General features: G+C 54.0%; 59 protein-coding genes, 4 tRNA genes and 1 pseudogene (2 of these 64 cut by a window edge). 54 read left to right on the forward strand and 10 right to left on the reverse strand.

Annotated features, from left to right (window positions below; genetic code table 11):
• Window positions 1-839, forward strand: the 3' portion of a protein-coding gene (locus FE788_RS04245) for a spinster family MFS transporter (protein WP_138379475.1). The gene continues 508 nt to the left of window position 1, outside the view; only the last 839 of its 1347 coding nucleotides appear in the window; its start codon lies beyond the left edge, outside the window; it ends in the stop codon at window positions 837-839.
• A gap of 952 nt (window positions 840-1791) precedes the next feature.
• On the opposite strand, the gene FE788_RS14010 is transcribed toward FE788_RS04245, so the two are convergent.
• From FE788_RS14010 to FE788_RS14410, 3 genes are all read right to left on the reverse strand, one after another.
• Complete coding sequence (locus tag FE788_RS14010) at window positions 1792-1944, reverse strand: hypothetical protein (protein ID WP_168190261.1); 153 nt, start codon at window positions 1942-1944, stop codon at window positions 1792-1794.
• A 181-nt stretch (window positions 1945-2125) separates the two neighbouring features.
• The gene (locus FE788_RS04255) at window positions 2126-3268 is read right to left on the reverse strand and encodes a GAF domain-containing sensor histidine kinase (RefSeq protein ID WP_138379476.1); all 1143 of its coding nucleotides are present in this window, start codon (window positions 3266-3268) and stop codon (window positions 2126-2128) included.
• Window positions 3265-3687, reverse strand: a complete 423-nt coding sequence (locus tag FE788_RS14410; RefSeq protein WP_425462976.1) for a PAS domain-containing protein — start codon at window positions 3685-3687, stop codon at window positions 3265-3267. Before FE788_RS14410 ends, FE788_RS04255 begins: the two co-directional genes overlap by 4 nt.
• Window positions 3688-4004: 317 nt before the next feature.
• Here FE788_RS14410 and FE788_RS04265 point away from each other — a divergent pair, with 317 nt between their 5' ends.
• From FE788_RS04265 to FE788_RS04290, 6 genes are all read left to right on the forward strand, one after another.
• A complete protein-coding gene (locus FE788_RS04265) occupies window positions 4005-4370 on the forward strand; it encodes a hypothetical protein (protein ID WP_138379478.1) in 366 nt (121 codons plus the stop codon).
• A 530-nt stretch (window positions 4371-4900) separates the two neighbouring features.
• Window positions 4901-5788, forward strand: coding sequence for a helix-turn-helix transcriptional regulator (locus FE788_RS04270; protein ID WP_138379479.1), 888 nt, complete (start codon window positions 4901-4903; stop codon window positions 5786-5788).
• Window positions 5789-5799: 11 nt separating this feature from the next.
• Window positions 5800-9072: a helicase-related protein gene (locus tag FE788_RS04275; RefSeq protein ID WP_138379480.1), complete on the forward strand. Its 3273-nt coding sequence runs from the start codon at window positions 5800-5802 to the stop codon at window positions 9070-9072.
• Window positions 9069-9845: a DUF4391 domain-containing protein gene (locus tag FE788_RS04280; RefSeq protein WP_138379481.1), complete on the forward strand. Its 777-nt coding sequence runs from the start codon at window positions 9069-9071 to the stop codon at window positions 9843-9845. Before FE788_RS04275 ends, FE788_RS04280 begins: the two co-directional genes overlap by 4 nt.
• 10 nt (window positions 9846-9855) lie before the next feature.
• Window positions 9856-11793 (forward strand): site-specific DNA-methyltransferase, encoded by a 1938-nt coding sequence (locus FE788_RS04285; protein ID WP_138379482.1) that lies wholly within the window; start codon window positions 9856-9858, stop codon window positions 11791-11793.
• Between the two features lie 8 nt (window positions 11794-11801).
• On the forward strand, window positions 11802-14945 hold the full coding sequence (locus FE788_RS04290; RefSeq protein WP_138379483.1) for a type III restriction-modification system endonuclease: 3144 nt from the start codon (window positions 11802-11804) through the stop codon (window positions 14943-14945).
• A 35-nt stretch (window positions 14946-14980) separates the two neighbouring features.
• Here FE788_RS04290 and FE788_RS04295 read toward each other — a convergent pair whose 3' ends face one another.
• On the reverse strand, window positions 14981-15262 hold the full coding sequence (locus FE788_RS04295) for a lysozyme (RefSeq protein ID WP_210414132.1): 282 nt from the start codon (window positions 15260-15262) through the stop codon (window positions 14981-14983).
• A 41-nt stretch (window positions 15263-15303) separates the two neighbouring features.
• On the opposite strand from FE788_RS04295, the pseudogene FE788_RS14250 reads away from it, so the two are divergent.
• Window positions 15304-15479: pseudogene (locus FE788_RS14250) on the forward strand (IS630 family transposase); the annotation flags it as partial.
• Between the two features lie 308 nt (window positions 15480-15787).
• Here the strand turns inward: FE788_RS14250 and FE788_RS04300 are convergent.
• Window positions 15788-15863, reverse strand: a tRNA-Thr gene (locus tag FE788_RS04300).
• Between the two features lie 170 nt (window positions 15864-16033).
• Window positions 16034-16927 carry a 23S rRNA (guanosine(2251)-2'-O)-methyltransferase RlmB gene (rlmB, locus tag FE788_RS04305; RefSeq protein ID WP_138379485.1) on the reverse strand — a complete coding sequence of 298 codons (894 nt, stop codon included), beginning with the start codon at window positions 16925-16927 and terminating at the stop codon, window positions 16034-16036.
• 193 nt (window positions 16928-17120) lie between these two features.
• On the opposite strand from rlmB, the gene FE788_RS04310 reads away from it, so the two are divergent.
• From FE788_RS04310 to rplQ, 43 genes are all read left to right on the forward strand, one after another.
• Window positions 17121-17205: transfer RNA gene (locus FE788_RS04310), tRNA-Tyr, on the forward strand.
• A gap of 54 nt (window positions 17206-17259) precedes the next feature.
• A tRNA-Gly gene (locus FE788_RS04315) sits at window positions 17260-17333 on the forward strand.
• A gap of 152 nt (window positions 17334-17485) precedes the next feature.
• Window positions 17486-18676 (forward strand): elongation factor Tu, encoded by a 1191-nt coding sequence (gene tuf, locus FE788_RS04320; protein ID WP_138379486.1) that lies wholly within the window; start codon window positions 17486-17488, stop codon window positions 18674-18676.
• Between the two features lie 145 nt (window positions 18677-18821).
• Window positions 18822-18897 (forward strand) — tRNA-Trp (locus FE788_RS04325).
• Window positions 18898-18994: 97 nt separating this feature from the next.
• Window positions 18995-19192: a preprotein translocase subunit SecE gene (secE, locus tag FE788_RS04330; RefSeq protein ID WP_168190262.1), complete on the forward strand. Its 198-nt coding sequence runs from the start codon at window positions 18995-18997 to the stop codon at window positions 19190-19192.
• Window positions 19193-19194: 2 nt separating this feature from the next.
• Window positions 19195-19731 (forward strand): transcription termination/antitermination protein NusG, encoded by a 537-nt coding sequence (gene nusG, locus FE788_RS04335; RefSeq protein WP_138379488.1) that lies wholly within the window; start codon window positions 19195-19197, stop codon window positions 19729-19731.
• Window positions 19732-19976: 245 nt separating this feature from the next.
• Window positions 19977-20405, forward strand: a complete 429-nt coding sequence (rplK, locus tag FE788_RS04340) for a 50S ribosomal protein L11 (protein ID WP_138379489.1) — start codon at window positions 19977-19979, stop codon at window positions 20403-20405.
• A gap of 4 nt (window positions 20406-20409) precedes the next feature.
• Window positions 20410-21108 carry a 50S ribosomal protein L1 gene (rplA, locus tag FE788_RS04345; RefSeq protein WP_138379490.1) on the forward strand — a complete coding sequence of 233 codons (699 nt, stop codon included), beginning with the start codon at window positions 20410-20412 and terminating at the stop codon, window positions 21106-21108.
• Between the two features lie 382 nt (window positions 21109-21490).
• Window positions 21491-22000: a 50S ribosomal protein L10 gene (gene rplJ, locus FE788_RS04350; RefSeq protein WP_138379491.1), complete on the forward strand. Its 510-nt coding sequence runs from the start codon at window positions 21491-21493 to the stop codon at window positions 21998-22000.
• Window positions 22001-22066: 66 nt separating this feature from the next.
• Window positions 22067-22444 (forward strand): 50S ribosomal protein L7/L12, encoded by a 378-nt coding sequence (gene rplL, locus FE788_RS04355; protein ID WP_138379492.1) that lies wholly within the window; start codon window positions 22067-22069, stop codon window positions 22442-22444.
• Between the two features lie 289 nt (window positions 22445-22733).
• A complete protein-coding gene (gene rpoB / locus FE788_RS04360; protein WP_138379493.1) occupies window positions 22734-26831 on the forward strand; it encodes a DNA-directed RNA polymerase subunit beta in 4098 nt (1365 codons plus the stop codon).
• A 33-nt stretch (window positions 26832-26864) separates the two neighbouring features.
• Entirely contained in the window at window positions 26865-31058 is a 4194-nt protein-coding gene (gene rpoC, locus FE788_RS04365; protein WP_138379494.1) for a DNA-directed RNA polymerase subunit beta', read from the forward strand.
• A 392-nt stretch (window positions 31059-31450) separates the two neighbouring features.
• Complete coding sequence (rpsL, locus tag FE788_RS04370) at window positions 31451-31822, forward strand: 30S ribosomal protein S12 (protein WP_138379495.1); 372 nt, start codon at window positions 31451-31453, stop codon at window positions 31820-31822.
• Between the two features lie 36 nt (window positions 31823-31858).
• Window positions 31859-32329, forward strand: a complete 471-nt coding sequence (rpsG, locus tag FE788_RS04375) for a 30S ribosomal protein S7 (protein ID WP_138379496.1) — start codon at window positions 31859-31861, stop codon at window positions 32327-32329.
• 24 nt (window positions 32330-32353) lie between these two features.
• A complete protein-coding gene (gene fusA, locus FE788_RS04380) occupies window positions 32354-34429 on the forward strand; it encodes an elongation factor G (protein ID WP_138379497.1) in 2076 nt (691 codons plus the stop codon).
• A gap of 85 nt (window positions 34430-34514) precedes the next feature.
• Entirely contained in the window at window positions 34515-35705 is a 1191-nt protein-coding gene (tuf, locus tag FE788_RS04385) for an elongation factor Tu (protein ID WP_138379486.1), read from the forward strand.
• Between the two features lie 47 nt (window positions 35706-35752).
• Entirely contained in the window at window positions 35753-36067 is a 315-nt protein-coding gene (gene rpsJ, locus FE788_RS04390) for a 30S ribosomal protein S10 (protein WP_138381285.1), read from the forward strand.
• A 5-nt stretch (window positions 36068-36072) separates the two neighbouring features.
• Window positions 36073-36840, forward strand: coding sequence for a 50S ribosomal protein L3 (gene rplC, locus FE788_RS04395; protein ID WP_138379498.1), 768 nt, complete (start codon window positions 36073-36075; stop codon window positions 36838-36840).
• A 5-nt stretch (window positions 36841-36845) separates the two neighbouring features.
• On the forward strand, window positions 36846-37466 hold the full coding sequence (gene rplD, locus FE788_RS04400; protein ID WP_138379499.1) for a 50S ribosomal protein L4: 621 nt from the start codon (window positions 36846-36848) through the stop codon (window positions 37464-37466).
• Window positions 37463-37756: a 50S ribosomal protein L23 gene (locus FE788_RS04405; protein WP_138379500.1), complete on the forward strand. Its 294-nt coding sequence runs from the start codon at window positions 37463-37465 to the stop codon at window positions 37754-37756. Before rplD ends, FE788_RS04405 begins: the two co-directional genes overlap by 4 nt.
• Window positions 37757-37759: 3 nt before the next feature.
• A complete protein-coding gene (rplB, locus tag FE788_RS04410) occupies window positions 37760-38593 on the forward strand; it encodes a 50S ribosomal protein L2 (protein ID WP_138379501.1) in 834 nt (277 codons plus the stop codon).
• A 12-nt stretch (window positions 38594-38605) separates the two neighbouring features.
• Window positions 38606-38884, forward strand: a complete 279-nt coding sequence (gene rpsS, locus FE788_RS04415) for a 30S ribosomal protein S19 (protein WP_138379502.1) — start codon at window positions 38606-38608, stop codon at window positions 38882-38884.
• Window positions 38885-38889: 5 nt separating this feature from the next.
• The gene (gene rplV, locus FE788_RS04420; RefSeq protein WP_138379503.1) at window positions 38890-39270 is read left to right on the forward strand and encodes a 50S ribosomal protein L22; all 381 of its coding nucleotides are present in this window, start codon (window positions 38890-38892) and stop codon (window positions 39268-39270) included.
• Complete coding sequence (rpsC, locus tag FE788_RS04425) at window positions 39270-39968, forward strand: 30S ribosomal protein S3 (protein WP_138379504.1); 699 nt, start codon at window positions 39270-39272, stop codon at window positions 39966-39968. Before rplV ends, rpsC begins: the two co-directional genes overlap by 1 nt.
• Before the next feature lie 18 nt (window positions 39969-39986).
• Entirely contained in the window at window positions 39987-40400 is a 414-nt protein-coding gene (gene rplP / locus FE788_RS04430; RefSeq protein WP_138379505.1) for a 50S ribosomal protein L16, read from the forward strand.
• A 15-nt stretch (window positions 40401-40415) separates the two neighbouring features.
• Entirely contained in the window at window positions 40416-40625 is a 210-nt protein-coding gene (rpmC, locus tag FE788_RS04435; RefSeq protein WP_138379506.1) for a 50S ribosomal protein L29, read from the forward strand.
• A 22-nt stretch (window positions 40626-40647) separates the two neighbouring features.
• A complete protein-coding gene (gene rpsQ, locus FE788_RS04440; RefSeq protein WP_138379507.1) occupies window positions 40648-40881 on the forward strand; it encodes a 30S ribosomal protein S17 in 234 nt (77 codons plus the stop codon).
• A 51-nt stretch (window positions 40882-40932) separates the two neighbouring features.
• Window positions 40933-41301, forward strand: a complete 369-nt coding sequence (gene rplN, locus FE788_RS04445; protein ID WP_138379508.1) for a 50S ribosomal protein L14 — start codon at window positions 40933-40935, stop codon at window positions 41299-41301.
• Entirely contained in the window at window positions 41301-41630 is a 330-nt protein-coding gene (rplX, locus tag FE788_RS04450; protein WP_138379509.1) for a 50S ribosomal protein L24, read from the forward strand. Before rplN ends, rplX begins: the two co-directional genes overlap by 1 nt.
• Window positions 41623-42174, forward strand: a complete 552-nt coding sequence (gene rplE / locus FE788_RS04455) for a 50S ribosomal protein L5 (protein ID WP_138379510.1) — start codon at window positions 41623-41625, stop codon at window positions 42172-42174. Before rplX ends, rplE begins: the two co-directional genes overlap by 8 nt.
• A gap of 25 nt (window positions 42175-42199) precedes the next feature.
• Window positions 42200-42505, forward strand: a complete 306-nt coding sequence (gene rpsN, locus FE788_RS04460; protein ID WP_138379511.1) for a 30S ribosomal protein S14 — start codon at window positions 42200-42202, stop codon at window positions 42503-42505.
• A 13-nt stretch (window positions 42506-42518) separates the two neighbouring features.
• Entirely contained in the window at window positions 42519-42917 is a 399-nt protein-coding gene (gene rpsH / locus FE788_RS04465) for a 30S ribosomal protein S8 (RefSeq protein ID WP_138379512.1), read from the forward strand.
• An 11-nt stretch (window positions 42918-42928) separates the two neighbouring features.
• Entirely contained in the window at window positions 42929-43462 is a 534-nt protein-coding gene (gene rplF, locus FE788_RS04470; protein ID WP_138379513.1) for a 50S ribosomal protein L6, read from the forward strand.
• A 12-nt stretch (window positions 43463-43474) separates the two neighbouring features.
• Entirely contained in the window at window positions 43475-43837 is a 363-nt protein-coding gene (gene rplR / locus FE788_RS04475; protein ID WP_138379514.1) for a 50S ribosomal protein L18, read from the forward strand.
• A gap of 20 nt (window positions 43838-43857) precedes the next feature.
• Window positions 43858-44412, forward strand: a complete 555-nt coding sequence (gene rpsE / locus FE788_RS04480; RefSeq protein ID WP_138379515.1) for a 30S ribosomal protein S5 — start codon at window positions 43858-43860, stop codon at window positions 44410-44412.
• Window positions 44413-44418: 6 nt separating this feature from the next.
• Window positions 44419-44610 (forward strand): 50S ribosomal protein L30, encoded by a 192-nt coding sequence (gene rpmD / locus FE788_RS04485; protein ID WP_138379516.1) that lies wholly within the window; start codon window positions 44419-44421, stop codon window positions 44608-44610.
• Window positions 44611-44626: 16 nt separating this feature from the next.
• On the forward strand, window positions 44627-45127 hold the full coding sequence (gene rplO / locus FE788_RS04490) for a 50S ribosomal protein L15 (RefSeq protein WP_138379517.1): 501 nt from the start codon (window positions 44627-44629) through the stop codon (window positions 45125-45127).
• 42 nt (window positions 45128-45169) lie between these two features.
• Window positions 45170-46504, forward strand: a complete 1335-nt coding sequence (gene secY, locus FE788_RS04495; protein WP_138379518.1) for a preprotein translocase subunit SecY — start codon at window positions 45170-45172, stop codon at window positions 46502-46504.
• Complete coding sequence (locus tag FE788_RS04500; RefSeq protein ID WP_138379519.1) at window positions 46501-47151, forward strand: adenylate kinase; 651 nt, start codon at window positions 46501-46503, stop codon at window positions 47149-47151. The genes secY and FE788_RS04500 overlap by 4 nt, the downstream gene beginning before the upstream one ends.
• Before the next feature lie 125 nt (window positions 47152-47276).
• On the forward strand, window positions 47277-47645 hold the full coding sequence (gene rpsM / locus FE788_RS04505) for a 30S ribosomal protein S13 (RefSeq protein ID WP_138379520.1): 369 nt from the start codon (window positions 47277-47279) through the stop codon (window positions 47643-47645).
• A gap of 12 nt (window positions 47646-47657) precedes the next feature.
• Window positions 47658-48044, forward strand: a complete 387-nt coding sequence (gene rpsK / locus FE788_RS04510; protein ID WP_138379521.1) for a 30S ribosomal protein S11 — start codon at window positions 47658-47660, stop codon at window positions 48042-48044.
• 73 nt (window positions 48045-48117) lie between these two features.
• The gene (locus tag FE788_RS04515) at window positions 48118-49134 is read left to right on the forward strand and encodes a DNA-directed RNA polymerase subunit alpha (protein ID WP_138379522.1); all 1017 of its coding nucleotides are present in this window, start codon (window positions 48118-48120) and stop codon (window positions 49132-49134) included.
• A gap of 61 nt (window positions 49135-49195) precedes the next feature.
• Window positions 49196-49660 (forward strand): 50S ribosomal protein L17, encoded by a 465-nt coding sequence (gene rplQ, locus FE788_RS04520; protein ID WP_138379523.1) that lies wholly within the window; start codon window positions 49196-49198, stop codon window positions 49658-49660.
• 54 nt (window positions 49661-49714) lie between these two features.
• Here rplQ and FE788_RS04525 read toward each other — a convergent pair whose 3' ends face one another.
• From FE788_RS04525 to FE788_RS04535, 3 genes are read right to left on the reverse strand one after another with little or no spacing between them, the layout of a single operon-like run.
• Entirely contained in the window at window positions 49715-50743 is a 1029-nt protein-coding gene (locus tag FE788_RS04525) for a M14 family metallopeptidase (RefSeq protein WP_168190263.1), read from the reverse strand.
• Window positions 50743-52230: a glutamate-cysteine ligase family protein gene (locus tag FE788_RS04530; protein WP_138379525.1), complete on the reverse strand. Its 1488-nt coding sequence runs from the start codon at window positions 52228-52230 to the stop codon at window positions 50743-50745. Before FE788_RS04530 ends, FE788_RS04525 begins: the two co-directional genes overlap by 1 nt.
• Window positions 52231-52240: 10 nt before the next feature.
• Window positions 52241-52861, reverse strand: a complete 621-nt coding sequence (locus FE788_RS04535) for a trimeric intracellular cation channel family protein (protein ID WP_138379526.1) — start codon at window positions 52859-52861, stop codon at window positions 52241-52243.
• Between the two features lie 107 nt (window positions 52862-52968).
• Between FE788_RS04535 and FE788_RS04540 the strand changes: the two genes are divergently transcribed.
• Both FE788_RS04540 and FE788_RS04545 read left to right on the forward strand, forming a co-directional pair.
• Window positions 52969-54441: a DegQ family serine endoprotease gene (locus FE788_RS04540; RefSeq protein WP_210414134.1), complete on the forward strand. Its 1473-nt coding sequence runs from the start codon at window positions 52969-52971 to the stop codon at window positions 54439-54441.
• Window positions 54442-54452: 11 nt separating this feature from the next.
• Window positions 54453-55772 (forward strand): replication-associated recombination protein A, encoded by a 1320-nt coding sequence (locus FE788_RS04545; RefSeq protein ID WP_138379527.1) that lies wholly within the window; start codon window positions 54453-54455, stop codon window positions 55770-55772.
• 105 nt (window positions 55773-55877) lie between these two features.
• Here FE788_RS04545 and FE788_RS04550 read toward each other — a convergent pair whose 3' ends face one another.
• Window positions 55878-57077, reverse strand: coding sequence for an SAM-dependent methyltransferase (locus FE788_RS04550; protein ID WP_138379528.1), 1200 nt, complete (start codon window positions 57075-57077; stop codon window positions 55878-55880).
• 33 nt (window positions 57078-57110) lie between these two features.
• On the opposite strand from FE788_RS04550, the gene FE788_RS04555 reads away from it, so the two are divergent.
• Window positions 57111-57146, forward strand: the beginning of a protein-coding gene (locus FE788_RS04555; protein WP_138379529.1) for a hypothetical protein. The gene runs 879 nt beyond the window's last position; the window shows 36 of its 915 coding nt (coding positions 1-36); it begins with the start codon at window positions 57111-57113; the stop codon falls past the right edge of the window.

Consider the following 57146-nt stretch of genomic DNA (forward strand, 5'->3'; position numbering starts at 1 on the left):
TCATTGATATGGTAAGCAGTGCTGATGAAATTTCTCTTTGGGGAATTGGGATTGTGCGGCCATGGCAGGTAACATTTTTTATCGTCGGGTTTCCGGGCATCCTGGTTGCTTTAGTGATATATCTGACTGTAAAAAATCCGCCACGCCGTAATCTCGTCGCAGTTAAAAATAATGCCGAGGAGGACGCCGTTTCGTTCTGGCGTGCGCTTCACTTTATGAAACAGCACAGCAGGACGTTTGTGTATATGTTTTCAGGATTTTCCTTTGCGGCTATGGGACTTTTTTGTGTGCTAAGCTGGTCTCCGGCATTTTATATGAGGCGTTTTGGGATGACGGCTGGGGAAGTGGGGTATGTCATTGGAGTCATCATGCTCATATGTAACACACTGGGTGTTCTGGGCAGTGGCTGGCTTACCGATTATTTTCAGAAAATTGGAAAATCCGATGCGTCTATCCGGGCGGGCATGTGTGGTGGGATCGGGCTGCTGATCCCCATAAGCCTGTATCCTGTTGCTGATAATATGATGGTATCGTTTGTTTTGTTGGCGGCAGCCCTGTTTTTCTCATCTTTTCCCTTGGCAACGTCGGCAGCAGCCATGCAGATTTTGGTTCCCAACCGTATGCGAGCTCAGGTTTCGGCCCTGTTTCTGTTTTTTTCAAATATTTTCGGGTTAACCATAGGTAGTCTCCTTGTGGCAACCATGACCGACAGGGTCTTTCAGGATGAGACGGCGGTGGGATATTCGATTATGACAGTTGGCGGGGTGGCGACCCTAGCTCATATTATTCTGCTATATAAGGGGTTGAAGTATTTTCGGGAAAGTCTGAGCAGGCATTGAGAGGATAAGAGGAAAATTGATGATGGGGCTTGATTACTGAGTTTCAGGGACTGGAAAGTTTTCTTGTGCGCTTTCGTCTAATCCTTGCCATGGTTAAGCCTAAACTCAAGTCGCGTTTATTTACGAACGGCCTTCGTGGCTTTAACCCCATCCCCTTTAAAAGGCCAGCCTAAAAAAGGCGGGCCTTTTTTCATTAGAATGGATAATGCGATTGTATGTTACACTGACCTGGGTCTTGGCTAAATGCCATTCTGTACCTGTCAGTATGTGATTTTGGTGGTGCTGGAGATTTGTATCTTTGGGGTATTTCTTTCTGAATTTTGCCCGTTCTGACCGTATCCGAAAATTGATTTTCATTTTAATTTAAAACTATCGTCATGATAATGCTTTATTAGGCCGTAAACCCATAAGAGGGTTTTCAATCCGGCGGAGATATGATTCAAACCCTTTAGGTAACGAAAGAGGTTTTGAGCCGTCGTCGGTATGAACTGACCGATTATAATTGGTCGGTTGTCCAGTCCTTGCAGCTGAACAAGCCACGTGGTGTTGGCCGTGTTGATGATAGAAAAGTGCTCAACGGCATCTTGTGGCGGTTCTGGCCAGCACGCCGTGGGCGGATATTCCCGCCCTAGACCAACAGAAAACAAGCCTTCCAATTCAGCAAGCGGTCGTATCGACAAAGAAACCTGGTAGGACACTTTTTCGCCAAGCTGCAAAACGATTGCGGTATCGCAACCCGATACAACAAAAAGCCAGAAAAATCCTTCGTTGCTGTCTATCTGGCTTCAATGCGCGTTTGGCCGAGACATTATGAGTCTACGGCCTAATGTGGTGAATTTGAAGTTTCTGTCATTATTGATGTCATGCAGTCTGGGAACTTCACATTTAAAAACCACACTAGAGTGAATTGTGAATAGGTTGGCTCAATTCTGTTGGCGGATTGTGGCCCGCCTCACGCGGAAGACGGCGCCGGGCGATGCGGGGCATCGGGCCAGGCGTCTGACAAGGTGAGCGGCCCCAAGCCGCCAACCCGAAGGGCCGGGCCGATCTGGTCCAGTTCCGGCGGGGTTTGGCTTGGCCGTACCGCCAGTATGGCCTGCGCCAAACCCCTGGCTCCTGAACCAGACCTGACCGGCAGAATGGGTCAACCTATTCACAATTCACTCTAGATTTAAATCATTAACCAATCTTCTTATTGACTCTGGAATTTGAAGAACCTGACACAAATATGATACGAATTTCAGAGTCAGCACTCTGCTAATATAAAATCTAATATTAAAGTAAATTTAGGCCATGGGGATCCAAATTTTGACGTTTGTCCCTTTTCCAAGAGTACTTTGTATCTCCAGCTTACCAAGAGATTGCTGAAGCAGCTTATCGGCTGCCGTGAGGCCCAGTCCCAGTCCACCGTGCTTGCGGGTATAACTGGGGTCAGCCACTTCAAATGCTTTTGTGGCAGACTTTATCATCTTTTCAGACATGCCAACACCGTTATCGGCAATGCTAATTATTGCCCACTTCTGATTAACGCGTTCAATTTTGATAAATATTTTCCCTTCTGTTTCGGTGTATTTTATAGCGTTATCCAAAATATACAGAACGGCCTGTTTAAGGTTTGTCTTTGAGAACAGAACCGGGATATGTTTTGTTGTATATATGATGGACACATCTCGTGGGGTTTGGTCAAGGAGATTTTGAAGATGGTCGTGAATATCGCTATGCCAGAACCTAACGAGGTCAAATTTTTCTTTGGGTATCGACTCGTGTGAAGCGGCGATTTCGATGGCCTTTTCAACTTTTGCCAGTAAATCTTTACCTGCGGATTTGATTGCTTCTATACTCCATTCGTCCGTCTTGTACTTCGGATTGGACAACAGGAGTTCAGAGAAACCGATTATATGGTTTAAGGGTGTCCGTAGTTCATGGTTGAGGTTTGCAATAAATAATCGACGGGATTCAGCTAGTGCTTCCGCTTTATTACGTTCCTTTATCAAAGCTGCCCTTGAAAGTTGTGCCTTGTGAGCAATCATAATAACAGGTGCGACAGCATTAATTATTGCAAGTTCGTGCTTGGAAGGGGCTCTTGATTCTGAATAATAAATGACCAAGATGGCAATAACATTTCCATGATCATCCCTTACGGTGTGTGACCAACAGGAGGCCAGGCCCTCTGCAAGGGCCAATTTGCTCAGTTTTCTGTAGAGCGAATTGGGGTGGCTGGCAATATCCTCAGCAAAAATCAATCGGTTTGTAAAGGCAGTGGTTTCTGAACCGTCAATATTTCCAGAAATTTCCATAGAATCTATGGCGTTTATATATTTTGATGTCAAATTCCGGGCTGTCAGGTGCCTTAAACAGCGTTGTTGATCAATCTCGAACACAGAAAGCGCCATTGATGGATCAACTGCAAGAAGTTGATCAAGGATCACATTACATGCCGACTTAAAGCTGCCCCCCTAGATATCTCCATAAGTGCAAGGCGCTCAGCCTCGATAAGAATAGAGGAGAGCTTCTGTCTAGTGACATCAGTACGAACCGCAATATAACCTTCTATCCTACTATTAGAATCTAAAATTGGGCCTATTGTGCTTTCCACCCAGTAGAGACCCCCATTTTTTTTGCGGTTACAGATTTCACCATGCCATGTTTCCCCACGGCAGATAGTTTGCCACAGGTCGTTCCAGAAAGCGCGACTATGATGACCTGAATTGATAATAGCATGTGACTGGCCGATTAATTCATCACGGTCATAGCCGGAAATTTCGCAAAATTTGTCATTGACATCGGAGATGATTCCCCTTGTGTCAGTCATTGCGACAATAGCATGAGATTTAACAATATTAATCAGGTCGTTATCGACCTTTTTTTGTAGGGGGGGGGGACAAAGCCTGTTGTGTCATCCATTTGTTGTGTCTTCCATTTTTAGTCTCGCCAATTCTGTTTACAGTCAATTGACCTTCTTCATATGTCCTTTCCTTATGTGATGAATTCTACTTTTTAAATGGAGGAAGTTAAAGGGCTCAGGTCACCTTTGCTTCTTAATTGCGTTATCGATCAAAAAAGGTTGCGCGGATTATCAAGATTTTTCCTTATCTGTGTCCATATAATCATTCCATCTCCAGATAAAAAATTTCTCAATCAATATAAATGCCTAGAGCCTAAGAAATGGAAGGTTATGTGGACGTTACTTATGGAGCTTATGATCAGGTTAGGCTCGAAGGGGCGGTTGGCGGCCCGCTGAGTGAAAATATTTTGGGGCGGCTGTCCGCAATGTATAATCGTCATGACGGTTACCTGAAAAATGGTTGTCCGGAGCAAACTTATGTGCCAGCAGATCTTGAGCCCGGTTTGGATAACGGTCTACCACAACCGGCAGGAGCTGGATCCGATCTTGGCAATGATGACACTTGGGCTGTGCGTGGCCAGTTACTTTTTAAGTTAAGCGATACCGTTGACCTTCTGGTTACTGGTTTTGGCACTGAACCCACTATGTCCGTTAGCGCTTCATCGGCTGCGGACAGAAGTTTGTGAAGACCGGAGGCCGGGCGCCCTACTGGATGGAAGACATCCTAAAGTACAAAGTTCTGCACCTTGCTAATACAATCAAATCCCGGGTCCACCACACAAAGCCGGCGAAATCACCAACCAAGCCAGCTAGCATGCCACAAACAACCACGCTGTCAGCTGAGCTGGTAGAGCCTGATCGGAAACCAATCACTACGGAAATACAGAAGGGGCTACCGATCTTTGAGATCCCGCCAGCCTTTCAATGCAACGGTGGTAAACTGGAACATTGCCTTATCAACGGCGAGCTTCGCCTCCGGCCAAATAGAATGCCATTGGGGCAAGCGCTGCGTATGGTATCTGGTAGGTAGAGACCTTCACCAGAGTACCGGGTAAAATCTGCAGCAAGAAGTATGGCTAGCGGTTCAGATCGAACCGACACCAATTATCATCAATTTGATGATAACAATGGCTATTATTGACATCGATATGGTATGCAACATATGCTACATAGCGAAATTGCGCACTAAAATGCGAGAGGTGTCCCCAATTCGTTCATGGCAAAAACGCAGCTAGAAGACATTAGCCAGGCACAACAGGAACGATTGTTCCATATCGACTTTAAGTTGAGGTTCCTCGGCGCAGTTAATCGCAATGACCTCACATCGCGGTTTGGCATCAAGGCCGCGGCGGCTACCCGGGACCTTTCCCTCTATAAGGAGCTGGCGCCCAAGAACCTGGATTACGACACCAAAGCCAAGACTTACATCCAGTCCGATCACTTCAAACCGATATTCGACTATTCGCAAAGCCAGGCTCTCACTGCACTTTGCCAAGGGCTGGGCGACGACTACGTGGGTACGCACCGGCCGCTGATCAGTGCAGAGACACCGATCCAGCTCAACGCCCCCCAGATGGCCATTCTCGCTAAGGTCAGCCAGGCCATCTACCAGAAGCGAGTGCTGCAGATCCAATACCGCTCCCTGTCCAGCGGAGCGACTTTCCGCGAAATTGTGCCCTTTGCCCTGGTGGATAACGGCCTGCGCTGGCACGTCCGCGCCTATGACCGCAAGCGCGAGCGTTTCACCGACTTTGTCATCAACCGCATCGCCAAGCCTAGACTGTTGAACGAATCCACCATACCGGCCAACGAAACCAAAGAAGCGGATATTCAGTGGAATCGCATCGTCGAGATGCACCTGGTGCCGCATCCGCGGCTGCAATACCCGGAAACGGTCGAATACGAATACGGCATGCAGGACGGCATGCTGAAGGTGAATGTGCGAGCGGCCGTGGCGGGCTACGTGCTGTGGCGCTGGAACGTCGACTGCTCGGAGAATCACGCCCTCACAGGTGCCGAGTATCACTTATGGCTGAAGAACCAGCAAACGCTCTATGGCGTTGAGAACTTGGTCATTGCACCAGGTTATGAGTACATGGCTTAGGCAGGGAAGACATGCAGGTTTTAGACAATATCAATGCCTTATTGGGTGATGACTTAAAACAAACACTAAAGCCCGGGAGCAGACTCAAGGTCGCCGCGTCTTGCTTCTCGATTTACGCTTTCGAAGCTCTGAAGTCCGAGCTCTCGAAGATCGATAGCCTGCAGTTTATCTTCACTGCTCCAACCTTTGTGCCGACCGAGGTGACCGACCGCCTTCAGAAGGAACGTCGGGAGTTCTTTATTCCCAAGGCGCAGCGGGAAAGCGGTCTCTATGGCACGGAATTCGAGATCCAGTTGCGCAACAAGCTCACTCAACGCGCCGTCGCCCGCGAGTGCGCCGACTGGGTCCGCAAGAAGGCCAGTTTCCGATCCAACACGACCAAGGCCCCGATGCAGCAATTTGTGCACGTAGCCGGACCTAAAGGCGAAGCGGCCTACATGCCAATCAGCGGTTTTACAGCCGTGGATCTTGGCTACCAGAAGGGTGATGCGGTCTCCAACTTCGTAACACGCTTCGATGATCCGGTGCATGCCAAGATGTATCTTCAGCTATTCGATCAGATTTGGTCGGACCCGGACAAGGTGAAGGACGTCACCGCTGCTATTTGCGAGTACATCGAGTCCGTCTATCAAGAAAATTCGCCTGAGCGCATCTATTTCATGATGCTTTACAACATCTTTCGCGACTTTCTGGATGAAGTTGATGAAGACGTTTTGCCAAACGACCTGACCGGTTATCAGGACAGTGTTGTCTGGAATAAGCTATTCAATTATCAAAAGGATGCGGCAACCGGCATCATCAATAAACTTGAGGCCTATAACGGTTGTATCCTTGCAGACTCAGTTGGCCTTGGCAAGACATTCACCGCCCTGGCTGTGATCAAATATTACGAATTGCGAAACCGTTCCGTTCTTGTTCTATGCCCCAAGAAACTTGCAGATAACTGGCGAAACTACAACACAAACCTGACGACCAACATTTTCGCAAAGGACAGGTTCAACTATGACGTCCTCTGCCACACGGATCTGTCCCGAACCTCCGGCGAGTCCTTCGGTATCCCACTTAATCGCGTGAACTGGGGCAACTATGATCTCGTCGTGATCGACGAGTCACACAACTTCCGCAACAACGATGTCTACAAAGATCGCGAGACGCGCTACCAAAAGCTGATGAACAAGGTCATCCGCGCCGGCGTGAAGACCAAAGTGCTGATGCTATCCGCAACACCGGTGAACAACAGGTTCTCCGACCTTCGTAACCAGCTGGCGCTTGCCTACGAGGGGCAGTCCGAAGCGCTCAGCGAAAATCTGAAGACACAAACCAGCATCGAAGAGATTTTCCGCCGGGCCCAGAAAGCCTTCAATGAATGGTCTTCCTTGCCTCCAGAGGAAAGAACTGCAGCGTCAATCCTGAAGGCGCTCGACTTCGATTTCTTTGAACTTCTTGACGCCGTGACCATCGCTCGGTCGCGAAAGCATATCGAGACGTTTTACGATACCAAGGACATCGGCAAATTCCCCCAGCGGCGCAAGCCGCTTTCATTCCATTGCCCGCTCACCGAGCGGTTCGACGTAATGGGGCTCAACGACATCTTCGCGCAGCTTTCGGTGCTGAAGCTCGCGGTCTACGCCCCGATCAGCTACATCCTGCCCAGCCGTCTGCGGAAGTATGAGGAGCTCTACGACACACAGGTCGAGGGTGGCCGCGGCAAGCTCAGGCAGGCGGATCGGGAGCGCAGCCTGCAGGCGCTGATGACGACCAACCTGCTCAAGCGCCTGGAAAGCTCGGTCGCGGCGTTCCGCATCACACTTCGGTCTCTCGGCGCCAACATCTCGCACACGCTCGACGCCATCGACGAATTCGAGAAAACTGGGCGCAATGAGAGCGTCGGTGACTACCTTGCGGAAGTAAGCGACTTCGACCCGGAAGACGAGGACCTTACCGGCCTCGACGAGTTCACGGTCGGCAAGAAAGTGCAGATCAGCCTCGCCGATATGGACTTGCCGTCCTGGAAGCACGACCTGTCGGCAGACCTCGCCCTTATCGAGGACCTGATCACCTCGATGGAGAAAGTCAAACCGGAGGACGACGCCAAGCTCCAGCACCTGCTCGATCTTATCCAGCGCAAGGTTGATGAGCCACTGAATCCGGGAAACCGCAAGGTTCTGATCTTCACGGCCTTCGCCGACACCGCCAACTACCTGTATGACAACATCGCACCCTTCGCGCTGCAGCTCGGGCTGCATGTCGGAAAGGTCACTGGATCAGATGCGCCCAAGACCACACTCAGGAAGGTCTATGACTTCCAGAGCGTGTTAACACTGTTCTCCCCACGCTCGAAGGAAAAGGCCATCGTCCTGCCGGAGGAATCCAATGAACTGGATATCTTGATCGGTACAGATTGTATTTCGGAAGGCCAGAACCTTCAGGACTGTGATTTCTTGGTTAATTACGATATCCACTGGAACCCGGTACGCATTATTCAGCGCTTTGGGCGTATCGATCGGATCGGTTCCCCCAACAGCCAGATCCAGCTGGTCAACTATTGGCCGGACATCACGCTCGACGAATACATCAACCTCAAGGAACGAGTTGAAAACCGGATGGTGATCACCGACATCACCGCCACCGGTGACGACAATGTTCTCACCGCCAAATCGACTGATATTGCCTACCGTAAAGAGCAGCTTAAGCGCCTGCAGGAAGAAGTCATCGAGCTTGAGGATGTGAAGGCCGGTATATCCATCACCGACCTTGGGCTGAACGACTTCCGGATGGATCTGCTCAATTACATTAAGGTGCACGGCGAACTCGACAACCTCCCACCCGGCATGCATGCGGTCGTCCCCGCGCAGCCGGAGCTAGGCCTACACCCTGGCGTCATCTTCGCGCTGAAAAACATCCACGACAGCGTGAACGTCAACCAGCAGAACCGCTTGCATCCGTTCTACCTGGTTTATATCGGCGACGACGGCCAGATCATCGCCGACCACACCGAGGTCAAGCGTCTGCTCGATTTGATCCGCACCAGTTGCAAGGGGCGGACGGAACCACTGCACGATCTTTGCCGCATCTTTAATGAACGAACCGATAACGGACGCAGGATGGACCGCTATTCCGACCTGCTCTCCAGTGCGATCCGCTCTATGATTGAGGTCAAAGAAGAGAAGGACATCGACAGCCTGTTCAGCGGCGGGCGCACTACGGCGCTGAGCCACACCATCAAGGGGCTGGACGATTTTGAACTGATCGCCTTTCTGGTCATCGAAGGGGGCGGGCCATGACCGCCTCTGAGATTCTCTACGACTGGCCCCGCGCTTCTGCCTTCGGGCGCGTGATCCCCAAGAGCAAGATCTACGAACATGCCAGCGCCAACACAGCGTTGAAGGACCTCTTCGTGCGCGAGGTGGACCAGATTGTCTGGTCGCATAAGCTGGCGCCCGAGACGATTAATCTGACCGCCACGAAGCAGGTTGCAGAAATTCAGGTCTTCTGTATCACCGCGCGCACCGCAACACTGGATGAAAAGGTGCTGCGTGCCATCGACAAGGCCATTCCTTTCCCACTGATCTTTGAGATTGCCCATGGCGGGAACATTCAAATGGCTGCGGCTTACAAACGGCCGTCTTTGAATAATCGGGGCGAGGCTGACAGCACCCGTTGGGTGGTGGGGGACTATTTCGAAAGCGATTGGTTGCCCGAAGATGCGCTGCGCACCCCGCTTCCGGTGGCGCTGAACCTGGGCGCGTTGTATGAGCGATTGCTCGAGCCGCTGGTGGCGGGGCAGACGGCGCGGCGGGTCGCCGGTATGGGTGAGGCACTTCAAGCGCCCTTCACCGCTGCTGAGCCGGAAAGGCCCATGTCGCTGGAAAAGCGCATCGCGCAGGCCGAGGCGATCGAACGCCAGACGCGCGAGGTCGAGCGGATCAAGGCGCGGCTTAAGCGCGAGAAACAATTCAACAAGCGCGTGACCATCAATGCCGAGCTGCGCGCAGCCAAGCAGGAACTGGAGCGGCTCATCCATAATGGGCTGGTCAACATCGATTTAAATCGCTAAGAGGATGTCCATGGATAAACTGAAAATGCACAGCCCCGACCTGAGCCAGGACAACATCGCCAAGATCCGCGAGCTGTTCCCCGGCTGCGTGACCGAGGCGCGGGACGAGAAGACGGGCAAGCTGCGTCTGGCAGTGGACTTCGATCAGCTTCGGCAGGAGCTGAGCGACCACATCGTGGAAGGGCCGCAGGAGCGGTATCGGCTGGACTGGCCGGGCAAGCGGCAAGCGCTGGCGCTGGCCAATGCGCCCATCGCCAAGACGCTGCGACCCTCTCCTCAAGAGAGCGTCGAATTCCAATCAACGCAAAATCTAGTCATCGAAGGCGATAACCTCGAAGCATTGAAACTGGTGCAGGAAACATATCTGGGTGCGATAAAATTCATATACATTGACCCACCGTACAACACTGGTAACGATTTTGTTTACGAGGACGATTTTGGCGCAAGCGCCCAAGACTTTCTCATAAAATCGAATCAGGTCGCGGGGTCGGGAGAACGACTCGTCGCAAATACAGACAGCAGCGGCCGGTTTCACTCTGATTGGCTTGATATGATCTACCCACGAGTTCGTATTGCGCGCAACCTCTTGGCTGAAGACGGAATTATTGTTGCATCAATTGACGAGAACGAGATATCGAATCTTCGAAAGGTGTTCGATGAAGTGTTCGGAGAAGATAATTTACTTTTCCAGATAACTCTTTTGTGCAACCCAAAAGGCAGGTCGCAAGATAAATATGTCGCCAATTGCCACGAATATTTGGTAGGGTATTCAAAGCAGCAACTTTCGAAGGGGGCTGTAAATGTTCCCAAAAGTGACGATGAGATAGCTGCAAACTACAAGCTAAAGGACAAGCGCGGACGCTACCGTGAGCTTGAGCTGCGCAACACGCATAGAGAGTTTGGAAAACACAATCGTCAGAACCTATATTACCCGTTTTTTGTAAGCGCTAAGGGCGAAGTCGCGCTGGAGCCCGGCGACGGTCGAAAACCTGTCTATCCGGATTGGGAAGATGGCTTCGAAGGGTGCTGGACCTGGGGATTAGAGAAGGCTCGCGCCCAATTAGATGAGATCGTCGCGAGAGAGGTTAAAGGCACGTGGAAGATTTTCCGCAAGAACTATGCGACGGGTGACGATGGAGAAGCTACAAAGCAAGTCAAATCAATTTGGACTGATAAGATGTACCATACCGAAAAAGGTCAAGCCGCGTTCAACGCGTTGTTTGAAACTCGTGAAAAGATCTTTCAGTCCCCTAAGTCCGTCGACACTCTTCGAGAGCTAATTCGAATGGCCACTCGGCAGGACTCTATCGTACTGGATTTCTTCGCGGGTTCAGGAACGACAGCGCACGCCGTTCTTGCTCAGAACGCAGAAGACGGCGGCAATCGCAGGTTCGTTATGGTTCAAATTGCGGAACCAACGCCGGAGGGATCGGAGGCGCGAAAAGCAGGATTTGCGACTGTCGTGGAAATTACAAAAGAACGCATCCGCCGCGCGGGTGAGAAGATCCTAGAAAGCCAATGCCACCCCGACTGGAACCGCGATGTCGGCTTCCGGGTGCTCAAGGTCGATACTTCGAACATGAAGGACGTCTACTACCGCCCGGACGAGCTGAAGCAGTCCGACCTGCTCGACATGGTGGACAACGTGAAGGAAGACCGCACGGCGGAAGACCTGCTGTTCCAGGTGCTGGTCGATTGGGGCGTGGACCTGACGCTGCCCATCCGCCGCGAAACGGTGCAGGGCAAGACCGTGTTCTTCGTCGACGACAACGCCCTCGTCGCCTGCTTCGACCGCGGGATCACCGAGGATCTGGTGAAGGAGCTGGCAAGCCACGAGCCCCTGCGCGTTGTCTTCCGCGACAACGGCTTCGTCTCGGACGCGGTGAAGATCAACGTCGAACAGATCTTCCGCCAGCTCTCGCCCACCACCGAAGTCAAAGCGATCTGAGGCCGGACATGAAACTCAAGTTCAAGGTCCAGCCCTATCAGACCGCTGCGGTGGAATCGGTTGTCGATTGCTTCGAAGGCCAGCCCAAGCTGGACGGTCTGAGTTACCGTATAGATCCCGGAAACGTAAAGCCAGATGCAATGGGCTATAAAGGATCGGCGCAAGCCTTCGAGGAAGGCTTCAAGAACGCCGACCTCGCCCTGAGCGACGTGCAGATCCTGGAGAACATCCAGAAGGTGCAGCAGCGCCAGAACCTGCCCGTCTCGCAGTCGTTGACAGACTTCACGACCTTCGACAACAAGGGCGCCCGCGTCCCCGTCAAGGCCGCCTACAAGAAACAGGCCATGGCCGCGAGCCGCATTCATCTCGACGTCGAGATGGAGACCGGCACGGGCAAGACCTATTGCTACATCAAGACCATCTTCGAGATGAACAAACGCTATGGCTGGTCGAAATTCATCGTGATCGTGCCATCCATCGCCATCCGCGAGGGGGTCTTCAAATCGTTCCAGGTCACGGCCGACCATTTCACCGAGACCTATGGCAGACGCGCGCGGTTTTTCATCTACAATTCCAAGCGCCTGCACGAGGTGGAAAGCTTTTCCTCGGACGCCGGGATCAACGTGATGATCATGAACATCCAGGCGTTCAACGCGCGCGGCAAGGACAACCGACGGATCTATGAAGAGCTGGATGACTTCCAGTCGCGTCGGCCCATCGATGTGATCGCCGCGAACCGCCCGATCCTGATTCTGGACGAACCTCAGAAGATGGAAGGTCAGGCAACGTTGGAGGCTCTGCCGAAGTTCAAGCCGCTGTTCATCCTGCGCTATTCGGCGACCCACCGCACCCAGCACAACCGCGTTCATCGGCTGGATGCGCTGGACGCCTACAACCAGAAACTGGTGAAGAAGATCGCCGTGCGGGGCATCCAGACCCGCGGGCTGGCGGGTACGAATGCTTACCTTTACCTGGAAGGTATCGACATCTCGAAAAGGGCCCCCGTGGCGCGGATCGAGATGGAGGTGAAGCTGAAGTCGGGCGAGATCAAGCGCCAGCTTCGGAGGCTCGAATTCCGCGACGACCTGTTCGTGGAGTCGGGCGAGTTGGATCAGTATCGCGGCTTCACGATCAGCCAGATCGACGCCGTCAACGACACGGTCGAATTCACCAACGGGGAAATGCTGAGGGCTGGTGAGGCAAACGGCGACGTCTCTGAACGCGACATCCGCCGCATCCAGATCCGCGAGACGATCAAGGCCCATCTGGACACGGAAAAGCAGCTGTTCGCACAGGGCATCAAGGTCTTGTCGCTGTTTTTCATCGACGAGGTGGTGAAATACCGGGACTACAATCAGGCCGACGAGAAAGGAGAGTATGCCCGGATCTTCGAGGAAGAGTACACGTTGTTAAGAGACGAGTACCTGTCGGAGCTTGCAATCGACAATGAGGCGTACCGGAAATATCTTGAGGGCCTCGACCCAGCCAAGACCCACAATGGCTATTTCTCGATCGACAAGAAGACGAAGCGCCTCAAGGATCCGGCCGTTGGTGCCCGCTCGGTCGATTCCGACGACGTGGATGCCTACGATCTGATCCTGAAGGACAAGGAGCGCCTGCTGTCGTTTGCAGAGCCGACGCGCTTCATCTTCTCCCACTCGGCACTGCGCGAAGGGTGGGACAACCCGAACGTCTTCGTCATGTGCATGCTGAAGCACAGTGACAACACCATCTCCCGCCGCCAGGAGGTGGGACGCGGCCTGCGGCTGAGCGTCGATCAGCACGGGGACAGGATGGACCACCCGGCGGTGGTGCACGACATCAATGTGCTGACTGTCGTGGCGAGCGAGAGCTACAAGGACTTCGTCGCCGGACTCCAGAAGGAGATCGCGGAAACCCTTTCGTCGCGTCCGCGGCAGGCAACAGAGGACTACTTCACGGGCAAGACACTCGCGACTGAGCATGGCCCGGTTGAGGTGACTGCCGCCATGGCCAAGCAGATCTACCGCTATCTGGTGAAGAATGACTACACCGACGATGCGGACCAGATCGCAGACGCCTACCACGAGGCCAAGGCGGCGGGAAAACTAGCCGACTTGCCCGAGGAACTGAAGCCGCACGCCGAGCAGGTGTTCCAGCTCATCGACAGCGTCTTCAGCGACGCGCAACTGCCCAAGGTCGATGACGGCCGCAAGCCTAAGACCAATCCCCTGAATGCGAACTTTGAGAAGAAGGAGTTTCAGGCGCTCTGGGCGCGGCTCAATCGCAAAGCGGTCTATAGGGTTGAGTTCGACTCAACGGAACTGATCCAGATATGCGTGAATGCACTAAACAAAGAACTGTGCGTCACACCACTCCAATATACGGTGCAGGCAGGTATCCAGCAGGATGGACTGACCGACGAGCAGCTACGCCAGGGCGGAGGATTTGAGGTTCAGGAGACGAAAACAGAATATGGTGACTCCATTCACTCGCGCGTGAAATACGATCTTGTAGGCAAGGTTGCTGAAAATTCTAGACTAACTCGCAAAACAGTGGCGGAAATTCTTGGTAAAATTCAGCCTGTTGTTTTTGGCCAATTCAATAAGAATCCTGAGCATTTTATCGCCGAGGCTTCGCGTATCATTACCGAGCAGAAGGCCGCTATGGTGATCGAGCGTCTGGCCTACGATGAGCTGAATGAGCGGTACGATGTCGATATCTTCACGGCCAACCAGACTGGACAAGACTTCTCACGTGCCACAAAGAAACTAAAGAAGCACGTATACGACTACGCGATCGTGGATTCCGAAGTTGAACGCAAGTTTGTTTCGGAAATGGATACAGGAGCCGAGATTGTTGTTTATGCCAAATTGCCGCGTGGCTTCCTAATACCAACGCCTGTTGGGGATTACAACCCGGACTGGGCCATTTCGTTTGAAGAAGGTCGAGTGCGGCATATTTATTTTGTCGCAGAAACCAAAGGAACCATGTCTTCCATGAAATTGCGAGGCATCGAGGAGAAAAAAATCGACTGTGCACGAAGATTTTTCGAGAAAATCAGCAAGGACGTTACTGACAATCCTGTTAAATATGACGTCGTGGATAACTATGCGAAGTTAATGGATCTGGTGGGCCATACTGGCGCGGGGCAAACAAGACCTGGCAGCTGACCCGGTAACTGGAATCAGCTTGCAGGTGCACAGATCTATGAAGTTTCGTGGGATCCACCTGAGTAGAGGATGAATTCTGCAGCACGACGTTTGATGAGACTGGAAAGTTTCCGGTCTCCCGCCCACACCCATCGCATGAACTCCGTTGGCACCTCGTCATGCTCATTCCGATTTACCTTCCGCTGCAGAGTTGAACGCTGCAGCGCCCCGGCGCCCAAGTTGAAGGTGAAAGATACAAGCGCATCGAACTGACCATCGGTCAGCGATAGCTTGACAGCCTCACTCTTGAAGTTTTCTGAATGTATTTTTCGGATCATAATTTCCTCCATAAAATATCAATAATTCTTTTGGAGGTCCTGTCCACTCTTCTAAGACAAGTACAAGCTGGATCAATTAGATCGAAGCTGGTTCGCTGAACTGACACGCAAACAACTCAAGCGAGGCGTTCATTCTTCAGTGAAGGAACTGGAGACTGATATCATGAATTTTGTCGCGCATCATAACAACAACCCGGAGCCCTACACGTGGACATAATCTGCTGACCAGATACTTGCTTCTGTCAAACGATTCTGCCTCAAAACCGGCGTCGAATTATGAGGCGAATTTTCGATTCACCTCACTGGGGTTTAAAATTCTCACAGGGAGGGGGGATCAAATCTCTGGGGCGCAATATTCGGGAACCGCGCGGTGGGGTTCGCTTTTCATTAACTGCAACAAAAAAGATTTCAACTGCAATAAAAAAGATTTCCCACCTTTGCAACAAAAAGGCTGATTTTGCTACCCCAAATGTTACCCCGGAAGAAAAGGGGATTGGCTGATATGTGCTAACTTATTGAGAAGTATGGTGCCCCCACACGGACTCGAACCGCGGACCTACTGATTACAAATCAGTTGCTCTACCAACTGAGCTATAGGGGCCTCCATAGGCGGAATTAGGCGCAACCTAGTGCGCCTTGGCGGTAAAATCAAGTCCAAAAATCAGCGCAAGCGTATTTTCACTAAAGTGCGGTCTCAGAGCCCCTGAGCGCCTTATCCCCCGGAGGTTTCTTGAGGCATCTTGAGGCATCTTGAGGTTTGTTGACGTTTCCCTACCGGGAGCGACGGGAAAATTCATAGAGCGCGATGGCGGCGGCGTTGGAGACGTTCAGGCTGTCAACCCGCGGATTGATCGGCAGTTTGATCAAGGCATCGCAATGGTCCCGCGTGCCTTTGCGCAACCCCCGACCTTCGGCCCCGAGGACAAGCGCAATCGTGGTTCCGAAATCGGCAGCCTCCGCCAAAAGTTTCGCGCTTCCGTCCAGGCCCAGCCGCCAGTAGCCCATGTCCGCCAGCTGCTCCAATGCCCGGGCGAGATTGGTGACCCGGACCCAGGGAACAAGTTCCAGGCCCCCCGAGGCCGCTTTGGCCAGCGCGCCGGATTCCGGGGGGGCATGGCGGTCGGGGGTGATAAGGGCCCTTGCGCCGAACGCGGCGGCGGAGCGGATAATGGCGCCCACATTATGCGGATCTGTCACCTGATCCAGGACCAGAACCAGATTCTGCTCAGCGGCGAGGGGGGCACAGCTGTCTTCCAGATGGCGCCGGGGCAGGGGGGCGCAATTGAGCGCAATGCCCTGATGGGGGCTGTCCGGCGGGACCACGCGTCCCAGCTCATCAGGATCCACAATCTCCAGAGACAAATTCTCCGGCAGATTCGGCAGCTCCGCCAGCTGATCCATATACAGGGTGGATTGCGTGCGGCTGATCAGCAGGCGTTTTTTTTGCCGTTCCGGATTGTTAAGGGCGGCAAAGGTGGCATGCCGACCATACAGCCACAGTCCGCCGGCCCGGTCGGGGACGGTATTCTGACCGGGATGCAGGGCAGTGCCAGCTTGGGCGGAGTTGCGTTTTGCGGTTCTTGGTCCCGGTGTTGCCGACCCCTTTCGGCCGGTGGCGTGCGGCGCCTTCTTTGCGGACGGTGTGGCTTTGTTTTTTCTTTTCATTTCCTAGCTATAAGACAGGATGATGAGCGAGGCAATAACTTTGATAAATCATCAGTTTTTGATAAAATAACGCGAAAAGCGGGGGCAAGGCATTTTTTATTCAAAAATCTTGCAAAATACCGTTGACATCGCGTGAGAAATGTCCATATTGCGGCTTCACAGCTGCCCATTTATGGGAAGCTAATCCACCCATGGAGGGGTGGCTGAGCGGTCAAAAGCAGCGGACTGTAAATCCGCCGGGTTTCCCTACGCAGGTTCGAATCCTGCCCCCTCCACCATTCCCCTGTTTTGTGTAAGAGTTGAAGAAGGGGGGCGGGTGGCAGAAATCTTGAGCGGGTGTAGCTTAATGGTAAAGCCCCAGCCTTCCAAGCTGGTTACGTGGGTTCGATTCCCATCACCCGCTCCAATTTTCTTATCTGCGGGGATAGGATAAGAAGAGGTGAGCATCACTGTACGCAGTGTCTTGATGTGGTGAATGCGGCATATCGCCCATTTACTGACTTGAATTGAAATGGCTTCGCCGTGACGGCGGGGCGCTAGATTTAGGTGGTAACGAAGATGGCAAAAGAGAAGTTTGAACGTACGAAGCCGCATTGTAACATTGGGACAATCGGCCATGTTGACCATGGGAAGACGACGCTGACGGCGGCGATTACGAAGGTTTTGGCCGAGCAGGGCGGCGCGGAATTTACGGATTACGCGAACATTGACAAGGCGCCAGAGGAGCGCGAGCGCGGGATCACGATTTCGACGGCTCATGTTGAGTATGAGACGGAGAAGCGGCACTATGCGCATGTGGACTGCCCTGGTCACGCGGACTATGTGAAGAACATGATCACGGGTGCGGCGCAGATGGATGGTGCGATATTGGTTGTGAATGCGGCGGACGGTCCGATGCCGCAGACCCGCGAGCACATTCTTTTGGCGCGCCAGGTTGGGGTTCCGGCGTTGGTTGTTTTCCTGAACAAGGTTGATCAGGTTGACGACGAGGAGCTTCTGGAGCTTGTGGAGATGGAGGTTCGGGAGCTGTTGAGCGAATATGATTTCCCGGGGGATGATATTCCGATCATTGCGGGGTCAGCGCTGGCGGCTCTTGAGGGTCGTGATGACGCGATTGGCAAGGAGAAGATCCTTGAGCTGATGAAGGCGGTTGACGAGTATATTCCGCAGCCGGAGCGTCCGAAGGATCAGCCGTTCCTGATGCCGATTGAAGATGTGTTCTCCATTTCCGGTCGCGGGACTGTGGTGACGGGCCGCGTGGAGCGTGGGGTGATCAAGGTTGGTGAAGAAGTTGAGATTGTGGGCATTCGCGAGACCCAGAAGACGACGGTGACGGGTGTTGAGATGTTCCGCAAGCTTCTGGACAGCGGGGAAGCTGGGGACAATATCGGGGCTCTGTTGCGCGGGATTGGCCGTGATGAGGTGGAGCGCGGTCAGGTTCTGGCGCATGTGGGCACGATTACGCCGCACACCAAGTTTACCGCTGAGGCCTATATTCTGACCAAGGAAGAGGGCGGTCGTCATACGCCGTTCTTTAGCAATTATCGTCCGCAGTTTTATTTCCGGACCACGGATGTGACCGGGGTGGTGAGCCTGCAGGAAGGCACCGAGATGGTGATGCCGGGCGATAATGTGACCATTGATGTGGAGCTGATTGCCCCGATCGCCATGGATGAAGGTCTGCGTTTCGCCATCCGCGAAGGCGGCCGCACCGTCGGCGCCGGCGTCGTCTCCAAAATTATCGAATAATTTCGGTAACGCCGATAAAAGCACGGGGCGGAATTTTCCGCCCCGCTTGCGTTCCGGCCAAGGGGTCGGAGAATTTTTTTGAAAGTGGCATCATTTTCGCGTTGAACTTGAGATGATGCCGCTTTATAACGTGCCCACGAACTGGAGGAGTGTAGCTCAGTTGGTAGAGCACCGGTCTCCAAAACCGGGTGCCGGGGGTTCGAGTCCCTCCACTCCTGCCATTTCGTGATGTCCAATCCCGGCTTTGTGGTGATGTGTCGCCTGGATTTTCGGGATTTGACGAAGGGGGTATACCCAAACAAACGGATTATTGAAAAAATGGCAAAAACCAGCCCTGCAGAATTTGTCCGGCAAGTCCGGCAGGAAGTGTCCAAGGTAACCTGGCCGACCCGCAAGGAAACCATGGTGACCACGGTTATGGTGTTTATCATGGCGGCATTTATGGCTCTTTTTTTCCTGCTTGTTGACCAGGGGCTGTCTTATATCGTTTCGCTTATCCTGGGGCTTGGAGGTTGATCATGGCGTCACGTGCACGGTGGTATATCATTCAGGCATATTCCGGTTTCGAGAAAAAGGTGGCGCAGAGCATCAAGGATCAGGCGGCTCAGCACGGCTTGGAATCCCTTGTTGAAGAAGTGATTGTGCCCACGGAGGAAGTGGTGGAGGTCAAGCGCGGCCAGAAAGTGACCTCCGAGCGTAAATTCTTTCCTGGCTATGTGTTGGCCAAGATGATCATGAATGACCAGACCTATCACCTGGTGAAAAACACGCCGAAAGTTTCCGGTTTTCTGGGGGCTGGCGGCAAACCGACGCCGATTACGGATAAAGAGGCCGAGCGGATTCTGCATCAGGTTGTTGAAGGGGTCGAACGGCCTCGCGCCAAAGTCTCCTATGAGGTTGGCGAAGAGGTTAAGGTGACCGACGGACCATTTACCTCCTTTACCGGTATTGTGGAAGAGGTGGATGGCGAGCGTTCCCGGCTTAAGGTTTCCGTGTCCATTTTTGGACGGGCTACGCCGGTGGAGTTGGAATTCAGCCAGGTGGAAAAAGCTTAACGCGGAAGGTGGGAGTCACGCCGCGCAAGTTCTGTGAAAAGGGCTGGCGTTTTGATCAAAGGGCTGCTATAAGCCTGCCTTTCACGAGTCGCGCCGTTGATGGCGTGAGACTCAGCCCTTGGGAGCCGGGGCGGGTTTTTACCTAAAGGTTCCCAGATGGTGTGGGAGGTCCGCCATGACTGCACCACGCCCCCTTTCGGCGGCCCTCTGGGGTCAGGTTTTATTGATTTGTCAAAGGGAAGAAAATGGCAAAGAAAATTGATGGATATATCAAGTTGCAGGTCCCCGCGGGGGCTGCAAATCCGTCGCCGCCAATTGGTCCGGCTCTGGGTCAGCGCGGCGTGAATATCATGGAATTCTGTAAGGCGTTTAATGCCGCCACGCAGGATATGGAAAAGAATATGCCCATTCCGACCATTATCACTGTGTATGCGGATAAAAGCTTTACTTTTGTCACGAAATCTCCGCCGGCATCTTTCTTGCTTAAGAAGGCGGTGAATTTGAAGAGCGGCAGCAAAACCCCGGGGCGCGAGACGATTGCGACCATCTCCGCCGACAAGATTCGTGAGATTGCCGAAATGAAGATGAAGGACCTGAATGCCAACTCTCTTGAGGCGGCGATGGAAATCATCAAAGGCTCTGCCCGTTCAATGGGCCTGAAAGTGGAGGGGTAAGACCATGGCTCGTGTCAGTAAACGTGTGAAAGCGATGCGCGAGGGCCTGAACCCGAACGCGATGCTGCCCATTGAAGAAGCGATCAAGACGATCAAGGAAAGGGCTTCTGCGAAATTTGACGAAACCGTAGAGATGGCCGTTGCGCTGGGCGTTGATCCGCGTCATGCCGATCAGATGGTGCGCGGCGTTGTTTCTCTGCCCAATGGCACCGGGAAGACCGTGCGGGTGGCGGTGTTTGCCCGTGGCGATAAAGCCGAGGAAGCCAAGGCGGCAGGGGCCGATATTGTAGGCGCCGAAGACCTGATGGAGGCTGTGCAGAAAGGCGAGATCAACTTTGACCGCTGCATTGCGACTCCGGATATGATGGCGATTGTTGGTCGTTTGGGGAAAGTGCTGGGCCCGCGGGGGCTGATGCCGAACCCGAAACTGGGGACTGTAACCCAGGATGTGGCCGGCGCCGTCAAGGCGGCCAAAGGCGGTCAGGTTGAGTTTCGTGTGGAAAAAGCCGGGATTGTCCATGCCGGCGTCGGTAAGGTCAGTTTCAGCGAAGAGGCCCTTGTGGAAAACGCGAAAACCCTGATTGATGCTTTGTTGAAAGCCAAGCCGGCCGGAGCCAAGGGAGCGTATATGAAACGTATCTCTGTCAGCTCCACCATGGGGCCGGGTGTGAAGGTGGATGTGGCTTCCGTTGCGGGAGCCTGATGTCGCCGCAAATAGAATTTTTGGCCTTTTCCCGCATGTTGCGGGAAGGGGCCGATAAAAGAATTCCGTTGGGCTAGCCTGACGGAAACGCAAGGCTCCTGAAAGCAAGCAGCTTTGATGTACAGAGTAAGGTGTTTGTGGATCGGGAGCCGCCTGTCCGAAACTGCAGGTGTCCGGAAGTCGCGAGATGAAAGGGCCTAAATGGTGAAACAGCCTGCAATAGATGGGGATGTGCTGCCTGGTCGGTGCAGTTTCCGTTTTCCCTTTCCTTTTGGGGTAAAGGGAGAGATGACAGGTGTAAAACGATATGACGGGCACTCCGTCATATCATGGCTCAACCGGCAAGGGTGTATACTCTTGCGTAACTGAATCGGAGACGAGAATGGATCGAGCCCAAAAGAAGGAATCTGTTGCCTTCTTGAAGGACGTCTTCAGTAGCTCGGCTTCCGTTGTGGTGGTCCGCAACGGCGGTTTGAGTGTGGCTGAGATGACGGACCTGCGGAACCAGATGCGTGAAGCAGGCGCCAGTATCAAAGTGGCTAAGAACCGTCTTGCCCGTCTTGCTCTTGAAGGTTCCGAAATTGAGTCAATCGGAGAATATCTGACCGGTCCAACCGCCCTTGGGTTTTCCGAGGATCCGGTGGCGCCGGCCAAGATTTTGGTCCAGTTCGCCAAGAAAAACGACAAGCTCGAAATTCTTGGTGGTGCTATGGGAACGACCTCTCTTGACGTGAATGGCGTGAAGGCGTTGGCAGAACTGCCGTCCCTTGACGAACTGCGCGGAAAGATTGTTGGTCTGTTGCAGGCGCCGGCCGGCAAGCTGGCTTCTGTCACCCAGGCTCCGGCCGCTCAATTGGCTCGTGTTTTCGGGGCTTATGGTTCACAGGGATAAGTGAACCGGGCAACGTGCACTGGTTTTTAGGTTTTGTACGAATTTATATTTTTAAGGAAATGAACAATGGCTGATCTTGAAAAGCTTGTTGAAGAACTCTCAACCCTGACCGTTCTGGAAGCCGCAGAACTGTCTAAAATGCTCGAAGAAAAATGGGGCGTGTCTGCTGCGGCGCCTGTCGCTGTTGCGGCTGCTGGTGCGCCGGCTGCTGGCGGTGAAGCGGCTGCCGAGAAAGACGAATTTGATGTTGTTCTGGCGGCTGCCGGCGACAAGAAAATCAACGTCATTAAGGAAGTCCGTGCCATCACCGGTCTTGGCCTGAAAGAAGCCAAGGACCTGGTTGAAGGGGCGCCGAAGACCCTGAAGGAAGCTGTGGCCAAAGCTGAGGCTGAGGAAATCAAAGCCAAGCTTGAAGCCGCTGGCGCAACGGTCGAGCTGAAATAAGCTTAATTATCCGGGTGGCTGGCCTCAGGGGAGGCCGGCCGCTTTTCCTCTGAATGAAGGGGAGGATGCTGTCAGGCCGCTTTTGATTTTGGCAATTCTGGTGAAAAAACAATATATTGCCGTTGAAATTGATAAAAAATTAGTTCATTTTTAGACTGCCGTTTTCAGATTTTCAATCTGAAGCGGTTTCTGGCGTCTTGATGGTGGTGGTTTCAATTGACCTCAAAAAAAGCTGTTTCCGGTGACTGTTTGGGGCAATTTTCTTTAAATACTGTGGCGAGGATTGAGCATGGCGACTTCCTATTCCAGTCGTAAAAAAGTTCGCAAGAATTTCGGTCGTATTCAAGAAGTAACGGAAATGCCGAACCTGATCAAGGTTCAGGTCAGTTCTTATGACCAGTTTCTGCAGGCGGACGTTCCCCCTGAAGAACGGGTCAATGATGGCCTGCAGGGTGTTTTTAAATCCGTCTTTCCGATTACGGATTTTGCCGAAACGGCTTCCCTGGAATTTGTGTCATACGACCTGGAAGCGCCGAAATATGATGTGGAGGAATGCCAGCAGCGGGACATGACCTATGCCGCGCCGCTGCGCGTGACGCTGCGCCTTATTGTTTTTGAGGTGGATGAGGAAACCGGCGCCCGTTCTGTTCTCGATATTAAGGAGCAGGACGTCTATATGGGCGATCTGCCGCTGATGACCGACAATGGTACGTTTATCATCAATGGTACCGAACGTGTGATCGTGAGCCAGATGCACCGCTCACCGGGTGTGTTTTTCGATCATGACAAGGGGAAAACCCATTCTTCGGGCAAGTTTCTGTTCGCCGCCCGGGTCATCCCCTATCGCGGGTCCTGGCTGGATTTTGAGTTTGACGCTAAGGACATCGTGCATGTGCGCATTGACCGTCGCCGCAAGATGCCGGTGACGACGCTGTTGTATGCGCTGGGCATGTCGTCCGAGGATATTCTGAATTATTTCTATAACGTGGCCAGCTACAAACGCCACAAGGACGGCTGGGTTATTCCCTTTGACGCTGAAAAATGGCGGGGCAGCAAGCCCAATTTCGACCTGATTAATGCAGACAATGGCGAAGTGGTGGCCGAAGCCGGCAAGAAAATCACCCCGCGTCTGGCCAAAAAGCTGGAAAATGCAGGGGTGACATCGCTGCTGCTGCCAAAAGAAGAACTGGTGGGCCGGTTTGCTGCCGAAGACATGGTCAATGGCAAAACCGGTGAGATTTATATCGAGGCCGGCGAAGAGATCACAGAAGATCATCTGCAGGTGTTCGAGGATGCCGGTTATGATGTGATCAATACGCTGGACATCGATCATGTTAATGTGGGGCCCTATATCCGCAACACCCTGATGGGGGACAAATGCGAAAACGAGGAAATGGCGCTGGCGGAAATTTACCGTGTTATGCGGCCGGGTGAGCCGCCAACCCGGGAGACCGCCGATGCCCTGTTCCACGGTCTGTTCTTTGATCAGGAACGTTATGACCTGTCTGCCGTCGGGCGCGTAAAAATGAATATGCGTCTAGGGCTGGATGTGGAAGACAGTGTTCGGGTGCTGCGCAAGGACGACATTCTGGCTGTGGTCAAGACCCTGGTGGAGCTGAAGGACGGCAAGGGCACGGTGGATGATATTGACCATCTGGGCAACCGTCGGGTGCGTTCTGTGGGCGAACTGATGGAAAATCAGTACCGCATCGGCCTGTTGCGCATGGAGCGCGCGATCCGGGAGCGCATGAGCAGCATTGATATTGATACTGTGATGCCGCATGATCTGGTGAATGCCAAGCCGGCCGTGGCCGCCGTGCGGGAATTCTTCGGGTCTTCACAGCTCAGCCAGTTCATGGACCAGACCAACCCGTTGAGCGAGATTACCCACAAGCGCCGTCTGTCGGCGCTGGGTCCGGGCGGCCTGACCCGTGAGCGGGCCGGCTTTGAAGTGCGTGACGTTCATACCACTCATTATGGCCGGATTTGCCCGATTGAAACGCCGGAGGGGCCAAACATTGGTCTGATCAACTCCCTGGCAACTTTTGCCAAGGTGAATAAATACGGCTTCATCGAAACCCCTTACCGCAAGGTTGTCGACGGCAAGGTGACATCCGAGGTGATTTATCTTACGGCCATGGAAGAGGAAAAATACACCGTGGCTCAGGCCAACACGCCATTGAATGAAGATGGCACCTTTGTGCCTGAACTGGTGGATTGTCGCGAGGCGGGGGAACACCACCTGAAACAGCCGCAGGATATTGATCTGATGGACGTGTCGCCGAAACAGGTGGTGTCTGTGGCGGCAGCGCTCATTCCTTTCCTGGAAAACGACGACGCCAACCGCGCCCTCATGGGATCGAACATGCAGCGCCAGGCCGTGCCGCTTGTGAAGGCGGAATCCCCCTTTGTGGGCACTGGCATGGAACGGGTTGTGGCCCGGGATTCCGGCGCCGCTGTTGTGGCCGAACGGGCCGGGATCGTGGACCAGGTGGATGCCACCCGTGTCGTGATCCGGGTGACCGAGGAAGTGGAACCGGGAGCGTCCGGTGTGGATATTTATACGCTGCGCAAGTTCCAGCGCTCAAACCAGAACACCTGCATCAATCAGCGTCCGCTGGTGAAAGTAGGGGATGCGGTCAAGCGTGGCGACGTGCTGGCCGACGGGCCGTCCACGGATATGGGCGAGCTGGCCTTGGGTCGGAATGTGCTGGTGGCCTTTATGCCCTGGAACGGGTATAACTTTGAGGACTCTATCCTGATTTCCGAACGTATCGTGAAAGATGACGTCTTTACGTCCATTCATATCGAGGAATTCGAGGTGATGGCCCGGGATACCAAGCTGGGGCCGGAGGAAATCACTCGCGATATTCCCAATGTGGGCGAGGAAGGTCTGCGCAATCTGGATGAGGCCGGCATAGTCTATATTGGCGCCGAAGTGCATCCCGGAGACATCATGGTCGGCAAGATCACGCCCAAGGGCGAAAGCCCGATGACGCCGGAAGAAAAACTGTTGCGGGCGATTTTTGGTGAGAAGGCCGCTGATGTGCGGGATACTTCCCTGCGCCTGCCGCCAGGGGTTGCCGGAACCGTGGTTGAGGTCCGGGTGTTCAACCGTCACGGCGTGGACAAGGACGAACGTGCCATTGCCATCGAGCGGGAAGAAATCGAACGTCTCAGCAAAGACCGCGAAGACGAGCAGAGCATTCTGGACCGCAATATTTACGCCCGCTTGAAACCGATGCTGCTGGGGCATGTGATCACCAGCGGTCCCAAGGAAGTGAAAAAAGGCGAAACGGTTACGGAAGAACTGCTGGAGAATCTGTCCCGGGGACTGTGGTGGCAAATTGCCGTCGATGACGAAAAAACAATGGAAGATGTGGACAGCCTGCACAAGCAGTTTGAAGAGGCCCGCAACCGTCTGCGTCTTCGTTTCGAGGAAAAGATCGAAAAACTGCAACGTGGTGATGAACTGCCGCCGGGCGTGCTGAAAATGGTCAAGGTCTTCGTGGCCGTGAAACGCAAGCTTCAGCCCGGGGACAAGATGGCCGGCCGTCATGGGAACAAAGGGGTGATTTCCCGTATCCTGCCGGTCGAGGACATGCCGTATCTGGAAGACGGGACGCCGGTGGATATTGTATTGAACCCGCTGGGTGTGCCGTCCCGTATGAATGTGGGGCAGATTCTTGAAACCCATCTGGGCTGGGCATCTCGTGGTCTTGGCGTTCAGATCAGCGAGTTGCTGGATCAGGTCGGCAAGGACAACAGCGAAAAGGCCCGGGAACTGCGGGAGCAGTTCAAGATCATTTACGGCGAAGACCAATATAATGAGGAGATTGCCGGGCTGAACGACGACGATGTCGTAGAGCTGGCGGGTAATCTGCGCAATGGTGTTCCCATGGCTACCCCTGTCTTTGACGGGGCGCGCGAAGAGGATATCGTCAAAATGCTGGAACTGGCCGGCCTTGACGGTTCGGGGCAGGTGGATCTATATGACGGGCGGACCGGGGAACGGTTCGACCGCAAGGTGACGGTGGGCTATATCTATATGCTCAAACTGCATCACCTGGTGGATGACAAGATTCACGCACGCTCCATCGGTCCGTACAGCCTGGTCACCCAACAACCGTTGGGCGGTAAGGCACAGTTTGGCGGACAGCGTTTCGGGGAGATGGAGGTCTGGGCCCTTCAGGCTTATGGGGCCGCCTATACCCTTCAGGAAATGCTCACGGTCAAGTCCGATGACGTCAGCGGACGGACCAAGGTTTATGAAGCCATCGTTCGTGGCGATGACAGCTTTGAAGCCGGTATCCCTGAATCCTTCAACGTTCTGGTCAAAGAGATGAAATCTCTCGGCCTGAATGTTGAATTGATCAGCAACTCTTAACTAGACCGGAAGAGATTTAGGAGTAAAAAGGTTATGAGCCAGGAAATTATGAATTTCTTCAACCCGGCTGCGAAACCGGAGACCTTTGATAATATCAGGATCTCCATTGCAAGTCCTGAACAAATCCGGTCTTGGTCTTACGGCGAGATCAAAAAACCGGAAACCATTAACTACCGGACTTTCAAGCCGGAAAAGGATGGCCTGTTCTGTGCGCGTATTTTTGGCCCGATCAAGGACTATGAATGTCTTTGCGGCAAATACAAGCGCATGAAATATCGCGGCATTACCTGCGAAAAATGTGGTGTGGAAGTAACCCTCAGCAAGGTGCGCCGTGACCGCATGGGCCATATTGACCTGGCGGCGCCGGTCGCGCATATCTGGTTTCTGAAATCTCTTCCCAGCCGCATTGGCCTGATCCTGGACATGACTCTGAAGGATCTGGAGCGGGTACTGTATTTTGAGCAGTATATTGTGATCGAGCCGGGGCTTACGCCGCTGAAGATGAAGCAGTTGCTGAGTGAGGAGGAGTATTACCGCGCTCAGGAGGAGTACGGCGAGGATAGCTTTACCGCCGGCATCGGGGCGGAAGCCATCAAGGTTTTGCTGGAAAATGTTGATCTTGAAGCGGATCGGGAAGACCTGCGCCGGGAACTGGCTGAAACCAAATCTGAACTGAAACCGAAGAAAATCGTCAAGCGCCTGAAGGTGATTGAAGGGTTTCTGGAATCCGGCAATAAACCCGAATGGATGATCCTGGACGTGCTGCCGGTTATCCCGCCAGAGCTGCGCCCGTTGGTGCCGTTGGATGGCGGGAGGTTCGCCACTTCCGACTTGAATGATCTGTATCGTCGGGTGATCAACCGGAACAACCGCCTGAAGCGGCTGATGGAATTGCGGGCGCCGGACATTATTGTGCGGAACGAAAAACGCATGCTGCAGGAAGCGGTTGATGCTCTGTTTGACAACGGTCGGCGTGGCCGGGTGATTACCGGGGCCAACAAGCGGCCGCTGAAATCCCTGTCTGATATGCTGAAGGGGAAACAGGGCCGGTTCCGTCAGAACCTGCTCGGGAAACGCGTGGACTATTCCGGACGTTCGGTAATCGTGGTCGGGCCGGAATTGCTGCTGCATCAGTGCGGTCTGCCAAAGAAAATGGCCCTGGAGCTGTTCAAGCCGTTTATCTATGCACGGCTCGACAAGCTGGGAATTGCGACCACCATCAAACAGGCCAAGAAGCTGGTGGAAAAAGAACGGCGCGAGGTTTGGGACGTTCTGGACACGGTGATCCGCGAACACCCGATCATGCTGAACCGGGCGCCAACGCTGCACCGCCTTGGCATTCAGGCCTTTGAACCGGTCCTGATCGAAGGCAAGGCGATCCAGCTGCATCCGCTGGTCTGCGCCGCGTTTAACGCCGACTTTGACGGGGACCAGATGGCCGTTCACGTGCCGCTCAGCCTGGAAGCGCAGCTTGAAGCCCGTGTGCTGATGATGTCCACCAACAACATTCTGAGCCCCTCCAACGGCAAACCGATCATCGTGCCGTCCCAGGATATTGTTCTGGGGCTGTATTACATGACGTCGGAAAAGGTTGGCGAACCGGGCGAAGGCATGGTGTTTGGCAGCCTTGAGGAAATTGAACAGGCTCTGTTCAACAAGGTGGTGACCCTTCATTCCAAGATTTCCGCCCGTTATGAAACAGTGGATGAGGATGGTAATCCCAAATCTATCCGCGTGGAAACCACGCCGGGCCGCATGCTGCTGAGCAAATATCTGCCCAAACATGTCAATGTGCCCTTTGACCTGATCAACCGTCAGCTCACCAAAAAGGAAATCTCCCAGGTGATTGACGTGGTCTATCGCCATACGGGGCAGAAGGAAACCGTGCTGTTTGCGGACGCCATCATGCGCCTTGGCTTCCAGGAAGCCTGTAAGGCCGGGATTTCCTTCGGTAAGGACGATATGGTGATTCCGAAGGCCAAGACGGAGCTGATTGCCGCGACCACCAACGAGGTCAAGGAATTTGAAGCCCAGTACAATGCGGGGCTGATCACCAAAGGAGAAAAATACAACAAGGTGGTTGACGCTTGGTCCCAGTGTACCGACCGGGTGGCGGACGCCATGATGGCGGAAATTTCCCAGAGTGGCGTGGATCCGGAAACCGGCCGGTCCCGTGAAATCAATTCCATTTACATGATGGCCCATTCCGGGGCCCGTGGTTCTGCGGCGCAGATGAAGCAGCTGGCCGGAATGCGCGGTCTGATGGCGAAACCGTCCGGGGAGATTATTGAAACCCCGATTATTTCCAACTTCAAGGAAGGCTTGAGCGTTCTGGAATACTTTAATTCCACCCACGGGGCCCGTAAGGGGCTGGCCGATACGGCCCTGAAGACGGCGAACTCCGGATATCTGACCCGCCGTCTGGTGGATGTGGCACAGGATTGCGTTGTCGTGGAGTATGACTGCGGCACCCAGGCCGGGATCGACCTGACCGAGGTCGAGGAAGGTGGCGATGTGATTGTGTCCCTGGGTGAACGGATTCTCGGACGCTGCGTGGCTGTGGACCTGAAAGATCCGGTTAGCGACGAGGTGATCGTTGAGGCCGGGACGTATCTGGACGAAAAGCTGGTTGAGAAAATCGAACAGGCCGGCGTGTCAACAGTCAAGGTCCGCTCTGTACTGACCTGTGATTCCAAAAACGGCGTCTGCACCAAATGTTACGGCCGGGATCTGGCGCGTGGTATTCCTGTCAATATCGGCGAGGCTGTGGGGGTCATTGCCGCCCAGTCCATCGGGGAGCCGGGAACCCAGCTAACCATGCGGACCTTCCACATCGGTGGGGCGGCATCATCCGTATCCGAACAGTCGTCCATCGAAGCGTCTCATGACGGCCGGATCAAGCTCAATAACCGCAATGTGGTGACCGATTCCAAAGGTCGGCTGATCACCATGAGCCGCAATATGGAAGTGGTCATTGTGGATGAGGAGGGGCGCGAACGCGTCAAACACAAGGTGCCCTATGGCTCACACCTCATTCATGATGAAGGCGCTGAAGTCAAACATGGCGACAAACTTGTGGAGTGGGATCCCTATACCATTCCGATCATTACGGAAAAAGGCGGTACCGTGCGGTATGTTGATCTGATCGAAGGGGTCTCCATCAGCGAGAAGATCGACGAAGCCACCGGTATTTCCAGCAAGGTGGTGATTGACTGGCGGTCTCAGCCCAAAGGCGCGGATCTGCGGCCGCGGATCACGCTGCGCAACGAAGCAGACGAGGTTGTGGAACTGGCCAATGGCAGTGAAGCCCGCTACTTCATGTCTGTGGGCGCCATCCTGTCCGTCAATGACGGGGATCAGGTGCATGCCGGTGATGTGGTGGCGCGTATTCCGCGTGAAGCGGCCAAAACCAAGGATATCACTGGGGGTCTGCCGCGGGTGGCTGAATTGTTTGAAGCTCGCCGGCCCAAGGATCACGCCATTATTGCCGAAGTGGACGGATATGTGGAATTCGGGCGGGATTATAAAAACAAACGCCGCATCACCATTCGTCCGGCCAATGAAGATGAAGCACCGGTGGAATATCTCATTCCCAAAGGAAAACATATTTCCGTGCAGGAAGGGGACTTTATCCGTCGGGGAGAATATCTGATCGACGGCAACCCGGCGCCGCATGACATTCTGAAAACCATGGGTATTGAGGCGCTGGCCAATTACCTGGTTGACGAGGTTCAGGAAGTCTACCGTCTTCAGGGTGTGACCATTAATGACAAACACATCGAAGTGATTGTCCGCCAGATGCTTCAGAAAGTGGAAATCACCTCTCCGGGTGAGACCACCTTCCTGCTTGGCGAGCAGGTGGATAAGGAAGAGTTTGAAGAGGTAAACGCCAGAATGGAAGAAGAAGGCCGTCTGCCGGCCAAGGGCGAACCGCTTCTGCTGGGGATCACCAAGGCGTCCTTGCAGACCCGGTCCTTTATTTCCGCAGCCTCTTTCCAGGAAACTACCCGCGTGCTGACCGAAGCGGCCGTTTCCGGCAAGAAGGACAACCTGATCGGATTGAAGGAGAACGTGATTGTGGGTCGCCTGATTCCGGCAGGAACCGGGGCAACGATGAACAATTATCGTCGGATCGCCCAGAAGCGGGATGCCGGTGTGGCGGTATCGGACGCCGCCCAGGCCGAGCCGCTGCCGCTTGAAGGAGGCGACTCAGCACAGGCGGAATAAAGCCGCAAACACGGCGAAAAATGCTGGAGTCAGGGTTTTGAAGGGATTTCCCTTAGAAACTTGAAAGAAAATAACAAATTTTAAGGCCGGATCTTCCAAAAAATGTGGAAAATCCGGCCTTTTTTCCTGAAAAGGTCGCCTTGAAACAGGTGTCTGAATTTTTTCTTGACTGTACATAGTTGCGAACATAGTATGCGCTCACTCTTTGAGGGGCAGGTGGTAGGTCTTGTTTGAACGGCCTAAACGCTGCGCCTAGGTACTCAGAGAATGAAAATTCAGGTTTAAGCTGATCAGCCGGAGCAGGCGAGTGCTGCTCTTTTGCTTTTTTTTAGGGAAAGTAGGTGGCTGGTCTTTTTGCTGTACGTAGAGAAACGAACGACTAAGGAATCGAGATGCCGACAATTAACCAGTTGGTACGTAAACCGCGTAAAAAGCCCGTAGCCCGTAACAAGGTTCCGGCGCTGGAGGCTTGTCCTCAAAAGCGTGGCGTGTGTACACGCGTTTATACGACTACGCCGAAGAAACCGAACTCGGCCCTGCGTAAGGTAGCCCGTGTGCGCCTGACAAACGGCTTTGAGGTGACCAGTTACATTCCCGGTGAAGGGCATAACCTGCAGGAGCACTCTGTGGTGCTGATCCGCGGTGGGCGCGTGAAGGACCTTCCCGGTGTTCGTTATCACATCCTGCGTGGTGTGCTGGATACACAGGGTGTGTCCAACCGTCGTCAGGGTCGTTCTAAGTATGGGGCAAAGCGTCCCAAATAAGGGGCGGTTTATCTCAGGATGTAAAGGGAATAGGATATGTCTCGTCGTCACGCTGCTGAAAAGCGCAAAGTTCTGCCGGATCCCAAATTTGGGGATGTTGTGCTGACGAAATTTGTCAACAACCTTATGGTTGACGGTAAAAAATCCGTAGCTGAAAGAATTGTTTATGGTGCGCTGGATCTGGTTCGGTCCAAGACGGGCCGTGAGCCGATGGAAGTGTTCCATGAGGCGCTGGACAATATAAAGCCTGCGGTTGAAGTGCGGTCCCGCCGTGTCGGGGGGGCGACCTATCAGGTGCCTGTTGAGGTGCGCGCGGATCGTGCGCAGGCGCTGGCGATCCGCTGGTTGATTGAGATGTCTCGTAAGCGCAATGAAAATACCATGACCGAGCGCCTTGCCGGTGAATTGATGGATGCGTTGAACAATCGCGGCGCTTCAGTGAAGAAGCGTGAGGATACGCACCGTATGGCCGAAGCCAACAAGGCATTCTCTCATTACCGCTGGTAATAGACGACTTAAGGAATCAGGAAGATGGCACGCACAACCCCGCTCGAAAAATATCGCAATATCGGTATTATGGCGCATATTGATGCCGGTAAAACCACAACAACGGAACGTATTCTGTTCTATACCGGCGTGAGCCACAAAATTGGTGAGGTGCATGATGGCGCTGCCACCATGGACTGGATGGAGCAGGAGCAGGAGCGGGGGATTACGATCACCTCTGCCGCGACCACCTGTTTCTGGAACGATCATCGGATCAATATCATTGACACCCCGGGTCACGTGGACTTCACCATTGAGGTGGAACGGTCCTTGCGGGTTCTTGACGGTGCGGTGGCTGTGTTCGATTCTGTGGCCGGCGTGGAGCCCCAGTCCGAAACTGTCTGGCGTCAGGCGGACAAATACAAAGTGCCGCGCATGTGTTTTGTGAACAAGATGGACCGTATGGGAGCCAACTTCTTCCGCTGCGTGGAGATGATTAAGGATCGCCTCGGGGCAGTTCCGCTGGTGACCCAGCTGCCGATTGGCGCAGAAGCCGAATTTGAGGGTATGGTTGACCTGCTGAAAATGAAAGCCATCGTCTGGGACGATGAAAGCATGGGCGCCAACTATGTTGAAAAGGACATTCCGGCGGATCTGCAGGATGATGCAGACGCTTATCGCATGGAGCTGATTGAAACCGTGGTGGAGCAGGATGAGGCCGCCATGGAGGCTTATCTTGAGGGTAATGAGCCGGATATGGCGACATTGAAGAAGCTGATCCGCAAAGGCACCATTGCCGGCGATTTTGTGCCGGTGCTGTGTGGGACGGCCTTCAAGAACAAAGGGGTTCAGCCGCTGCTCGATGCCGTGGTGGATTATCTGCCGTCACCAGTTGATGTGGAAGCCATTCGTGGTGTGTCTGTGGATGGGGAAAAGGAAATCCTGCGTAAATCTTCCGATGACGAGCCTTTTGCCGCTCTGGCGTTTAAGATCATGAACGACCCGTTTGTGGGGACGCTGACATTCTGCCGGATTTATTCCGGGGTGTTGGAGTCCGGCACTCAGGTCACCAACTCCGTCAAGGGCAAGAAAGAAAAAATCGGCCGCATGTTGCAGATGCACTCCAATTCTCGTGAGGACATCAAGGAAGCTCGCGCCGGGGATATTGTGGCGTTGTGCGGTCTGAAAACCACCACTACCGGGGACACCCTCTGCGCCAATAATGACCAGGTTATTCTGGAACGCATGGAATTCCCTGATCCGGTGATTGAGGTGGCCGTTGAGCCGAAAACCAAAGCCGACCAGGAAAAGATGGGGGTTGCCCTTAATCGTCTGGCGGCCGAAGATCCCAGTTTCCGGGTGAAAACCGATGAGGAAAGCGGTCAGACCGTGATCGCCGGCATGGGCGAGCTGCACCTTGATATTATCGTGGATCGCATGAAGCGGGAATTCAAGGTGGAGGCCAATGTGGGGGCGCCGCAGGTGGCGTATCGTGAATCCATCGCCCGTGAGGTTGAGGTGGATTACACCCATAAGAAACAGTCCGGTGGTTCCGGTCAGTTCGGTCGGGTGAAAATAGTTGTCACCCCGGGTGAGCGCGGGTCCGGCATTCAGTTTATTGATGAAATCAAGGGCGGAAATATTCCGCGTGAATACATCCCTGGTGTGGAAAAAGGGATCCGGGATGTGGCCGACAGCGGTGTGCTGATCGGTTTCCCGATCATCGACTTCCAGGTGCGTCTGGTGGATGGGGCTTATCACGATGTTGACTCCTCTGTATTGGCGTTTGAAATCGCCGGTCGCGGGGCCATGCGTGAAGCGGCCCAGAAGGCCGGTATCAAGCTTCTGGAACCGATGATGAAAGTGGAAGTGGTAACGCCCGAGGAATATATGGGTGACGTGATCGGGGACCTGAACTCACGTCGCGGCCAGATTGCCGGCACGGAAGCCCGCGGTCCGGCCCAGGTGGTCACCGCGATGGTGCCGCTGGCCAATATGTTTGGTTATGTCAACCAGTTGAGGTCATTTACTCAGGGACGTGCGCAGTACAGCATGTTGTTTGATCATTATGCGGAAGTGCCGCAGAACGTCGCTGAGGAAATCAAGGCGAAATATGCCTGATCATCGAATTGAATATTAACACGCAACTAACTTTTCCCGTGAGGATAAAGCGGGACGCTTGAATATAAGTGAGAAGGTAACGAAGATGGCAAAAGAGAAGTTTGAACGTACGAAGCCGCATTGTAACATTGGGACAATCGGCCATGTTGACCATGGGAAGACGACGCTGACGGCGGCGATTACGAAGGTTTTGGCCGAGCAGGGCGGCGCGGAATTTACGGATTACGCGAACATTGACAAGGCGCCAGAGGAGCGCGAGCGCGGGATCACGATTTCGACGGCTCATGTTGAGTATGAGACGGAGAAGCGGCACTATGCGCATGTGGACTGCCCTGGTCACGCGGACTATGTGAAGAACATGATCACGGGTGCGGCGCAGATGGATGGTGCGATATTGGTTGTGAATGCGGCGGACGGTCCGATGCCGCAGACCCGCGAGCACATTCTTTTGGCGCGCCAGGTTGGGGTTCCGGCGTTGGTTGTTTTCCTGAACAAGGTTGATCAGGTTGACGACGAGGAGCTTCTGGAGCTTGTGGAGATGGAGGTTCGGGAGCTGTTGAGCGAATATGATTTCCCGGGGGATGATATTCCGATCATTGCGGGGTCAGCGCTGGCGGCTCTTGAGGGTCGTGATGACGCGATTGGCAAGGAGAAGATCCTTGAGCTGATGAAGGCGGTTGACGAGTATATTCCGCAGCCGGAGCGTCCGAAGGATCAGCCGTTCCTGATGCCGATTGAAGATGTGTTCTCCATTTCCGGTCGCGGGACTGTGGTGACGGGCCGCGTGGAGCGTGGGGTGATCAAGGTTGGTGAAGAAGTTGAGATTGTGGGCATTCGCGAGACCCAGAAGACGACGGTGACGGGTGTTGAGATGTTCCGCAAGCTTCTGGACAGCGGGGAAGCTGGGGACAATATCGGGGCTCTGTTGCGCGGGATTGGCCGTGATGAGGTGGAGCGCGGTCAGGTTCTGGCGCATGTGGGCACGATTACGCCGCACACCAAGTTTACCGCTGAGGCCTATATTCTGACCAAGGAAGAGGGCGGTCGTCATACGCCGTTCTTTAGCAATTATCGTCCGCAGTTTTATTTCCGGACCACGGATGTGACCGGGGTGGTGAGCCTGCAGGAAGGCACCGAGATGGTGATGCCGGGCGATAATGTGACCATTGATGTGGAGCTGATTGCCCCGATCGCCATGGATGAAGGTCTGCGTTTCGCCATCCGCGAAGGCGGCCGCACCGTCGGCGCCGGCGTCGTCTCCAAAATTATCGAATAACAGTTTTAGATAAGGAGCGCGGGCTTTAGGCCCGCGTATTTAACATGCTGGAATCACAAAATATTCGCATCCGCCTGAAAGCTTTTGATCATCGTGTGCTTGATCAGGCAGCCGGCGAGATTGCCAATACGGCGAAAAGAACCGGTGCCAACGTTCGTGGCCCCATTCCACTGCCGACGCGGATTGAGAAATTCACTGTGCTGCGTTCGCCGCACATTGATAAAAAATCCCGCGAACAGTTTGAGATGCGCACGCACAAGCGCCTTCTTGATATTGTTGAACCCACGCCCCAGACGGTTGATGCGCTGATGAAGCTGGATCTTGCCGCCGGGGTTGATGTGGAAATCAAGTTGCAGGGGTGAGGGACATGCGTTCAGGACTTCTCGCCAAGAAAGTTGGTATGTCACGTGTTTTTGCCGAAGGGGGCAAGCATGTGCCGGTGACTATTCTGCATGTGGACAATGTGCAGGTGGTTGCCCATAAAACAATGGACAAAGACGGATATAACGCCGTTCAGCTGGGCGCCGGTGAGGCCAAGGTCAAACGCACCACCAAGCCAATGCGTGGCCATTTTGCCAAAGCCAAGGTGGAACCCAAGGCTGTACTGGCCGAGTTCCGTGTGGCTGACGATGGTTTTATTGACGTGGGCGCCGAACTGACGGCCGAACACTTTGTGGTCGGTCAGAAGGTTGACGTGGTCGGCATTTCCAAGGGTAAAGGTTTTGCCGGGGCGATGAAACGCCATAATTTCGCCGGTCTCAGAGCCACGCACGGGGTATCTGTTTCTCACCGTTCTCACGGGTCCACAGGTCAGAACCAGGATCCGGGCCGCGTTTTCAAAGGCAAGAAAATGGCCGGTCACATGGGGGACGAGCGGGTGACGGTTCATAACCTGGAAGTGGTTGGCACGGACCCTGAAGAAGGTCTTTTGCTGGTCAAGGGCGCCGTTCCGGGCGCCAAGGGCAGCTGGATCATGATCAAGGACGCCGTGAAGAAAGAGCAGCCGGAAGGTGTGCCTTATCCGGGCGCGGTTCGTGTGAATGCCGCTGCCGAGGCTGCCGAAGCTCCGGCCGCTGAAGCGCCTGCCGAAGGCGGTGAGGGTGCAGGTGAAACCGCTGAAGAGAATAAGGAATAAAACCCATGAAAGCCGATGTATTGAAGCTTGATGCCAAAAAGGCGGGTGACGTCGATCTGGACGAGGGTATTTTTGCTCTGCCGGAACGCGCGGATATTCTTCAGCGTGTTGTGGTCTGGCAGCTGGCCAAACGCCGGGCGGGCACCCACAAGATCAAACTGCGTAATGAGATTAACGCAACCACCAAGAAATTCCTTCGTCAGAAGGGTAGCGGCGGCGCGCGTCACGGGGACAAGAAAGTTGGTCAGTTCCGTGGCGGGGCCAAAGCTCATGGTCCGGTTGTTCGCTCTCATGAACACAGCTTGCCGAAAAAAATTCGCCGGCTGGGTCTGAAAACGGCTCTTTCCTCCAAGCTTGCTTCCGGCAACCTGATCATTCTGGATAATATGGAGATGAAAGCTCCGAAAACCAAGGATCTGGTGGCGGCTCTTGACAAGCTGGGGCTCAAGAATGCGCTGTTTATCGACGGGGCCGATGTGAATGAAAACTTCAAACGAGCAGCGGCCAATATCCCCAATGTGGATGTTCTGCCGAGCCAGGGCGCCAATGTTTATGACATTCTGCGCCGGGAAAAGCTTGTGCTGACCAAGGCTGCCGTTGAAAGCCTGACGGAGAGGCTGAAATGACTGAATTGAAACATTACGACACAATTCTGGGCCCTGTGATTACAGAAAAGTCCACCCTGGTTTCCGAACAGAACCAGGTGGTTTTCCGGGTGCCTCTCACCGCCACAAAGCCGGAAATCAAAGAGGCTGTCGAAGCCCTGTTTGATGTCAAGGTGGAGGCAGTGAACACCATCCGTGTCAAAGGCAAGGTAAAACGTTTCCGTGGCCGTATGGGGCGCCGGAGCGATTACAAAAAAGCAATGGTTAAACTGGCCGAAGGTCAGTCCATTGATGTGACGACGGGGGTCTAAATCATGGCTTTGAAAACATATAATCCGACTACTCCTGCGCAGCGTAACCTGGTTCAGGTGGACCGCTCCGAACTGTGGAAAGGGAAACCGGAAAAGGCGCTGACTCAGGGTCTGACCAAAAGCGGCGGCCGTAACAATACCGGCCGGATCACTTCCCGTCGTATGGGCGGCGGTCACAAACGGGCCTATCGTATCATCGACTTCAAACGTCGCAAATGGGATATGGAAGCCACGGTCGTTCGTCTGGAATACGACCCGAACCGGACCGCTTTTATTGCCCTGATCGAATATGAAGATGGTGAAAAAGCCTATATTCTTGCGCCGCAGCGCGTGGCGCCGGGCGACAAGGTTGTGGCCGGGGAAAAAGTAGACATTAAACCCGGTAATGCCATGCCGCTTTACAGCATCCCGGTGGGCTCGATTGTTCATAACGTTGAACTGAAGCCGGGCAAAGGCGGGCAGATGGCCCGTTCTGCCGGCGCCTATGTCCAGGTTACCGGGCGCGACAGCGGCTATGTGCTGCTGCGTCTGGCTTCCGGTGAACAGCGTTATGTGCGGGCGGAATGTATGGCGACAATCGGCGCCGTTTCCAACCCGGATAACCAGAACATCAGCATTGGCAAGGCCGGCCGCAATCGCTGGCTTGGCAAACGTCCATCTGTACGCGGTGTTGCCATGAACCCTGTTGATCACCCGCATGGAGGTGGTGAGGGGCGGACCTCTGGTGGTCGTCATCCTGTGACACCTTGGGGGCAGCCGACCAAGGGTAAGAAAACCCGCAGCAACAAGGCGACGGACCGTTTCATCGTTCGGTCTCGTCATGCCCGGAAGAAATAAGGAGTAATACAGATGGCACGTTCAGTTTGGAAAGGTCCGTTCGTCGATCTGCATTTGCTCAAGAAGTCAGAACAGATGAGCGAATCCGGCAAGAATACGCCGATCAAGACTTGGTCTCGGCGGTCAACCATTCTGCCGCAATTCGTCGGACAGACATTTAATGTTCACAATGGCCACAAATTTGTTCCGGTCTATGTTACCGAGGACATGGTGGGCCATAAACTTGGTGAGTTTGCGCCGACCCGCACCTATTACGGGCATGGCGCCGACAAAAAAGCGAAGAAGAGGTAAGGACAGTGGGTAAGAATGCAGCACCTCGCCGCGTTGCCGAAAACGAAGCCGTTGCCGTCGGCAACATGATTCGTGTCAGCCCCCAGAAGCTTAATCTGGTGGCCGGTATCATTCGCGGTCAGAAAGTCGAGAAAGCACTTGCCGACCTCACTTTCTCCAAACGCCGTATCGCCAAGGACGTGAAGAAAATTCTCGAGTCTGCCGTCGCCAATGCGGAAAACAACCACGGTCTGGATGTTGATAGCCTGGTGGTTGCCGAAGCCAGTGTTGGCAAGGCTCTGGTCATGAAACGCTTCCGTCCGCGGGCCCGTGGACGCGTAGGTAAGATTTTGAAACCGTTCAGCCGGATCCGCATTGTGGTCCGCGAGGTTGAGGAGGACGCATAATGGGTCAGAAGGTTAATCCAATCGGGCTTCGCCTGGGCATCAACCGTACCTGGGATTCCCGCTGGTATGCCGAAGGTGAAGAATACGGCAATCTTCTGCATGAGGATCTTGCAATTCGCAACTTCATCATGAAGGAACTGAAGGCTGCCGGCGTGAGTCGCGTTGTCATTGAGCGTCCGGCCAAAAAGGCCCGCGTGACCATTTATTCCGCACGTCCCGGTGTGATCATCGGCAAAAAAGGCGCGGATATCGAAAAGCTGCGCCAGAAAATTGCCAAAATGACCCGGGCGGCCGATGTGAGCCTGAACATTGTCGAAATTCGCAAGCCTGAGCTGGATGCCCAGCTTGCCGCCGACAATGTGGCCCAGCAGCTGGAGCGTCGTGTGGCGTTTCGCCGGGCCATGCGCCGGGTGATGCAGAGCGCACAGCGCCTGGGTGCGGAGGGCATCCGGATCAACAGCGCCGGCCGTCTAGGGGGGGCAGAGATCGCGCGGACCGAATGGTATCGGGAAGGCCGTGTGCCGCTTCACACTCTGCGTTCCGATATTGATTATGCGGAAAGCAAGGCCTATACCCCTTACGGGGTGATCGGCATCAAGGTGTGGATTTATAAAGGCGAGATCATGGAGCATGACCCCATGGCCCGTGATAAACGCATTAACGAGCAGCAAAAAGTTGCTGGCGGCAAAGGCCGTTAAGGAAATTGAGGTAAAATTATGCTTCAGCCTAAAAGAACAAAATTCCGTAAGGCGCATAAAGGCCGGATTCACGGCAATGCCAAGGGCGGTACATCACTGGCCTTTGGGGCTTATGGTCTGAAGGCGCTTGAGCCGGAACGCATCACGGCCCGTCAGATTGAGGCCGCCCGCCGTGCCATGACCCGTCATATTAAACGTACCGGTAAAATCTGGATCCGGGTTTTCCCGGATGTGCCGGTCTCTTCCAAACCCGCTGAGGTTCGTATGGGTAAGGGTAAGGGCTCGCCGGAATACTGGGCCTGCCGCGTGAAGCCGGGTCGTATTCTGTTTGAAATGGATGGGGTGTCACAGGAACTGGCGCGTGAAGCCTTTGCCCGTGCCGCCGCCAAATTGCCGATCGCCACGCGTTTTGTGGCGCGTCTTGGCGAATAATCAGGAGAGTTCGTGATGAAAGCATCTGAACTTCGTTCGAAAACACTGGATGAGCTGAATAGCCAGCTGAGCGATCTGAAAAAAGAGCAGTTCAACCTGCGCTTTCAGAAAGCAACAGGTCAGCTGGAAAACACAGCTCGGGTCCGCCAGGTCCGCCGGGACATTGCCCGCATTCAGACGCTGGTCAATGAAAAGCGCGCTGCTGAAAAGCGTATTGGCGCATAACCGTAATCAAGGGTAATTCGATATGCCTAAACGAATTTTGCAAGGTGAAGTGGTCAGTGACAAAAACGACAAAACCGTTGTTGTTCTTGTTGAGCGCCGTTTCAAACACCCTCTGCTGAAAAAAGTTGTGCGCCGGACCAAAAAATACCATGCGCATGACGAGAAAAACAGCTGTAAGGTCGGCGACACTGTACGAATTGAAGAATGTCGTCCGATTTCCAAGAATAAGACTTGGAAAGTGATCGAAAACGTTTAAATAGAACGTTTCTGAAAATTTAAGTTTTAACCAGAAAGTTGGAATAGACCAATGATTCAAATGCAAACCAACCTTGACGTTGCCGACAACTCAGGCGCCCGCCGGGTTCAGTGCATCAAGGTGCTGGGCGGGTCCAAGCGGAAAACCGCCGGTGTCGGTGACATCATTGTCGTCAGCGTAAAGGAAGCCATTCCGCGCGGACGCGTGAAAAAAGGTCAGGTGCATCGTGCTGTCATCGTACGTACGGCCAAAGAGGTGAAACGCCCCGACGGGACGTCCATCCGTTTTGACCGTAATGCGGCAGTTCTGATTAACAAACAGAACGAACCGATCGGCACCCGCATCTTCGGCCCTGTTGTTCGTGAACTGCGTGCAGCCAATCACATGAAAATCATTTCTCTCGCTCCGGAGGTTTTGTAATGGCTCAGACCGTAAAATACAAAATCAAGAAGGGCGATGAGGTTATCGTCCTGACAGGTAAGGACAAAGGCAAGTCCGGTGAGATCATCAAGATGCTGCCGAAAGAAGGCCGCGCGGTGGTCCAGGGAATCAATATGGTTAAACGGCATACCCGCCCGACCCAGACCAATCCTGGAGGGATTATTGAAAAGGAAGCGCCGATCCATGTTTCCAATCTGGCTCTGAAGGATCCGAAAACCGGCAAACCGACGAAAGTGGGCTTTAAAGTGGAAAAAGACGGCACCAAAGTGCGCGTCGCCAAGGTATCAGGGGAGGTTATCGATGGCTGATTATCGTCCTCGTCTGCGCGACGTATATGAAAAGGAAATTCGCGGCAAGCTTCAGGAAGAATTCGGGTATAAGAACCCGATGGAAGTTCCCAAGCTTGACAAGATCGTGCTGAATATGGGTGTCGGCGAAGCCGTCGGCGATAGCAAGAAAGTGAAAAAGGCCGCCGAGGAACTGGCGCTGATCGCCGGTCAGCGGCCTGTGATCACTCGTGCCAAGAAGTCTATTGCCGGCTTTAAGGTTCGCGAAGGCATGCCGCTGGGCTGCAAGGTGACCTTGCGCGGTACCCGCATGTACGAGTTCCTGGACCGTCTGATTCAGGTGGCTCTGCCACGGGTTCGTGACTTCCGGGGCGTGAATGGCAAAAGCTTTGACGGGCGCGGCAACTACGCCTTGGGCCTGAAAGAACAGATCGTGTTCCCCGAAATCGACTATGACCAGGTTGAGAGCGTACGGGGCCTCGACATCATCATCTGTACGACGGCGAAAACCGACGCGGAGGCGAAAGCGCTTCTGGCCGGTTTCCAGATGCCGTTTTCAAACTGATTGAAGCGGCAGGAGGAATTAAGACATGGCTAAAGTAAGTGCCGTTGAAAAGAACAAAAAACGCGAACGTCTGGTGGCGAAGTACGCCGCCAAGCGTGAAGCCTTGAAAAAGGCCGCGAAAGATCCGAACCTGTCTCCGGAAGAGCAGTTCATGGCCCGTCTCCAGCTGGCCAAGCTGCCGCGCAACAGTGCCAAGACACGACTGCGCAACCGGTGTCAGGTCACCGGCCGTCCGCGCGGCTATTATCGCAAGTTTAAAATGTCTCGTGTCACGCTTCGTGAACTGGCGTCAAACGGCCAGCTTCCCGGCGTTGTGAAATCGAGCTGGTAAGGAGGACTGACGGATGTCGATGAACGATCCTCTGGCAGATATGCTGACACGTATCCGTAACGGACAGCGTGCGAATAAAAAAGTGGTTTCCTCTCCGGCTTCCAAAATGCGTCAGCGCATTCTGGATGTTCTGGAGCGTGAAGGTTACATCCGCGGATATACCCGCACTGGCGATGAAACCGGCAAACCGGAAATCACCATCGAACTGAAATATCATGAAGGTCAGCCGGTGATTCAGGAAATCCGGCGCGTGTCCAAACCGGGACGTCGGGTTTATTCTTCTGTGGCGGATCTGCCGCGCGTGCGTAACGGTCTTGGTATTTCGATTGTTTCAACCCCGAAAGGTGTTCTCTCCGACGCGGAAGCCCGTGCTGAAAATGTCGGTGGTGAGATCATCTGCACAGTATTCTAAGGAAACGAAGAATGTCTCGTATTGGTAAAAAACCGGTCGCTGTGCCCCAGGGGGTGGAAGCCAACCTTAACGGGCGCGACCTGACAGTAAAAGGACCGAAAGGTCAGCTTGCCATGACCTTTATGGAAGAGGTCGACGTCAAGTTTGAAGACGGGCAGATCACCGTAATGCCGATTGGTGAAACCAAACGTGCGCGTTCCATGTGGGGCATGCAGCGCACTCTCGCCCAGAATCTGGTGACCGGTGTAACCGAAGGATTCAGCAAAACCCTGAATCTGGTTGGTGTGGGGTATCGTGCCTCTGTTCAAGGGAAGAACCTGCAGTTGCAGCTTGGCTACAGCCATGATGTGCTTTATCCGATTCCGGAAGGCATTGATATCAAATGTCCGGACCAGACGACCATTGTCATCTCTGGCATTGATAAACAGAAAGTCGGTCAGGTTGCGGCGGAAATTCGTAAATGGCGTAAACCCGAGCCCTATAAAGGCAAAGGGATTAAATACGCTGACGAATATATCTTCCGTAAAGAAGGTAAGAAGAAATAATAGGTGGTCGTTATGCTTACTAGTCAAGATCTCTTTAAACGTCGCCGCCAGCGGGTCCGGACACAGATTCGCAAGGTGGCAGCAGGACGGCCCCGTCTTTCTGTTCATCGTACCAACCAGCATATTTATGCTCAGGTAATTGACGATGAAAAGGGCGTGACGGTTGCCGCAGCATCCACACTGGATGCTGACCTGCGCAGCAAGCTGAAAGTCGGCAGCAATACTCAAGCCGCTGCCGAAGTTGGAAAATTGATCGCAGACCGCGCCAAAAGCGCCGGTGTGACGGAAGTGGTTTTCGACCGTGGTGGGTTTCTTTATCACGGTCGTGTGAAGGCCCTTGCCGAAGCCGCGCGTGAAGCTGGTCTCAACTTCTAAGAGCGAGAAAGGAAGACAGTATGGCTCGGTCAGATAAAGATAACCGCCAGGAAAGCGATCTGGTAGAAAAGCTTGTTCACATTAATCGTGTGGCCAAGGTGGTCAAAGGGGGCCGCCGGTTTGGTTTTGCCGCCCTTGTTGTGGTAGGAGACCAGAAAGGACGCGTCGGATTTGGCAAAGGGAAAGCCCGTGAGGTTCCCGAAGCCATTCGCAAAGCGACAGAAGCCGCCAAAAAGAACATGGTGCGGGTGCCGCTGCGCGAAGGACGGACCCTTCATCATGATATTGAAGGGCAACACGGTGCCGGTAAGGTGGTCATTCGTTCCGCGAAGCCCGGTACCGGGATCATCGCCGGTGGTCCGATGCGTGCGGTTTTTGAAGCGCTCGGTGTTCAGGACGTGGTCAGCAAATCAACGGGATCTTCTAATCCCTATAACATGATCCGCGGGACCATTGATGCCCTGAAACGTCAGGCTTCGCCGCGCATGGTAGCCGCCAGGCGCAACAAAAAAGTCAGTGACATTGTCAGCCGTCGCGGGGACAAGGTGACCCAGGCTGCCCAGGCTACGGAGTAACAACTGATGGCCACGAAAAAGAAAACACTCAAGGTGACGCAGGTCGGCAGCCCGATCCGCAGAACCCAGGACCAGCGGGCAACTTTGATCGGTCTCGGTCTGAATAAAATGCACAAAACCCGCGAGCTGGAGGATACTCCTGCAGTGCGGGGCATGATTCGCAAAGTCCGCCACATGGTCAAAGTTGAAGAAGCTTAAAGCAAGGTAAATTGTCATGAAACTCAACGAAATTGCCAATAAGCCTGGCGCCACCAAGGCCCGCACCCGTATCGGTCGCGGGATCGGGTCCGGCAAGGGCAAAACCGGTGGGCGCGGTGTAAAGGGCCAGAAGTCCCGTTCAGGTGTTGCCATCAAGGGTTTTGAAGGAGGGCAGATGCCGATTCATATGCGTCTGCCGAAGCGGGGGTTCAACAACATCTCCCGCAAGACCTTCGTGCCGCTGAATATCGGCCGGTTGCAGGAAGCAATTGACGCTAAAAAGCTGGATGCCAAAAAACCGATCACCATTGCCACCCTCAAGGAGGCGGGTCTGGTGAAAAACATCCGGGACGGCATTCGTCTGCTGGCTAAGGGTGAGCTGAAAGCCAAGGTGGATATTGAGGTTTCCGGAGCGTCAGCCGCCGCCATCAAGGCCGTTGAGGCCGCCGGCGGTAAAGTCACCGTACTGGCTTCTGAGCACAACGCGGCAGAAGACGCCAAAACCGCCGAAGCATAAGTGTTGATATAACCATAATAAGGCAACAGGGAATATAGACATATGGCCTCAGCAGCGGAACAACTTGCGGCGAACCTGAACTTCAGTGCCTTTTCCAAGGCAACGGAGCTGAAGAAAAGGATCTGGTTTACCCTTGGTGCGCTGATTATCTATCGTCTGGGGACTTATGTCCCCCTGCCAGGCATTGACCCTGTTGCCCTGAGCCAGATGTTCACCCAAAATCAGAGCGGCATCCTCGGGATGTTGGATCTGTTTGCGGGTGGGGCATTGCAGCGCATGAGTATTTTTGCGCTCAACATCATGCCTTATATTTCGGCGTCCATTATCATGCAGCTCATGACCTCCATTTCGCCCACGCTCGGCGCGCTGAAAAAAGAGGGACAGGCCGGACGCCGCAAAATCAATCAGTATACCCGTTATGGGACGGTGCTGCTGACGGCGGTGCAGGGATATGCCATTGCCGTGGGACTGGAAAATAGTATTGCCATTGATCCGGGGCTGTTTTTCCGGGCGACCACCGTCATTACCCTGGTGGGGGGCACACTGTTGCTGATGTGGCTGGGTGAACAGATCACCGCCCGGGGCGTGGGGAACGGGATTTCATTGATCATTTTTGCCGGGATCGTGGCGCAGTTGCCGTCGGCGATTGCCGGAACCCTGGATATGAGCAGCCGGGGGCTTCTGGGCGGCCCGCTGGTCATTGTCGGTCTGATCGTCATGGTTGTTGTGGTCATTGCATTCATCGTATTTATGGAGCGGGCCCAGCGCAAGGTATTGATCCAGTATCCAAAACGCCAACAAGCCAATCAGATTGCCCAAGGCGACAAGTCCCATATGCCGCTGAAACTGAATACCGCTGGGGTGATTCCGCCGATCTTTGCATCCTCTTTGCTGCTGATGCCGATGACGGTGGCGGGGTTTCTGGCCGATGGTGGACCGGAATGGATGACGACGGTAACGGCCTTGCTGGGGCCGGGACAGCCGTTGTATATGGCGTTGTATGCTATCGGAATCATTTTCTTCTGTTTCTTTTATACCGCCATTGTGTTCAATCCGGAGGACACCGCGGAGAATCTGAAAAAGTATGGTGGCTTTATTCCGGGGATTCGTCCGGGTAAAAACACGGCCAAATATCTGGATTTTGTGCTTACCCGTTTGACCGTGGTCGGAGCGCTTTACCTGACACTTGTCTGTTTGCTGCCGGAGGTTCTGCGGTCTCAATACAGCATTCCCTTTTACTTTGGCGGGACTTCCCTGCTGATTGTGGTTAATGTAACCATGGATACGGTAGGTCAGATCCACAGCCATCTTCTGGCGCATCAGTATGAGGGCCTGCTGAAGAAGTCCAAATTGAGAGGGAAGGGACGTCGCAGATGATTATTATTTTGTTAGGTCCGCCGGGCGCCGGAAAAGGCACACAGGCAAAGCGTATCGAGGCCAGTCGCGGACTGGTGCAGTTGTCCACCGGAGACATGTTGCGCGCCGCTGTGGCCAATGAGACCGAGGTTGGCAACAAAGCCAAGGAATTCATGGATGCTGGCAAACTGGTCTCGGATGATGTTGTGATCGGAATCATCGAAGACCGTATTGCCCAACAGGATTGCGAAAAAGGTTTCCTTCTGGACGGTTTTCCGCGCACCGTGGCTCAGGCGGAAGCCCTGGACGAAATGCTTGCGAAAAAAGGCCTGAAAGTCGATGCGGTGATCGAAATGAAGGTCGATGACGAAGCTTTGATTGATCGCATTGCCGGGCGGTATACCTGTGCGGAATGTAATGCGGGATATCACGACACGAACCTCAAACCACGTGTGGCTGGTGTGTGTGACAGCTGTGGTTCTACGAATTTCATCCGCCGGGCGGACGACAATCGTGAAACGGTTGTCTCGCGTCTGGAAGCCTATCACGCACAAACGGCTCCTCTGCTTCCCTATTATCGGGAAAAAGGAGTTTTGAAAACGATTGATGGGATGGCCGACATTGATGATGTCACCGCCCAGATCAATCAGGTGTTGGACGCGCTTTAAAAAAAGTGTACAAGTTGGCCTTTGAAAGGTTGACTGAGCGTCCTTAATACATATAATCGCGCAACTTCACGGCTATCCGGGTCGTTGCTGGGACTTTATTGGAAATTTGATCGGGAGATACGATCGTGGCGCGTATTGCTGGCGTTAACATACCCACCGCGAAGAGGGTGGAAATTGCTTTGACCTATATCCATGGGATTGGTCGGACCACGGCCAAGGCCATTTGTGAAAAACTTGGCATTAAACCTGAAACACGGGTCAATGAATTGAGCGATGCGGAAGTCATCAAAATCCGCGAAACCATTGACAATGATTATGTCGTGGAAGGTGATCTTCGTCGTGAAGTAGCCATGGACATCAAGCGTCTGACGGACCTTGGCTGTTACCGGGGGCTGCGGCACCGTAAGAAACTGCCTGTACGCGGACAGCGGACAAGCACCAATGCCCGCACCCGCAAGGGTAAAGCTGTTCCGATTGCCGGTAAGAAGAAATAAGGTATTTGAAAGATGGCTGCTGAAAAACGTGTTCGTCGCAGAGAGCGCAAGAATATCACCAATGCGGTTGCGCATGTGAATTCGACATTCAACAATACGATTATTACCATCACCGATGCTCAGGGAAATGCCATTTCCTGGTCCACCGCCGGGGCGATGGGATTTAAAGGGTCCCGTAAATCTACGCCCTATGCGGCGCAGGTGGCGGCTGAGGATGCCGGCAGGAAAGCCCAGGAACACGGCGTGAAGACCCTTGAGGTTGAAGTGAAGGGGCCGGGGTCCGGACGTGAATCTGCTCTGCGCGCCTTGCAGGCTGTGGGATTCACCATCACCTCCATCCGGGATGTGACGCCGATCCCGCATAACGGATGCCGTCCGCCCAAACGCCGCCGGGTATAAAATTACCTAATGCTCTGCCTTTCCGCAGGCGGAAGGGCGCAGGTAACGTGAAAATTTTTACGGGGATTGAACAGTGATCCAAAAGAATTGGCAGGAACTCATTAAGCCGACCAAGCTTGACATCAAACAGGAAGGTGACGAGCGCAGGAAGGCGACTATCGTGGCGGAGCCTCTGGAACGGGGTTTCGGCATGACTCTGGGCAACGCCCTGCGCCGCGTGCTGCTGTCCTCCCTTCAGGGAGCGGCTGTGACGTCAATCCATATTGACAATGTGCTTCATGAATTCTCTTCCATTCCGGGAGTGCGGGAAGATGTGACTGACATCATTCTCAACATCAAAAACATGGCCGTCGGGATGGAGGAAGAGGGGCCGAAACGGCTGACCCTCGAAGCCACCGGGCCCGGTGAAGTGACGGCAGGGCAGATTACCGAAGTGGCCGGTGTGACTATTTACAATCCTAAGCTGGTGATTTGTACGCTGGACGAAGGGGCTGAGCTGCGTATGGAGCTTACGGTCAATACCGGTAAGGGGTATGTGCCGGCGGTTAACAACCGTCCGGACGATGCTCCCATCGGCCTGATCCCCGTAGATAGCCTTTACAGCCCGGTTCGCCGGGTCAGCTATCGGGTGGAAAATACCCGTGAAGGTCAGATTCTGGATTATGACAAATTAATCATGACCATTGAAACTGACGGTACGGTAACCCCCGAAGATGCTCTGGCCTTTGCAGCACGGATCCTGCAGGATCAGCTCCAGACGTTCATCAATTTTGAAGAACCCGAAGATGTTGCTGATGAGAAGGAATCCGAAGAGCCGGCCTTTAACCGTAATCTGTTGCGTCGGGTGGATGAACTCGAACTTTCCGTTCGTTCCGCCAACTGCCTGAAGAATGACAATATTGTCTATATTGGCGATCTCGTGAAGAAAACCGAAGCCGAAATGTTGCGTACCCCCAACTTCGGGCGTAAATCCCTGAACGAGATCAAAGAGGTCCTCGCTTCCATGGGGCTGCGTCTGGGGATGGAAAACCCGGGCTGGCCGCCGGAGAATATCGAGGAACTTGTCAAGAAAATGGAACAGGAATTTTAATTAGTTTAACCCAAAATGGGGCAGGGTCCGTTAGAGGATACCCTCCCAAGGAGTAAGGAACATGCGGCATCGCAAAGCTGGCCGTAAGCTGAATAGAACAAGCTCTCATCGCAAAGCCATGTTTGCCAATATGGCACATGCGCTTCTCAAGCACGAGCAGATCATTACCACGCTGCCGAAAGCCAAGGAACTGCGTCCTATTGTGGAACGACTGATTACTCTTGGTAAACGCGGCGATCTGCATGCCCGTCGTCTGGCAGCGTCCAAACTGCCGCAAATTTCCCGGGAAACCATCAAGGACGGCAAGGAAATTGATGTTCTTGCTAAACTGTTCGGGGAACTGGCAGAACGGTATGCAGACCGTAAGGGCGGTTATACCCGTGTCCTGAAAGCCGGTTACCGGCATGGGGATGCGGCGCCGGTGGCTGTTATTGAACTGGTTGACCGAAATGAGGAGGCCAAAGGTCAGGCTTCTGGTCCGGTACAGGTGGACGATGAAGAGGCCGAGGCTGACGAAGCGGCATAAGCTTTTTATTACATCAGAAATACACAAAAGGCGGTCCCGAGACCGCCTTTTTTATTATGTCCGCACCAGATAAAACAGGCAGTCGCTCAGGGCAAGATGAGGTTGGGTCGTCACCATAAACAGCCGCAGGTCACAGGTGGTGAACAATATGCCATCTCTTTCATAAAACAGTTCCCTGGCGAGGTTCCGCCCGTCGTAGTCCAGGACCAAAAACCTGTCCAGCCCTTGTTCGTCAAGCCAGCCTAGCGCCACATCCTTGCCGGTGACGCCAAAGTTGTATCTTTCGATATCTTCATGCAATGTGACATTTATATTGGGCATTCGATGTGGGCCATAGGCCAGTGTTGTGCCGAATTGCAGCTCAACGCGCAGGGGATGGGCGTAAAGATCAATTTCGGGCCAGGTCGAGGCGTCTGCGGCGGGGGAAAAGAGGGTGTCGAGGCCGCCGAAGGTTTCGATGGCCTTGAGCGCCGTTCTGTCGGCTTCCATATCCCAACAGCCTCCGGCTTCCAGGGTGATAATCGGGGCGCCGATCTCTGCTTCCATCAGTGCCCCAAGATGAATGCCGGTATAGATCAGCCGGTGACTGAGCTGCGCCGCCAGCATTTTGTGTTGTTCGGTCAAATGAGAGGTGACGGCAAAATCCGGCCCCGAGCCGGAAGTGTTGTGAATATCCAGCACGGCTTCCGGTTTTAGCTGTCGCAGATGATGCAGGATCTGTTTGGCGAGTTTGCCTTCGGGGCCGGCGTAGGGCGGCCGGAAACAACGATTGATATCCGCATGACCGGGCAGAAACCTGTGACTGAATTCCGGAGGTGTGAGCGCCGCGCGGACCGAACAGATCAGAAAATGCAAGGTAACCTGAGGTACGGGCCGGTTTTTCAGCCAGTGAAACAACGCCTTGGCACCGGAAGGTTCATTGCCGTGAAGCAGGGTAACGACTCCGCGGCAGCGGCTGCTGTCCTTGCCGGTGATCTGGATCCATGTGGGGCCGCCCAAACGGGTCAGAAAGTCTTTCAGGCTGTTTCCCAGCTCTTCTTCCGGCGGGTCGATCCAGATGTTGATGGTATCAGATGCAGTCATCAGGAGGCAGCGCTCCATTCGGTCACGGGACGGTCTCGCCCCTGTTCCTGAATATAGTTTTTTAACATGGCCTGGCAGGCTTCCTCTGTGCCAAGATGTTTTTTGTATTTTTCAAACATTTCCAGTTGCCAGCGCGCCCCGGTCATTCGGGCGTTCAGTCTGTCCCGCAGGATTGTGAACATCTGCTGGATGAGGGTTTTCTCGACCCTGATCTGGTTAAGTCCTTCCTGCATGACCGGCAGCAGGGCCTCGATCACTTTTGTGATGGGGCGCTCAACCGGGTGATGCTGTTTTTCTTCGGGCCACAGAATGCGGGCCTCTAGGCCGTTCTGGGCCGCCCGATAAAAATTATATTCGGCAAAGCGGAACGGCATGGCCGGCAGGATGTCATTGATCCGGTCCCGTAACCCGATGGCAAGGCCGATATACAGGGCGGCATTGGCCGTCATGTCAATGAGCGACGGCCCGGCGGGCAGGGCCCGCATTTCTATGCGCAGATGGCCGCCGTCGCTGGCGGAATAGATGGCCCGGTTCCAGGGCCAGGTGGTTCCCATATGCAGGCATAATTCCTCAAGGCCGGGCAATTTGCCCTGTTGATAAAGTTTTTTGCTGTCTTCTTCGCAGAGCACCGGGAAGATTGGGGGGAACAGGCGAGCCGTTTCCGCAAAAAGCTCCCAGGCGTCGTTTCTGACCCAGCCGTGGCCGAAAGTAACACGGGCCGGTTGCCGCCAGGCCACGCTATTCCGTCGGCGGCTGTCAATGGATTGTTTGAACAGGGCGATTCGGGTTTCCTGCCACAGGCGCCGCCCCAGAAGAAGCGGCGAGTTGGCCGCCATCGCCACGACCAGCGGGGTGATAAGTTGTATAGTGTTGAAAGTGTCGGCGAATTTGTCCGGTTCTGTGCGTAAATGGATCTGAAAGGAGGTATTGGCCCCTTCCAGCGTCACGTCGCTTGAGGTCAGGTGCAGCGAATCGCGTCCGTTGATATTCACTTCAAAGGCTTTGCCACGCAGTTTGTGCAGACTGTTGGACAGGCAATGAAACCGGGGAATATCGGTCATATAGGCCGATTGCAGATGTTCTTGATGCAAAGTGGGCAGGATACCGATGGGAACCAGACGGCTGTCATAGGCGCCAGCAGCGTTATTGGCGTCGGCAAGCGCCTGTTTCATTTCCCGGTGCAGGGTGGAAAAGGACGCCCCTGCCGCAAGTGTCGGGGTGACATTGTATTCCAGGTTGAACTGGTTGAGTTCCAGTTGGAAACGGGATGTGTCCAGCTTGTTCAGAATCTTCTTGTTAATCGGGGAAATTATGCCTTCCCGATCGGTGATATACATTTCAAATTCAGCACCCAGTGTCATGGGGCCCACCCCGAAATCCGGTCGGGCGAGGATCTTCTTAAGCAGGATTAGCTGCTCATTCAGGCGTTGGGAAAAACTCCGGAAGTCCCGTTCGTCAAATGTTGTTTTGTCGAAATTTTTTCCCATCAAAATTCCTTTACTGATGTTCGGGCCTTTTCCCCAAGGCCGGCAGGGACAGGGAATAGGTCACGGCGACCAGACGGACCATTAGCGTGATCAGGCAGGAGACCAGCAGGGTCAACACCGGATCTATGGCTGCCTGGGTCATGATATAAAAGCTGCTGCCACCGAGTATAGCAGGGACGGCGTACAGTTCCTTGCGCAGCACCAGCGGGATTTCATTACACAGAATGTCGCGAATGGCCCCGCCGGCAGCGGCACTCATCACCCCCATGGTGATGGCGACAACGGCGCTAGTGCCGGTGGTCATGGCTTTCTGGGTGCCAGTGGCGGCAAACAGGGCGAGGCCAAAGGCATCCGCCCAAATCAGGACTTTCATCCGGCTTTCCAGAAACCGGGCCCAGAATGGGGTGATGACAGCAGTGGCCAGGATGACGTAAATTGATGTGGGATCAATCACCCAGAATACAGGCAGATCCAGAATAATGTCTCTGAGCGTGCCGCCGCCTATGGCGGTGACGGTGGCAATGACAATCAGACCGAAAGGGTCGAGCTGCTGACGCAGGGCGGCGAGAGCGCCGGAGATGGAAAAAACGCCGATGCCAGCCAGTCCCATCCAGTAAATCAAGTTTTCCATATTGCCGCCCGGATTTTGCTTTACCTGATTTGTTGTTATCTCTTCACTATAGCGGATGTCGCTCTATATTGTAAAAAAGCATAATTGAAGGCAGCCAGGAGACATAGATGAAATTGCCGGTCCTTAAAAAAAAATTCGGAACCCAGAATGTTCTAGGCTTCTTTATCCTCGGGGTATTGATGATGTCTCTGCCTTATGGCGCGTTTGCGCTGGCGCAGAAACAGGTTCCCCGGAGCCAGGCCGAAATTACTTTGTCCTATTCTCCCGTTGTCAAGAAAGCGGCACCCGCCGTGGTCAATATTTATACCAAGCGCGTGGTGAAAACCCGCAGCTACCGCTCCCCCTTTTTTGATGATCCGTTTTTTCAGAGATTTTTTGGCGACGGATTTGGCGGTGTGCCACGGGAAAGAATTGAACGGTCTCTGGGCTCAGGTGTCATTGTTCGGCCCAACGGCGTGATCGTGACCAATCATCATGTGATTGAGGGGGCCGATGAAATTATCGTGGCCCTGGCCGATCGGCGGGAATTTGCCGCCCAGGTGATTCTGGATGATCCCCGCACGGATCTGGCCGTACTCAAGATTGACAGCAGGGGAGAGGCCCTGCCGGTTCTTGAATTTGCGGATTCGGACAGGGTGGAAGTGGGGGATCTGGTGCTGGCCATCGGTAACCCCTTCGGAGTAGGACAGACGGTCACCAGCGGCATTGTTTCCGCCCTGGCCCGCACCCAGGTAAATGTGGCTGATTACCAGTTTTTTATTCAAACTGATGCTGCAGTCAATCCGGGCAACAGCGGCGGGGCGCTGATTGGGATGGATGGCAGACTTCTGGGCATCAATACGGCGATTTTCACCCGTTCCGGGGGCTCGCACGGAATTGGTTTCGCGATTCCTGCCAATATGGTGAAATTTGTGGTTACATCCGCCTTGTCGGGAGGCAAGGTGGTTCGCCCCTGGTTCGGTGCCCAGGGGCAGCCGGTCACCAGCGCCATTGCTGAAAGCTTGGGGCTTGACCGGCCGGGCGGCGTGTTAATTGATGATATCTATCCTGACAGCCCGGCAGACCAGGCTGGGCTAAAACAGGGGGATGTGGTGCTCAGCATCGACGGCAAGGATGTTTTTGATCCGCAGGCGATCCGTTATTATGTCGGTCTGGAGAAGGTGGGCGGCCAAATCCCGGTCAAAGTCTATCGCCGCAATAAAATCATTACCGTCATGGTGCCCATGCAGCCGCCAGAGGAAAACCCGCCCCGTGACGTGACTATTCTGGACGGCCGGCATCTGTTTCGCGGGGTCAAGGTGGCCAATCTGTCGCCGGCTTATGCCGATGAACTGGGACTGAGCATGTTCGAGAAAGGCGTTATTGTGCTGGAGGTTGACCGGGGTAGCCCGATCCGACGTCTGGGCATTATGCGGCCCGGGGACTTTGTCCACAGCATCAATGGTGATAAAGTGGAAACCGTTGATGATCTGGAAGCCGCGCTGGAGGACAGCGGCGCCAATATGACGTTCACCCTCAGGCGGGGCGGGCGATTTATTGAATGCGGCGTGCGTGGTACCAGCAGATATTATTGCCGATAGGACCTGAATAAATGAATGATCTGTTCGACGCTGCGGGGATGGAGGACATGGCGCCGCATCCCCTGGCGGACCGGCTTCGCCCGGCCTCTTTGGAGGAGGTGGTGGGGCAGGAACATCTGACCGGCCCCGACAGCGCCCTGTCCCGCATGCTGCGGGCGGGGCGGTTGGCTTCGCTCGTCTTTTGGGGGCCGCCGGGGACCGGGAAAACCACCATGGCACGGCTTCTGGCCAGGGAAACCGACCTGTATTTTGAACAGATCAGTGCGGTTTTTTCCGGCGTGGCAGATTTGCGCAAATGTTTCGAGGCCGCGCGGCAACGGCGCAAGACGGGGCAGGGAACGTTGCTGTTTGTGGATGAGATTCATCGTTTTAACCGTTCACAGCAGGACGGTTTTCTGCCCTATGTGGAAGACGGCACCATTATTCTGGTGGGGGCGACCACGGAAAATCCGTCTTTTGAACTGAATGCCGCGCTGCTTTCCCGGGTGCAGGTTCTGACCCTTAACCGGCTGGATGAAGCCGCTATGGCGGAACTACTCAGCCGTGCAGAAGCGCTGGAGAAGAAAAAACTGCCGCTCACGGCGGAGGCTCGCGATCTGCTTTATGGCATGGCGGATGGAGACGGACGTTACCTTCTTAATCTGGCGGAGGTTCTTCTGGGACTGGATTTTGACAAACCGCTGGATTCCGCCGGTTTGATGAAGGTTCTGCAAAAACGTGCTCCCGTTTACGACAAAGACCGGGAAGGACATTACAATCTGATTTCCGCGCTGCACAAGTCGCTCAGAGGATCGGACACCGATGCGGCGCTGTACTGGACCGCGCGGATGCTGGCGGGGGGAGAAGATCCGCTTTATATTCTGCGCCGGCTGGTGCGTTTTGCGGTGGAAGATATTGGTCTTGCGGATCCGGAAGCCTTGCATCAGACCCTGGCCGCCAAGGACGCCTATGAGTTTCTGGGCTCTCCCGAAGGTGAACTGGCCATCGCTCAGGCGGTTATCTATCTGGGCACTGCGCCAAAATCCAATGCGGCCTACAAGGCTTTCAAAGAGGTCAGCCGGGCGGCGAAAGAAACAGGGTCCCTGAACCCGCCGATGCATATCCTCAATGCACCGACCAGGCTGATGAAGGATTTGGGATATGGCAAGGGATACGCCTATGACCATGATACGGAACACGGGTTTTCAGGGCAGAATTATTTTCCCGATGGCATGGAACGCCGACAATTTTATACCCCCGGGGAGCGCGGATTCGAGCGCGAAATCCGGAAACGTCTGGAGTATTGGGCCCGCCTCAGGGAAGACCTGAACACCTCTTCAGAGGGGTCATAGGGCCAGGGCGATAAAAGTCCTCGATTATTGCGGGGTTCTGAAAAAGGCGCGGTGATCCACACATCTGCCCCGAGAGTGAATGCGAATAGGTTGACTCAATTCACTCTAGTTCTGATTCTGATAAAGATAATCGCGGGTCAGCGGCACGGCATCCTGTTTTTTGGTAATCTGGATCTGGAATACCACATGTGCCAGATTGCGGAAGGCGCATTCGGCGCTGGCCAGATAATATTGCCACATGCGCAGGAACCGCTCGTCATAAAGCGCGATGATCTTGTCTTGGGCCTGGTCCACACGGGTGCGCCAGTGTCGCAGGGTTTGGGCATAATGCAGCCGCCAGACTTCAATATCGGTGACATACAGGCCCGCCCGTTCGATCCGGGGCATAATTTCTGACAAGGCCGGGGCATACCCGCCGGGGAAAATATATTTCCGGGTCCACTTGTCGGTGGCCCCTGGCCCGCTGGCCCGTCCGATGGTATGCAGAAGGGCCACGCCGCCATCTTCCAAGCAGTCGTGAAGCTTGTCAAAAAATGTCTGATACTGCAATAGGCCCACATGTTCAAACATGCCCACGGAAACAATCCGGTCATATTTTTCCTGAACCAGACGATAATCCTGCAATGCAAATTCCACCTTGTCATAATTGGAAGCGCGCTTGCAGGCATATTGGTACTGTTCTTCGCTCAGAGTGATGCCCTTGACCCGGGCGCCGGACAACTCATGCAGGGTCAGCGCCAATCCCCCCCAGCCGCAGCCGATATCAAGAACTTTGTGGGAAGAGTCGAGCAACAGCTTTTTGGCAATGAGTTCCTTCTTGTTCTGCTGCGCCTGCTCCAGGCTGTCTTCAGGGGATTTGAAATAGGCGCAGCTATATTGCCGATCCGGATCAAGGAACAGCTCATAAAGTTCACCTGACAGATCGTAATGATGTGCGACATTCTGTTTTGATTTGCTGACGGGATTGATCTGGTTGAGAAGCCCCGCCAGACGTGTCAGGGAAGACCGTCCGCCATTATAGAGCGGATTATCCCGCCGCCATTCCATGTTTTTGGTGACTAGATAGAGAAAATCGTAAATGCTGGTGCCCTCTTCGAGGGTCATTTCCCCGTTCATCCAGGCTTCGCCGGTGATCACCTCGGGATTAAGGAAAATACGTCGGGGCAGGCTTTTGCTGTGAAAGCGGATGGTGGCTTTCTCTGGCCCCTCATCCCCCTGGAAAACATGTTTTTTCCCATTGGCATCAATCACGGTCAGACGGCCGCGGCGGATCAGTTTCTTCAGAAAAAACGATAACATCAGCATTTTCTTGCACCCCTTTCTGCCATAGAGGTTGTTATGATGACACGGATGCGGGAAACTGACAAGGTCATG

The organism is Luteithermobacter gelatinilyticus (genome assembly GCF_005849285.1).
Lineage (GTDB): Bacteria > Pseudomonadota > Alphaproteobacteria > Sphingomonadales > Emcibacteraceae > Luteithermobacter > Luteithermobacter gelatinilyticus.

Excerpts from the sequence above, each read along its gene's own strand:
- FE788_RS04270 (WP_138379479.1), top strand. The coding sequence starts at position 4,901 with ATGGCAAAAACGCAGCTAGAAGACATTAGCCAGGCACAACAGGAACGA.
- tuf (WP_138379486.1), top strand. The coding sequence starts at position 34,515 with ATGGCAAAAGAGAAGTTTGAACGTACGAAGCCGCATTGTAACATTGGG.
- rplB (WP_138379501.1), top strand. The coding sequence starts at position 37,760 with ATGGCTTTGAAAACATATAATCCGACTACTCCTGCGCAGCGTAACCTG.
- rpsE (WP_138379515.1), top strand. The coding sequence starts at position 43,858 with ATGGCTCGGTCAGATAAAGATAACCGCCAGGAAAGCGATCTGGTAGAA.
- rplQ (WP_138379523.1), top strand. The coding sequence starts at position 49,196 with ATGCGGCATCGCAAAGCTGGCCGTAAGCTGAATAGAACAAGCTCTCAT.
- rpmC (WP_138379506.1), top strand. The coding sequence starts at position 40,416 with ATGAAAGCATCTGAACTTCGTTCGAAAACACTGGATGAGCTGAATAGC.
- rpoC (WP_138379494.1), top strand. The coding sequence starts at position 26,865 with ATGAGCCAGGAAATTATGAATTTCTTCAACCCGGCTGCGAAACCGGAG.
- rplK (WP_138379489.1), top strand. The coding sequence starts at position 19,977 with ATGGCAAAGAAAATTGATGGATATATCAAGTTGCAGGTCCCCGCGGGG.
- rplC (WP_138379498.1), top strand. The coding sequence starts at position 36,073 with ATGCGTTCAGGACTTCTCGCCAAGAAAGTTGGTATGTCACGTGTTTTT.
- rpsQ (WP_138379507.1), top strand. The coding sequence starts at position 40,648 with ATGCCTAAACGAATTTTGCAAGGTGAAGTGGTCAGTGACAAAAACGAC.
- rpsN (WP_138379511.1), top strand. The coding sequence starts at position 42,200 with ATGGCTAAAGTAAGTGCCGTTGAAAAGAACAAAAAACGCGAACGTCTG.
- FE788_RS04535 (WP_138379526.1), bottom strand. The coding sequence starts at position 52,861 with ATGGAAAACTTGATTTACTGGATGGGACTGGCTGGCATCGGCGTTTTT.
- tuf (WP_138379486.1), top strand. The coding sequence starts at position 17,486 with ATGGCAAAAGAGAAGTTTGAACGTACGAAGCCGCATTGTAACATTGGG.
- rpsL (WP_138379495.1), top strand. The coding sequence starts at position 31,451 with ATGCCGACAATTAACCAGTTGGTACGTAAACCGCGTAAAAAGCCCGTA.
- rpsH (WP_138379512.1), top strand. The coding sequence starts at position 42,519 with ATGTCGATGAACGATCCTCTGGCAGATATGCTGACACGTATCCGTAAC.
- FE788_RS04265 (WP_138379478.1), top strand. The coding sequence starts at position 4,005 with ATGGAAGGTTATGTGGACGTTACTTATGGAGCTTATGATCAGGTTAGG.
- FE788_RS04295 (WP_210414132.1), bottom strand. The coding sequence starts at position 15,262 with ATGATCCGAAAAATACATTCAGAAAACTTCAAGAGTGAGGCTGTCAAG.
- FE788_RS04540 (WP_210414134.1), top strand. The coding sequence starts at position 52,969 with ATGAAATTGCCGGTCCTTAAAAAAAAATTCGGAACCCAGAATGTTCTA.
- rplL (WP_138379492.1), top strand. The coding sequence starts at position 22,067 with ATGGCTGATCTTGAAAAGCTTGTTGAAGAACTCTCAACCCTGACCGTT.
- rplE (WP_138379510.1), top strand. The coding sequence starts at position 41,623 with ATGGCTGATTATCGTCCTCGTCTGCGCGACGTATATGAAAAGGAAATT.
- rplA (WP_138379490.1), top strand. The coding sequence starts at position 20,410 with ATGGCTCGTGTCAGTAAACGTGTGAAAGCGATGCGCGAGGGCCTGAAC.
- rplJ (WP_138379491.1), top strand. The coding sequence starts at position 21,491 with ATGGATCGAGCCCAAAAGAAGGAATCTGTTGCCTTCTTGAAGGACGTC.
- FE788_RS04545 (WP_138379527.1), top strand. The coding sequence starts at position 54,453 with ATGAATGATCTGTTCGACGCTGCGGGGATGGAGGACATGGCGCCGCAT.
- FE788_RS04530 (WP_138379525.1), bottom strand. The coding sequence starts at position 52,230 with ATGGGAAAAAATTTCGACAAAACAACATTTGACGAACGGGACTTCCGG.
- rpsC (WP_138379504.1), top strand. The coding sequence starts at position 39,270 with ATGGGTCAGAAGGTTAATCCAATCGGGCTTCGCCTGGGCATCAACCGT.
- rpoB (WP_138379493.1), top strand. The coding sequence starts at position 22,734 with ATGGCGACTTCCTATTCCAGTCGTAAAAAAGTTCGCAAGAATTTCGGT.
- FE788_RS04285 (WP_138379482.1), top strand. The coding sequence starts at position 9,856 with ATGGATAAACTGAAAATGCACAGCCCCGACCTGAGCCAGGACAACATC.
- FE788_RS04550 (WP_138379528.1), bottom strand. The coding sequence starts at position 57,077 with ATGCTGATGTTATCGTTTTTTCTGAAGAAACTGATCCGCCGCGGCCGT.
- rplF (WP_138379513.1), top strand. The coding sequence starts at position 42,929 with ATGTCTCGTATTGGTAAAAAACCGGTCGCTGTGCCCCAGGGGGTGGAA.
- FE788_RS04290 (WP_138379483.1), top strand. The coding sequence starts at position 11,802 with ATGAAACTCAAGTTCAAGGTCCAGCCCTATCAGACCGCTGCGGTGGAA.
- rplN (WP_138379508.1), top strand. The coding sequence starts at position 40,933 with ATGATTCAAATGCAAACCAACCTTGACGTTGCCGACAACTCAGGCGCC.
- rpsG (WP_138379496.1), top strand. The coding sequence starts at position 31,859 with ATGTCTCGTCGTCACGCTGCTGAAAAGCGCAAAGTTCTGCCGGATCCC.
- secE (WP_168190262.1), top strand. The coding sequence starts at position 18,995 with ATGGCAAAAACCAGCCCTGCAGAATTTGTCCGGCAAGTCCGGCAGGAA.
- FE788_RS04500 (WP_138379519.1), top strand. The coding sequence starts at position 46,501 with ATGATTATTATTTTGTTAGGTCCGCCGGGCGCCGGAAAAGGCACACAG.
- rplO (WP_138379517.1), top strand. The coding sequence starts at position 44,627 with ATGAAACTCAACGAAATTGCCAATAAGCCTGGCGCCACCAAGGCCCGC.
- rpsS (WP_138379502.1), top strand. The coding sequence starts at position 38,606 with ATGGCACGTTCAGTTTGGAAAGGTCCGTTCGTCGATCTGCATTTGCTC.
- rplR (WP_138379514.1), top strand. The coding sequence starts at position 43,475 with ATGCTTACTAGTCAAGATCTCTTTAAACGTCGCCGCCAGCGGGTCCGG.
- rpmD (WP_138379516.1), top strand. The coding sequence starts at position 44,419 with ATGGCCACGAAAAAGAAAACACTCAAGGTGACGCAGGTCGGCAGCCCG.
- rlmB (WP_138379485.1), bottom strand. The coding sequence starts at position 16,927 with ATGAAAAGAAAAAACAAAGCCACACCGTCCGCAAAGAAGGCGCCGCAC.
- rplX (WP_138379509.1), top strand. The coding sequence starts at position 41,301 with ATGGCTCAGACCGTAAAATACAAAATCAAGAAGGGCGATGAGGTTATC.
- FE788_RS04275 (WP_138379480.1), top strand. The coding sequence starts at position 5,800 with ATGCAGGTTTTAGACAATATCAATGCCTTATTGGGTGATGACTTAAAA.
- fusA (WP_138379497.1), top strand. The coding sequence starts at position 32,354 with ATGGCACGCACAACCCCGCTCGAAAAATATCGCAATATCGGTATTATG.
- FE788_RS04525 (WP_168190263.1), bottom strand. The coding sequence starts at position 50,743 with ATGACTGCATCTGATACCATCAACATCTGGATCGACCCGCCGGAAGAA.
- FE788_RS04405 (WP_138379500.1), top strand. The coding sequence starts at position 37,463 with ATGACTGAATTGAAACATTACGACACAATTCTGGGCCCTGTGATTACA.
- rplP (WP_138379505.1), top strand. The coding sequence starts at position 39,987 with ATGCTTCAGCCTAAAAGAACAAAATTCCGTAAGGCGCATAAAGGCCGG.
- rplD (WP_138379499.1), top strand. The coding sequence starts at position 36,846 with ATGAAAGCCGATGTATTGAAGCTTGATGCCAAAAAGGCGGGTGACGTC.
- rpsK (WP_138379521.1), top strand. The coding sequence starts at position 47,658 with ATGGCTGCTGAAAAACGTGTTCGTCGCAGAGAGCGCAAGAATATCACC.
- FE788_RS04280 (WP_138379481.1), top strand. The coding sequence starts at position 9,069 with ATGACCGCCTCTGAGATTCTCTACGACTGGCCCCGCGCTTCTGCCTTC.
- nusG (WP_138379488.1), top strand. The coding sequence starts at position 19,195 with ATGGCGTCACGTGCACGGTGGTATATCATTCAGGCATATTCCGGTTTC.
- secY (WP_138379518.1), top strand. The coding sequence starts at position 45,170 with ATGGCCTCAGCAGCGGAACAACTTGCGGCGAACCTGAACTTCAGTGCC.